This is a genomic window from Rothia sp. P100, from assembly GCF_023712425.1.
Classification (GTDB): domain Bacteria; phylum Actinomycetota; class Actinomycetes; order Actinomycetales; family Micrococcaceae; genus Rothia; species Rothia endophytica.
Map to the genome: position 1 here is coordinate 115,344 of NZ_JAMAYG010000004.1, position 57,671 is coordinate 173,014.

A 57,671-nucleotide genomic window follows, 5' to 3' on the forward strand; every position below is an offset into this window, starting at 1 on the left:
CATGGCAGCTTATGTTCAGCGCGGAGCGCGCGTGATGGTTGCATCCATGACAGGTGGTGAACGCGGCGATATTTTGAACGCTGAGGTTGATAGCAACCCGGCAGCTCACCGCGACCTACCGGGAGTTCGACGGTCCGAGATGAAAAAAGCCGCTGAAATTCTGGGTGTAGAGCACCGTTGGGTGGGATTTGTCGATTCCGGTCTCCCTGAAGGTGACCCCCTGCCGCCTTTGCCTTTTGGCTCCTTCGCAACGCTACCCCTTGAACAGGCCGCCGCGCCTCTCATTCGGCTAGTGCGGGACTTCAAGCCCCACGTGATCCTCGCTTACGATGAGATCGGCGGCTACCCCCACCCGGATCACATTATGAGCCACCGGGTAGCTATGGAGGCCTACGATAAAGCCGGAGACTCCACCGCCTATCCGGGGACCGGTGCGCCCTGGGAAGTCTCCAAAATTTATTACGATCGTACCTTCAGCCCTGATCGTATGACGACTTTTCACAACTACCTGGTGGAGCAGGGGCACGAATCACCCTTCGCCCGCTGGGTAGCTGAGGCAATGGAAGGTGACGGCAAGGGGCACACCCCACCGGTTTCCCGCCACAAAACCACCACCCGCATCCTTGCGGCAGATCACTTTGACCAGCGAGATGCAGCTCTACTGGCCCATCAGTCACAGATTGCTCCCGACTCCCTCTTCTTTGCTATCAGCCCCCAGGACCAAAGCAAAATCTGGCCCTTTGAAGACTACGTACTTGCTTTCAGTAGAGTCAGCTCCCAACTGCCAGAAACCTGCTTCGCAGCAGGTATTGATTACGCAGCGCGCTAAGAAGGGTGAGCTATCTTCCCCACCACCTATAATGGGAAGACAGGCTTAAGCGCTTTTTACGTTCCACGACCCTAAGGATGCCCAATCGTGTCATCTCTGACCCTTGCAGCCCTCACCGTTGCAGCAGAAGCGACCCCCACCGTCATCACCACGGTTAACCCTGATGGCACCTTCCGCGGGTCTCCCGGGATCGTCGGTTTCGGAGTGACCTTCGTGCTGGCTGTGGTCATCGTGATGCTGGGTCTTGACCTCACCCGCCGCGCTCGCCGTCTGCGCTATCGGAGCGAATACGCCATTGCCCGTGAAGCTGAGGAGCTAGCGAAGGCCGAGACCGCGGCATCCGCTGCTCAGGTCGCTACCCCTGAAGTGCACCCCACTGTCAAAGATGAAGCGGTGGTAGCGCAGGATCATTTGCGCCGCCCGCACTAGATACCGTGCCCTAAGGTCATAAAAGAAACCTGGCAGCCCCACATGGGGTGCCAGGTTTTTCTTATGCTCCTGGACTAGACAGCGAAAATTGCCAGCATAACCGCAATGTAGTGCAGAATAAAACCGATCACGGTACAGGCATGGAAAAGTTCGTGGAAACCAAAGATGGAGGGGGACATGCGCGGCCACTTGCTGGCGTAAAATATTGCGCCAACGATATAGAAGGCACCGCCTGTGGCAATCAGTATCATGGCGGCAGGTGATACCTGCCAGAAATCACCGAGGAAGAAAACCGCTAAGAGACCCATCACCATGTAGATCGGGGTGTAGAGCCAGCGGGGAGCACCCGTCCAGAGTACGCGGAAGAGCACCACCGATAGTGCACACCCCCAGATTGTCCAGAGCAGGACTGCCTGCTTGGTTCCGCTCAGCAGAGTGAGTGCGATGGGGGTATAGGTGCCGGCAATGAGTAGGGCAATGTTCGCGTGATCCAGCCGCTTGAGCAGCATTCGCGCTTTAGCCGGCCAGAAGCCACGGTGGTACATGCCCGAGACACCAAAGAGCAGCACGCCGGTGAGGGCGAAAACGGCGCAGGCAAGAGCAAGCGGTCCGCCCCCTGAAAGGGCGATGAGGACGATGCCGGCAACAAAGGCCACGGGCGCAAAGGCCGCATGAATCCAGCCGCGCATTTTAGGTTTACCGTTGAGACGGTAGAACTCCATGATTTCGTGCTGGGTTTCGCTAAGACGCTCCATGACCCCGTGGTAACGGTCATGAGGTGCTACCTGATGGCCGGAGGACGGTGAGTTGGTGGTCTTTTCCATATATTTAGTATGGCAGGTATAAATTCTGGTGAAAAGTAGATGCCGGGACGTGCAGTGATCTTGAGCTGTGGGCTGATGGGACAGCGCCCGGCACCAGGGCAAAGGGCTAGAATAGGGTAGTGAAAAACCTCTCTGATCGGTCAGGAGCCAGCATGAAACTACCTCAACCCCTCTACACGGTGTATGAGCGGTCGCTGGCGGCCTCCTTGCCAGTTGAAAAGTTGCCCCAGCACATCGGTGTTCTGGTGGACGGTAACCGCCGTTGGGCGGCTTTGTCAGGTCAAAGCACCAAGCACGGGCACCAGGCCGGCGCTGCGCGCATTATCGAATTTTTGGGGTGGTGCACTGAGCTTAGAATTCCGATGGTCACCCTCTACATGCTTTCAACCGAGAACCTCAAACGAAGCAGCGAAGAGCTCACTGACTTAGTGGAGGTTATTGAAGGGTTTATCGGTCAGTTGGCTGATTCTGGGCTGGCCCGCATCCGAGCGGTGGGTCAGCTGGAGTCGTTGCCAGATAGCCTGAGATCTGCCTTTGAATGTGCAACTGCGCAGACCGAAAACGTGCAGGACCTGCAGGTGAATGTGGCGGTGGGCTACGGCGGCCGCCAGGAAATCGCCGACGCCGTGCGTGGCCTTCTGCGAGAGGCTGCTACCAGGGGTGCGTCCCTGGCAGAGCTCTCTGAGAGTATCACTATTGACGATATTTCCCGCCATCTCTACACCAGCGGTATGCCGGACCCCGACCTGCTGATTCGTACCTCCGGTGAGCAACGACTTTCGGGCTTTATGACCTGGCAGTCCGCCTACTCGGAGTTCTACTTCTGCGAGGCACTCTGGCCGGACTTCCGCCGCGTTGACTTTCTGCGCGCTCTACGTGACTACGCCCAGCGGCAACGCCGCTTCGGCTCCTAGAGCCCGATGCTGACAATCATTGCGGATTTCGCCGCCCGGGGGTTGAACGGGGACTGGCGTGCTGGCGCCTCAGCCCTTCTGCTGGTGTGGGTGCTGGGTTACTTTCTGGTCACTGCCTGGAAGCTCTGGGCTATCGATGTGAGGGAACACCGCCTGCCGGACCGACTGGTGCTACCCATGTATGCCGGAGTGGGAGCGCCTCTCTTTGCTGTTGCCTTTCTGGGGTCAAACACCTTTAACGATGCCCGCGAGATAGCCTACAGCGGGATGCTGATGATGGGCTTCTACTGGGTGATGCGTCTAGCCTCCCGCCGCGCTCTGGGCTTCGGCGACGTTAAGCTCGCCGGTGTGCTGGGCATGCTCTTGGGCTTTTTCTCACCCACTAACCTGCTGTGGGGTAACGTGCTTATCTTCTTATTCGGTGGGCTCTGGGCACTGACTCTGGTCATCGCCCGCCGTGCCAACACCAAGACTCATATCGCTTTTGGTCCTTTCATGCTGCTGGGCACGGCGCTGGCAGTATTCTTCCCCGCCTGACTCCTGCATCCTACGAAAGGGGCGCTCATGCCCACTCCAGAATTTATTACCTCCCTGCGAGAGAAAATCGGCAGTGAACTGCTCTGGCTCTCCGGCGCCACTGCCGTCATCCAGCGCGATAGCGGGGATATTCTGCTGGTGCGACGCTCCGATAATGGCAATTGGACGCCGGTCACCGGCATTGTAGACCCTGGGGAGAACCCCGCGCTAACCTGCCTGCGGGAGGCGCAAGAAGAAGCCAACGTAAAGATTGAGGTGGTCGCCTTTGCCCAGCTTAAGGCTGACCCTCCTCAGCAGTTCACCAATGGCGACCGCTGTCAGTTTTTAGACCACACCTTCTACTGCCGTTACATTTCGGGCGAAGCGCGCGTCAACGATGAAGAGTCCAGCCAGGTGCGCTGGGTGCCGGTAGAACAGCTCGCTGATTATTGCGGGGCGCGTATGTTAGACCGTATTGACGCTGCCCTCAACTATCGGGACGGTGCACGGTTTGGTTTCGAGGCTGTCTAAGAAGATTCGATGGTGCTAGCCCAAGGCTCTCGTTGGAGGCCAGCCTAGCCTAGCGAAAAAGAAAGCACGGTGCTCATCTGCTGTGGTTTGGCAGGCGCGCACCGCGCTTTCCCTTGAAGGGCTGGTAGAGGCCGGGGAGGGCTTAGAAGTTGCCCAGCATCTTGGTGACGTCCAGGGCCTCGTCTAGCTGAGCCTCGGTCACTTCGCCGCGCTCCACGTAGCCCAGGGCAATGACAGCCTCGCGCACGGTGGTCTTGTTAGCCACCGAGTACTTAGCGATCTTGGCTGCTGCCTCGTAACCAATCAGCTTGTTCATAGGGGTCACGGTAGAGGGGGAGGCCTCTGCCAGGAAGCGGGCACGCTCCACGTTAGCTTCAAGACCGTTAATCATTTTGTCAGCCATAACGCGTGAGGTGTTGGCCAGCAGACGGATGGACTGCAGGAGGTTAGCCGCCATGACGGGTATGCCCACGTTGAGCTCAAAGGCGCCGTTGGTAGAGGAAAGGGCGATGGTGGTGTCATTACCGATGACCTGGGCTGCTACCATGATGGCGGCTTCACAGATCACGGGGTTGACCTTGCCGGGCATAATCGAGGAGCCGGGCTGCAAATCGGGGATGTGCAGTTCGCCCAAGCCGGTGTTGGGCCCTGAACCCATCCAGCGAATATCATTGTTGATCTTCATGAAGGAGTAGGCGATGTTGCGCAGCTGGCCGGAGGCTTCAATCAGGCCGTCACGGTTTGCCTGGGCTTCAAAATGGTTGCGCGCCTCGGTCAGGGGCAGACCGGTTTCTTCCGCCAGAAGTTCAATGACGCGGGCGCTAAAGCCGTCAGGGGTGTTAATGCCGGTTCCAACAGCGGTACCGCCCAAAGGGACCTCTGCGATGCGAGGCAGGGAGGCGTGGATTCGCTCAACACCGTAGCGTACCTGCGCTGCGTAGCCGCCAAACTCCTGGCCCAGGGTCACGGGGGTCGCGTCCATCAGGTGGGTGCGGCCGGACTTAACGACGTCCTTGAACTCCACAGCCTTGCGCTCAAGTGACTCAGCAAGGTACTCAAGAGCGGGCACCAGATCTTTGATCAGCGCTTCGGTCGCTGCCACGTGTACAGAGGTGGGGAAGACGTCGTTAGAGGACTGGGACGCGTTGACGTGGTCGTTGGGGTGCACCTCAGCCTCGGAGCCTTCAAGCTCACGGTTGGCAAGGGTTGCCAGTACCTCGTTGGTGTTCATATTAGACGAAGTGCCAGAACCGGTCTGAAACACATCGATGGGGAAGTGTGCATCGTACTCACCGGCGGCGACCAGGTCTGCGGCCTTCTGGATAGCGGTGGAGCGCTCAGCATCGAGTACGCCCAGTTCTTCGTTAGCCTTTGCAGCGGCTTTCTTGATGAGGGCCAGGGCGCGGATGTGGGCAGACTCCAGTGTCTGACCTGAGATGGGGAAGTTTTCCACGGCACGCTGGGTTTGCGCGCGGTAGAGGGCATCTACCGGTACGCGGACTTCGCCCATGGTGTCGTGTTCAATGCGGTATTCAGTGTTTTCAGCCATACCCACGATTTTAGTACGAAGCAGTGACGCCTGTCGCATTGGAGCGCAACATGACGGCAGAAAACCATGCCGCAGGATTAATCGGTGATGCTGGGGGAGCTGGAGTAGACCAGCTCGGCCTTACCGTCGGAGAGGTGGTAGAAGACGCCAATGACAGCCACGGTTCCACCCTCGACTGCCTCACGAATGATGGCTGACTGCTCGGCGATGCGGGCAGCGGTCTGGCGGGTGTGTTCAATGACCATCTCGTTGATGGTGGCATCATCGGGCAGATCGGGAGAGATTACCGATGGCAAGATGCCTTCGACGAGGTTGCGGATGAACCCTGGAGGCATGGTGCCAGAAATCAGTGAATTACGGGTGGCAGTGACTGCGCCGCAGGAGTCGTGCCCCAGCACCATGATGAGGGGGATTTCGAGTTCAGCTGCTGAGTATTCAAGGGAGCCCAGCACCGCATCATCGAGCACCTGACCAGCGGTACGCACCACAAACGCATCTCCCAAGCCCAGATCAAAAATGATTTCGGCGGCTAGACGTGAATCCCCGCAGCCCAGAATAGCGGCAAAAGGGTGTTGTCCGTTGACTAGCTCAGCACGCCGGGCGGCGTCCTGGCGGGGGTGGGAGCTGGTGTTGGCCACGAAGCGTTCGTTGCCTTCTAACAGTCGCTTCCAAGCTTGCTGCGGTGTTGCAATCAGGCTCACAATGTTCTCTTCTCTACGAAGCAGTGTTTCTAGGGTCTAAGCTAGCAAGCTAAGCTACCAAAAATAGTATGACACACCTAACTTTTATTCAATGCCGCTAGAAGGAGTGGGCGAGGCAGTAGAAGACGGAGCCTTCAGGTAAGCGACCGTTGCTTCTGCCAGAGATTCAAATTCGGGAGCTTCTGCTTCACCCATCATGATGACCGTAGTGCCTTCAAGCTCTCCGATATAGTTGGTGGTGATCTTATTCTTATCATCAGGGTCAACCTGGGAGCGCACTTCCCACTCAGTCCCCGCCATCTGAACCTGCGCTTCGGGCACTGCATTGCCTACCTGTTGCGCAACCCAGGTGGGGTTGGCGTCCTGAGCCTGGACCAGCTCGATGAAATGGTTGCTGGGGGTCACCTGACCGCTGGACCAGTAATTGATGCCGTCTGCAGCGCCGGTGTTCCAGCGAGCGTAGTTGTAGTGCCAGCCTTCCTGCTCGGCCGCAGCCACGTGGTAACCGGCCTCACGGCTTGCTTCGTAAGCAACGACCGGCACATCTACGGTGGGCCGGTAGGGGTTCTTGTTAGGTTGTGGCATTAGCCAGAGCACGGGGATGATGAGCAGCAACATCACCACCATCGAAATAATCATGTTTCTCGCCGGAGCGTTAATACGCCTTGCTTGCTTTTCAGTAATCTGAGGCAACACCTGCTCACCACTTTGCGCATCAGAAGACGCGGGGGCGTCGGCAGGCTGCGCTGAGGGATGGAAATCGGGAGTATTGTTCGATGAAGTCACGCTTTCTAGTATGACCTACCAGAGCATAGAAATCGAAGACACCTCTTGCCCATGACCTACCTCACCCTCATCGGGGCTTCCGTAAATGTTCCTTAACAAAGGCTAGAAGAGAGTAGGCTAAATAGAGGCACATAGCCACACCGGGACCAGTATGCCAAGGTGCCCCGGAGCAACAACTCAAAGGTGAGAAGATGATCGAACCCTACATGTCAGACCGTAACCTAGCTCTCGAACTAGTGCGTGCTACCGAAGCCGCAGCCATCGCCTCCGGCCCGCTCGTAGGTGCTGGAGACAAAAACATGGCAGACGGAGCCGCGGTAGATGCCATGCGCGCCCGCCTGAAGACGGTTAACTTCAACGGCACCGTGGTCATTGGTGAAGGCGAAAAAGACGAAGCCCCTATGCTCTTCAATGGTGAGCAGGTCGGTGATGGTAGCGGCGCTAAGTTTGACGTTGCGGTAGACCCAATCGACGGTACCCGCCTCACCGCCCTGGGCATGGATAACGCCCTCTCAGTCATCGCGGTTGCTGAAGGCGGCACCATGTTTGACCCCTCAGCCGTCTTTTACATGGAAAAACTGGTCACCGGCCCCGAAGCCGCCGACATGGTGGATCTACGCCTACCGGTCAAACAAAACCTACACCTGGTGGCTAAAGCTAAAGGCACACATATCAATCAGCTCACCGTCTGTGTGCTCGACCGCCCACGCCACGCCAAGCTGGTTGAAGATATTCGTGCCACCGGCGCTCGCACCCGCATGATTCTGGACGGCGACGTGGCTGGTGCCATTGCAGCCTGCCGCGAAGGCACCGGTGTGGATCTCATGATGGGCACCGGCGGCACCCCCGAAGGTATTGTCGCTGCCTGCGCTATCAAGGCAACCGGCGGCGTCATTCAAGGACGTCTGGCTCCGGTAGATGATGCCGAGCGCCAGAAAGCCCTCGATGCTGGTCATGACCTGGACGCCGTGCTGAGTACCGATGACCTGGTAACTACCGATAACTGCTTCTTCGCAGCTACAGGTATCACCGACGGCAAACTGCTCCGCGGTGTGCGCTATGGTCGCGACACCGTCACCACCCAGTCGCTGGTTATGCGCTCGCTCTCAGGCACCGTGCGACTCATCGAAGCTGAGCACAAGCTCTCACGCTACCTCACCAACGTAGCCGGTATCATGCCCCGCTAATACCATAAACGCCCCAGCCACGTGGCTGGGGCGTTTGTTATGGGTCAACCGCAGTTCTACTTGCCGACCTTGGTACGAATGGTGGCCATCGTTTTCTGCGCGGCCGGTAGCACCTTGGTCTGGGCCAGCTTCTTAGCCTGAGCTAGGCCCTCACGAGCGGCCCGAATACCCTGGTAAGCGCGATAACCCTGAGCTGATACGGACAAATCCCAGGTTCCGGGGAAAGCCACTGATTCGCCGCCAAAAGACTTCTTGAACTGCGTGAAACCTGCCCACTCATGGTTAGGGTCATCATTGGGAGCAATGCCGAAAAGATCCATATATTTCAGGCCCTTCTCCTTAGCATCCATTATGATGGTGGAGAGCAGAGGGTTACCAGCTTTGAGCTTGCGGTGATCAAAGCTAACTGCAGTATGGGCGTAGACACGGGTATCGTCTGAGTCGTAGCAGAGGGAAGCACCGATAGGTTCGCCGTCAACCTTGACGATAAAGAGAGTGGCGGCGTCCTCGGGCATCAAAACCTTAGCCACGTTCATCAGGTAGTCGTCCTGCTGGCGATTAAAGCCAAGGCGCTCTGCGGTCTCGTTGAGGTAGTGCAGAAGAATTTTGACGTCTTCGGGGTTCTGAGACTTCTCAAACGTCACACCCTTTTTATGGATATTGCGGTGCAGGTTTCGGTTGGATGAAATCATGCCCTTGAGAAGTTCATCCTCGGAGAGGGTTAGGTCAATAATTTGGGTATGACCGGGCTGAATCTGGCGGGGGGAGAATTTGAACCCTCGCGCTGCCAAGAAAGCTTCGCCGCTCTGCTGGCCCCAGATCCTGTCGTTAGTTGGCTCCACTCGAATGAACCAGCACTTGTGTTCGGCAGCAACTCTCTTCATATCGGCTATGGCCGCATCAAAGGCTGCAGCATTCTCTGCCTCAGGACCGTAGGGGGAGTAAAGGTAACGCCCTGTGGAGCCACCTTCAACGGTTGCCATGTAGTTCCAGCCTTCGCCCGAACCCCGCACTACCGTGTGCCCATTATGTTCCTGAAGTTTAGCCCAAATATCTGACTGCAGAATGTTACTCATGGCGTTCAGTCTACCGGTTAGGGCACGGAGCAGGTGCCATTGGGTGAGAGCTCACTGGCTAGCTGCGCGCGGAAGGACACAGGTTCAACCGTTACAGCGTCAGAGATTGTGCTTGTATCGGTGTCAGCTATTTCAGAGGTAGAATACCCACCCTGCGCCGTGGTGGCCGTGGGGGCGATACCCTGGGCCGACTCAGAAATCATTTTTTCTACTGCTGCATGGAGCTGATCAAAGTCTGGGTAGGTCGGGAAATCTTCGCTGAAGTAGGGCGGCCCAGCGGCGAACTGAATCAGATCGTAGTCCTTGGACTTCAGCGCCACATCACCCAGCTGGGATAAACCGCTTTGAGGGATATTGGTTTCCACCACCTGCTCACCTGCTGCAGTGATATCGGCGAACTTGGTCAGCACATTAGCAGGGTCAAGCTGCTTGAGCATAGCAGCCTGAACGCACCGCTGGCGTGCCTGACGGTCGTAATCCGAGGCGCCCTCTCGTGAACGGGCATACCAGAGAGCATGGAAACCATCTAGCTTCTGCACACCTGGCTCAATGTAGCCGTCAATGGGGTTGGGCTCACCCGTGAGCTCGTTGGTACCCCCGCCAATGGGAACGTAACCTCCAACATCAATGGTGATCCCACCCAGGGCGTCCACCAGTTGCTCAAAACCGCTCATATCAATCAGTAGGTAGTTCTCAACCGTAATCCCCAAAACCCCTGATACCGCATCCATGGTAGCTTCAGCGCCAGGATCCTCTGCCTCCGGGTACAGGTCAGGGTAGTTAGCGGTGACATCAGGGTAGAGAGCGTTGAGAATACACTCGTCTCCACAGTTGAAGCCCTCTGGGTAAACAGACCAGAGAGGGGAACCCTGCTCGAAGATTGCGTTCTGCAGGTTGCGCGGCACCGAGATGGTGATGGCCTGCCCGGTTGAAGCGTCGATACTGACTACCGTCATAGAATCCGGGCGGCGGCCCACCCGGTCTTCGCCGGCGTCCCCTCCCATGAGCAGAATGTTGTAACGGCCCTCGTTCTCATTCAGCGCGCCGTCAGCGAAGATAGAACCGAGAGCTCCCCTGCCTACCCAAGTGATGTAGGCGCCGTAGCCCAAGCCACCACCGGTGACAAAAATTGCTGCAATCAGGCAAAGGGTTACCAGGGTGCGGTGCTTACCGGCCAGCAGACCTGGACGGATAGCACGCAGAGTATCGAGGAAGAGAAACACCCAGCCTGCGGCTAGAGCCAGCAGGAGGAGGGCGAAGGCGGAGAGAAACCAGGTATTGGTAAACAGCGAAAGCACCATGGTGCGGCGCATCAGCCAAAGCCCCAGCATAAGAATGATGAAAGCCCACACCGTGAGAGTCACGGCCAGTGCCCGCTTTCCTACCACCTTGTGGTCGGTCATCAGTTGAACAGAACCGGGTAAGACCAAAGTGAGCAGCAGAAACAGCCATGCTCTTTTAGACCGCAGGGCAGGTGAAGCTGCTTCTGGGTGATGCAAAGGATCAGTCAGATTGGGTTTGCCCAGATTCTGACCACGGCTACGCATCCCGCTAATCGGATGAACGGGTTGAGAATCACGCTGATCTGACACGATGGCCTCCCCTGGGCTGAACAGCACCAATATGCTCTTTATCTAACAGAGAAAAACTCTGCCTCACCACATTAGCTAAAGAATCTGGGTGTACCACCGGTACAAGGGGGCTAAACCCTGAGAGGAGGCACACTTCACAAGTACAACGCTATTCTTTAGGGGGCGTAGGGTGCTTTAGCATCACTTTCTGATGCATCGGGAGCTGGGCGTGCGGGGGCAGGGCGCTCGCCGGCTTCTTCAGCGGCGTCCTCGATGCGTTCGGTGACTTTAGCGCGCAGGGCTGAGCCCTTGTCCATGGCGGTCTGGCGCAGTGAAGCCGCGAAGTCGATCATGTCTGAACGCACCTGGCGGGCAAAGCTATCATCGCCGCTGCCCAGGATACGCAGAGCCAGCAGACCTGCATTACGGGCACCGTTGATGGAAACAGTAGCCACGGGCACTCCGGCGGGCATCTGCACAATGGACAGCAAAGAATCCATGCCCTCTAGGCTCTTGAGCTTGACCGGGACGCCGATGACCGGCAGGGGAGTCACTGCAGCCAGCATACCCGGCAGGTGGGCAGCACCGCCTGCTCCGGCAATAATGACACGGATGCCGCGTTCGTGGGCTTTTTTGCCGTAATCAATCATGTCCTCAGGCATGCGGTGGGCTGAGACCACATCAGCTTCGTAAGGAATCCCGAATTCTTCGAGCACCTGGGCTGCGGCTTCCATGACGGGCCAGTCAGAGTCAGAGCCCATGACAATGCCGACGATGGGGTTAGATGAATCGTAGGGTGAGCTCATGAGCGTCTCCTTGAAGTAGTGGCTAGGCGCCGTGGGTGAGTAGGTGAGCGGCCGCGGTTGCCTGCTGCCGCATAGTGGGCAGGTTGCTACCTACCATATTGATATGACCGATTTTGCGCCCGGGCTTGGGCTCTTTTCCGTAGAAGTGCATTTTGGCGGCAGGGTACTTGCCCAGAACCTGGGGGTAAACACCGAAGATGTCTTGATTTTCTCCACCCAAGAAATTTTTCATCAGAGCGTAATCGCCCTTGAGAGAGGTATCTCCCAAAGGAAGGTTGGCAACTGCGCGCAGGTGCTGTTCAAACTGGCTGGTGACAGATCCGTCCTGGGTCCAGTGCCCAGAATTGTGGGGGCGCATAGCAAACTCATTGACCATGAAACCAGCAGCAGAGCCGGGCACTTCAAAGAGTTCAGCTGCCATGACACCGGTAACGTCTAGCTCGGTGGCGACCTGAACAGCGGCTGCTGTAGCTGCTTTCATGAGATCTTCAGAGAGACCCGGGGCAGGAGCAATCACTTCATCGCAGACCGAGTTTACTTGAATAGATTCAGCTACTGGCCATGCACGTACTTCACCGGAATCTCGGCGGGCTACCAGAGCCGAAAGTTCGCGGGTAAAGGGTACCTTTTCTTCAACGAGGAGGGATGAAAAATCGGTGCGTTCGGACAGCTGATCAAACCAGGTAGCCGCCTGGTGGCGCGCCTGGTCGGCGTCATCCAGCACCAATACGCCTTTGCCGTCATACCCGCCACGCGGTGTTTTAAGGACGACGGGCCAGCCGGTCTCTTCGCCGAAGACCAGTAGTTCGTTGAGGGTCTTTACCTCAGCCCAGGTGGGATTGGGCAGACCCAGGCGGTCTACCGCCTTGCGCATCTCTAACTTGTCCTGGGCATGGACCAGGGCGCCAGGTCGGGGCTGAACGTTGACGCCATCATCAATGAGCCGTTGCAAGAAATCGGTGGGCACATGTTCGTGATCAAACGTCAGCACATCGACGCCGCGAGCGAACTCGCGCAGGGTATCAAAGTCCCTGTAGTCGCCCACCGGGGCGTAGGGAACAGCGCGGGTGGCGCAAACATCATCAGATTCAGCTAGAACCTGTAGTTCTAGACCGAGTTCGGTTGCAGCGGGTGCCATCATGCGGGCAAGCTGCCCGCCTCCGATGACACCGATTTTGGGGCCATTTACAGGAAAAGTCACTCTTTTAGGGTACCGGTCACACTACCGCTTGTAAAAGCATGTCCTAGGGGTCAAGACAGGGTGACCTGTGAGCAAATACGTAACGAACTTTCGAGGGCTCGCACAGGGGCCGCTGTATATTTGACTCAATACAGCCCTAACCTGAACTAATTCGGGGTGCCGGGCCCAAGCTTTTCGGTGCTGGGCCCGCTGGGGGCACCGAAGATAAGGAAACCATGAGCTCTTTTTCTGAGCGGCTAAAACTCATCTGGCAGTCGCACGGCCGTGAAGTCCTACAGTTTTTGTCCGTGGGCGGTGCGGCCTTCGTCATTAACTCGGCCGTGACGTGGACTCTCATGCATTCCATCTTTGAGGACGGGCACGGTAAGGCTAAAGTAGCCGCCGGTATTGTTGCTACCCTCTTTTCCTGGGTAGCTAACCGCCTGTGGACTTTTAAGGAAAAGCGCACCGGAAACAAGTGGCGCGAAGCGGTTGAATTTGCCATCGTGAACGCAATCGGTATCGGTGTTGAGTTAGGTTGCGTGCTCTTTAGTTTCTATGTTCTGCAGTTGACCAGCCCCACGGCGTCCTTCGTCTCGGGCACCATTATCGGCACCATTTTGGGTACCATCGTGCGCTACTTCCTCTACAAATTCTGGGTCTTTTCCAAGAGCAAGGGCAAAACTGACCTGACTGAAGAAGAGCGCCGTGCTCAGCTTATTGCCGAGACTACGCAGATTATGACCGGACACATCCCACAGGTTAAGGCTGAGCAAATTAAGCGCCCTGAGAGCAACGGCTCCATCAGAGCTGATCGCTAGCCTAAATCTTGGGGAGCTGTGGCCCTTTCATCGGACATAATGCGATTCTTGCGCTCATCGGCCCACTCTTCTTGCGGGTCAAGAACCAGCACGCTGTAACCAGCCATGAGCGCCCCCAGTACATCAACGGTGGCATTGAGGCTGAGCTTAGAAGTTTCAAGCAGCAGCGAGTGCTTCCCTGTTGCTGTGAGCTGCGATAATTGCGCCGCCCGGGCTGCTACCCGCTGCATGAGCTCACGGTAGGTTAGCCCCTTGAAGGCCGCATCGCTCTCGTGGGGCAAAGAGAAACCGCTGTAAGCATCAGAATGGGAACGCACCTCAGCACAGTAATCGGTGGTACCTGCCGGCACCTGCCCCATAAATCTCATAGAGAGGGGGCCGCGGTCGACCAGCACAGGGTATTCAGCCGCTGATTGCTCTATCTCAGTCGGTGAGAAAGCCGCGTGCACCTGTGAACCTTCGCCCCCACCCTCAAAGGTGAGTCTCGCCCCCACTCTTAGGCCCGCTAAAAGCAATACTAAGCTGCGCCAGTGCACCTGCTGGGTCAGCGTATATTGCTGTGCGGCACCCAGCTCACATTCATCCACCAAGAAATTTGCTGATTTGCTGACCCAGTTATCTAACACGCGCCCTGAGAGCTCGATACGCTCTCCCGGCGCTGAGTACCAAAGCAGGGCTGGGCTTTGACGCCGGGCTAAAGATGAGATGAAGGCAGTAAAAGTGGGAATGGAATCTATAGTCATATTCTCTACTTTAGTAGAGCGTCGGATGAGGGCCATAGAGCAGGGCGCCTAGCTGAAAGCTGTGGTTTGCATATACCATAGTGAAACGCAAATCTGAGTGAGAAGCCCGGTCAGAAACACATAATTTTTAATCTCAGCTTGACGAAAGGGGCATTACACACGTGTAATTAGGTGCAGGGAATTTTTTACGAACAGACATCACGGTGCCTTATCAGCCCCCTTCGGGGAATAAAAAGGCGATGTAGGCCAGGCTGTTCGGGAAGGCCAGAGCGGCAGTCCGGCGCCCAGTCGCCGGTTTTATATCTACCGCGCATTCAGTCCTGACCGGGATATGAAAGGGAAGACAATGGGCTCTTACAGTCACCAGCCTCACGGCGATGCCGGTGGGCGCACTGCAGGGGTTCAGCACCACAATATGCACTCCGCCCAGTACCTTGAACACCAAGCAAGCAACTTTCTTGCCCCCGTTGCAGAACGGGAGCCAGCCCGCACACCCCAGATGGGTTCTGCAGGACCCCACGAGGCTGCGTCCAGTGATGCCGATAACCTGTCATTGTGGCAGCGGGCAGCCGGTATCTACAGCACAGATGGGGACGAAGGCGAGCTCTCATGGCAAGCTGATGCTCTGTGCGCACAGACTGATCCTGAAGCTTTTTTCCCCGAAAAAGGTGGATCAACTAGGGACGCCAAGCGCGTGTGCAGTGAATGCCCCGTACGTGAGGCCTGCCTAGAATACGCCATGGAAAATGACGAACGCTTCGGCATCTGGGGCGGTCTTTCAGAGCGCGAGCGCCGTCGTCTGCGCAAGCAGGCCATCTAAGAAAGAAGGGCTTGTCATATGGCAACTACTCGCCAGTGCTCGCGCCAGACCTGCCAGCGTGAAGCTATTTTCACGCTCACCTATGCATATTCCAATTCCACGGCTGTCATTGGCCCTCTTTCAGTGCACCGTGAACCGCATGCCTACGACCTGTGTGAATTTCACGCGGACCGTCTGACTGCTCCCCAGGGCTGGGAGGTAGTACGCGTAGCTTCCCCGGTAAGTGCTACACCTGAGCAAGAAGCTCCAACCCAGGGGTCCTACCCGCCGCTTCGCGGTCTATAAATCACCCTCTTACTGTGGCAGTGGGGCCTTAGTGTAGGCGGAGGGGCCACTGGCTCAATATGACACTGTCACCCAGCGTTTACTTGACCTTAATCACAGGCGTGTGACGTAGCCAGGTCGCGTAACCGGTCCTCCAGCTATGTCTTTGATAGCTCACATCAGATAAAATGTGACGAGCACACCAACACACTTGCACCCCCCCCAATACCTTTAGGAAGTACGTTTTCGTGGAACATCCTCACTCCGGTTTATCTCGCGATGCCTGGACCAGGCGGTCCTTTGTCACCGTGGGCGCCTTAGGTACCGTTACCCTGGCTGCCTGTTCGACATCCTCTGAGAATGCAGCTGAGAGCGAGGTTTCACCTAGCACCACCTCTGCCACCCCTTCACCAACCCCTGAGAAGGAGTTTGCCGGGACGGTAGAGGTCTACCCGGCTTTGGGTGAGGTAGAAATCAACCCCGTCGAGAAGGTGACTGTAACCAGCCTTGACTCAACCCTGACCGACGTTACTGTCACCACCCCTGAGGGTGCTGAGTTAGCTGGCGAACTGTCAGAAGATGGGAGTACCTGGACTTCCACCGACAACATGCTTTTCCACAGCGACTACACCGTGAGTTGGCAGGCAGCGGATGCTGAGGGAACAGCGGGTGAAGGCGAAAGTACCTTCTCAACCGTCACCCCTTCCCACGAAGCAGATGTCATTGTCAACGTTACTGACGGTAGCACCTACGGCATTGGGCGAATTCTTCAGTTCAACTTCTCTGAACCCGTGCTCAACAAGGCCGAGGTGGAAAAGCGAATTAAGATCACCGGCGGTGGCGACCAGGCAGGCAAATTCCGCTGGTACAACGATTACATGGCACGCTACCGTCCCGCTGATAAGTGGGCGACCAACTCAACCATCACCCTTAACATCGATTTGTTTGGGCTGGATATCGGCAACGGCATGATTGGTAATCACAACACCGCCCTGAGTTTCAACACCTGGAATAAGCGGTACGCACTAGCGGATAACCTTACCAAGACCATCAAGATTTACGTTGATGATGTTCTGGTGCGGGAGAACCCCATCACTCTGGGTAATGCTGAGTGGCCCTCAGTGGTAGGTGAGCTGCCCATCATGGAGAAGTCTGAAAGCTACTACTTCAACCCTACTTCTCTTGATCTTGAAGAGGATAATGAACACTACTACGAGCCCTTCTGGGCGTCCTGGACGGCGCGACTGACCAGCGGCGGTGTCTTTGTGCACCAGGCACTACCCACCGCCTGGTCTTCTGTAGGTGTTTACAACGTGTCGCACGGCTGCATCGGCATGCTGCCTGAGGATGCCAAATTCTTCTACAACACCTTCGGTGTAGGTGACATCGTGGAAACCGTGAACACCGGCTACCCCCAGGCTGACCCGGATGATGGCTACGGCGACTGGAACATTCCCTTTGAGCACTACAGCGACTCAAGCTGGGTAGGTAACTGGTAGCCCAGCCCTTTAGAGAAGCTCCCGCCCCTCCTGTGGGTGGGAGCTTTTCTGCGCCCTGCTGCATACAGTACAGTGAAGCAAGCACACATCAATCACAGGGGAGCGTCATGACCCAGGGACCAGACCAGAACCAGAAGCCACAACGAGAATGGGGCAAACTTTCGCCCGCCATTTCCTCACCCACAGCGGACTCACTTCTATCTGCTCGCCGTAAGGAAAGCATCGTGCCCACAGAGGCACCAGCACCTGGCGCGGAAACTCCCTGGACATCTTCCATGCCCGCGGTGGCAAGTCACCGGGCAGACGCCTTAGAAGAGCCCGGGCACGCAGCTGAGCAAGAAACCACAGCGGCTCTCCCTGCTGAAACCTCGACCGCTGAAGCCTCAACCACTGGTGGCTCTGACCCTGCTCCTCAACCCCTAGCAGCCTCCGTCACTACTGCCGAAGAAGCTAATGTGCGGGCTGAAGCTCGAGAGACTGCTGTGGAAGATCGCCCACGCTGGCTAGCAGCTCGTATGGCACTCATCGCCCTAGCGGTGCCCCTGCTGACCCTCCTAACAGCCGTGCGGCTCATCGCCACTCACGGCTTCCTCTGGGCTGAGTATCACCGCCCGGGGTTCCCCGCTGACAGCTATGGCTTTGACACCCAAGAGCGTCTGCGCCTGGGGTCCTACGGTCTGGACTACATCCTTAACTTTGCCCCCCACACCTACCTCTCTGAGATCGAAACCGGGGGAGCTACCGCTTTTTTAGCCTCCGAGGTAGAGCACATGACCGACGTAAAACGGGTCATGCTGATAGCACTTACCGCAGGGGCCCTGCTCTTTATCGCTGCTCTATTTGCCAGCCGATCACTGCGCGCCCGCGCACCCGGTGCCATCAGAAAAAGCCTTTTCACCGGCTCCTGGCTCACCCTGGGCGTACTCGTCGTACTGCTGGTGATCGGGCTTTTGGGCTGGGAACCCCTCTTCACGGCCTTCCACCAGCTTTTCTTCCCCCAGGGCAACTGGCAGTTCCGCATGTCAGATACCCTCATTCGCCTGTACCCACCCCAGTTCTGGGTGGACGCTGCGCTCGCTATCGCGACCCTCACCCTGCTCTTCAGCCTGGTACTGGTGATGCTCACCTGGCCTACCCAAGCCCGTAAGCAGCGGGCGCTTGCCCGCCGCGCGCAGCGTCAGGACCTCCAGAGGAAGCTCAGCCAGTAGGGCTCCATCGCGCGATAGTGCTTGCTTTAGATCCAGGCGTCGAACCACATGCGCTGGCGCCACTGGTCATAGGGCACCACCTCAGCGGTCCAAATGGGCCAGAAGTAAATTGAAATGAGGAGCGCGAAGACGGTAAAGAGCCCCACCGTTAGCAGGCCCAGCCGTTTGCGCCGTACGCTATCGTCCGGGCGTCCAAGCGCCAGCCCCAGCACTCCTGCCAGCATCAGAATAAGGTAGGGCTCAAAGGAGAGGGCGTAGAAGAAGAACATGGTGCGCTCTGGGTAGGCGAACCAGGGTAGGTAGCCCACCGCGAAGACCGCCAGCAGGGCACCGAAACGCCAGTCCCTGCGCCACAGCAAGATGAGCAGGGAAAACACCGCAACGATGATGAAGGACCACCAAATCAGTGGGTTGCCAATGTTTAGTACCGCCTGGGAACAGGATTCTACAGTGCAAGCACCCTCACCCATGCTGGAGGATTCGTAGAAGTAACTGGTCGGTCGCCCCAAAATTAACCATTCGGCTGCTGAGGACTGGTAGGTATGAGGTGAGCTGAGACCCGCGTGAAAGCCGTAGGCAGAGCGATGATACTCCCAGAGGGAACGCAACGGGGCAGGAAGCCAAAGCAGCCCCTCACCCGGGTGCTCGGCCGCCCAGTTACGGTAATAGGCGGTGGATGAAAGGAACCAGCCGCTCCAGCTGGCTAGGTAGGTCAGCAGACCGGTACCAATAAGAGCAAAGAACGCCAGCACGCCGTCCCCTAGGAAACCTGACACGTACCAGTGCCTCACACCCGCTATACGTCGGGCGTTGGCGTCCCAAAAGACGGTGAGCAGACCAAAAATCGCGATGAAAAAAAGAGCGTTCCACTTCACGCCCACTGCCAGACCAGAGCAAACGCCGGCAACCAGGCGCCAGTAGCGCAGGCCCAGAGCAGGACCGAAACGCATGAAAGAGTCAGTGGGCGCTCCACCGTTGGACGCCGCGTGGGCTGCAATCCGGCGTGCCAGCGCCCGGCGCCCCTGATAACGGTCAAGGAGCAAGGCCACGAAGGCGGCAAGCAGCCAGAACATCAAGAAAATATCGAGCAAAGCAAAACGCGACTGTACAAAGTGAAGACCATCAATACTCAGCAACAAGCCAGCCAGAGTTGCCACGGTGATAGACCTAAACAGTAACCAACCTGCAAGCATCACCAAGCCAATGGAAAGGATACCGGTGAGGGCGGCAGCAAATCGCCAGCCGAAGGGGTTATCGTCGCCAAAGAGCAGCATACCCACGGCAATCATCCACTTGCCGACCGGTGGGTGCACCACGTACTCAGCCGAATCCTGAACGCCCGACGGCGCACCGGCAACGAAGGAGTCATTTGCTCCCTCAGCCCAGGTACGCTCATACCCGAAATGCAACAGCGAGTACCCGTCTTTAGCGTAGTAAGTCTCATCGAAAACAATAGCGTTGGGTTCAGCCAGATTCACCAACCTCATCAACCCGGCAAGAAGCAGAACCAGTGCAGGCGCCACCCAACCCCAGGAGGGCAGTGAAACATACTGCACCGCCAAACGCGCTCGTAGGGCTTTTTCTGTAAAAGCGTCGGTGAGCGTCATAACGGCGGGAAGCCGGGCACTATCATTGGTTTTCACCCGTCCTATGCTAGTTGATATCGGGCTGTTTCTGTGGGCAGACCTGCCTCATCGTTTGCGTTATCAGCAGATGAAGCGGTGATATTGCACCCCTTTCCTGGCGCACCCCTGTTGGGCTTTGACCGGCTCCTAGTAGGATAGGCACGTTGAAAATTACACCCTAGGAAAGCAGATAATGAGTCAGCCTGCCGCAAAACCCGCCGCTCAAAAAGACACAGCCCCTTCACAGATCGCTTTAAACCTGGTGCGTGGTGCCCTTATCGGGACGGTAGAAACCGTGCCGGGTGTTTCCGGCGGAACGGTGGCGCTGGTCGTGGGTGTGTATGAGCGTCTCATTAGCTCGGCGTCCTCACTGATGAGCGGGGTCAAAGAAGTAGCGGTGAGCACCGTGCGCAAGGACCCTGCCCAGCGCAGCGCTGGTTATCAGCGGATTAAAAACCTGCCATGGGCACTGCTGCTTGCTATCTTCTTGGGTATGGGCGTAGCCGTTGTATCGATGGCGCACATAATGAGCTACCTGGTTGAGGAGCAGCCGGTACTGACCAGCGCCGCTTTCTTCGGCATGGTGCTAGCCTCCCTCTACGTACCTTTCAGTTTCGCCGGTAAGTGGCGGGGCAGGGATTGGTGCTACGCCCTGATTGCTGCAGGCATCATGTACTTCGTTGTCTCTGTGCCGCCTGCCGGGGATATGTCTAACCCGCCCTGGTACATCATTATGGGCGCGGCGGCTATCGCCATTGCAGCTCTCGTCTTGCCGGGCCTGTCCGGTTCCTTCCTGTTGCTGAGCTTTGGGCTATACCAAACTACTATGAACGCTGTGAGCAATTTTGATCTCACCTATATCACTCTTTTTGGGCTGGGCGCAGTTCTGGGCCTAGCTACCGTGGTCAAGGGTCTGGAGTGGGTGTTACAGCATCATCATCACCTCACTCTGGTGGTGCTGGCCGGCGTCATGCTGGGTGCACTGCGTGCCCTCTGGCCCTGGAAAACTGATAGCAACGACCTGCTGGCGGTGGGCGATCAGGCCGGTGCCGCGCTTATCTGGTGCCTGGTGGGCTTTGTGCTGGTGGTACTGGTCATTCTTGCAGATAAGATCTTCAACAAACCTAAGGTAGTGCATCAGGAAACGATCTAAGCGCTCTGCTTTCTGCCCATCGCCCGGTCTGCCCTCTAGGGGCAAGGCGGGCGGTGCTAGTCTTAAAACCATGAGTGAACAGCAGAGCACGAGCACCCCCCAGACCGATATAGACCCCAGAGCCGGTGCGCTGGTCTTGGGTGGCACCCCTATCGGTAATCTGCAGGATGCTTCCCCGCGCCTGCGTCACGCCATGGCTACTGCCGATGTGATTGCTGTGGAAGATACCCGCACCCTGCGCCGTTTGGCGTCGGGGCTCAACGTGCAGACCCGCGGGCGGGTTCTGGTCAACCATGACCACAATGAGGCTGCACGAGCATCCCAGATTGTCGATGCTGTTGCAGCGGGGCAAACGGTGCTGCTGATGTCTGATGCCGGTATGCCCGCGGTCTCTGACCCGGGCTATGTAGCTGCTGCCGCTGTGGCTGATGCTGGGCTTCCCGTTACCGCCGTGCCTGGTCCATCGGCTGTTGTCACGGCGCTGGCGGTCTCTGGCCTGCCCAGCGGGCGTTTTACCTTTGAGGGCTTTCTGGCACGCAAAGGCTCTGACCGCACCAAAAGGCTCGCAGCCCTGGCTGCAGAAGAGCGCACCATGGTGTTCTACGAGTCTCCCCACCGCCTGGTTGCCACGTTAGCTGATTTCGCTCAAACCTTTGGTGCTGATCGCCGGGCAGCGGTCTGCCGTGAGCTCACCAAACTTCACGAAGAAGTTGCACGCGGCACTCTGACCGAACTGGTTGAGTGGAGCGAATCCAAGCAAATACGTGGTGAAATTGCCATCGTTGTGGAGGGAGCCGAACCTCCTGCTGCCCAAGATGCCGAAAGCCTTACGGAACTCGTCCTTGAACTGGTGGACGGCGGGATACGCCTCAAAGACGCCTGCGCGCAGGTGGCAACAGCTCGGGGAGTCTCTAAACGGGATCTCTACGAGGCAACCCTGGCTGCCCGCGATCACCACTAACCTGCAATTCAACATGGGGCTGGGGGGCAACTAGCTCAAGATGCTCCATCCCTCACCTGCCTACCGTGATACGGAAGAGAAACTTATGTGCACTAGCCACCACACCATGACAGCTGAAGATCTAGCAGAACTAGCAGCGCGCTTTGCCGGTACTCTTCCATCTCAGAATGAGCTGACGGCATCCATCTTTGAAACCCCGCTGCCTGTCCCAGAAGGACAGGTTCCTCCCGCCTATGAACCCGAGCGCTACGCTCTTGCCGGTGAAGAAAGCGGGGAGGGGACGCGTCGCAGATCAGAGCAGGGGCAGGATGGGAGGCGCCGCAATCTTGCGTTTCCCCCGGCGCCCGCACCGCTGCCCTATGCGATTGTTGATAACCACACCCACATGGACTTGCTGGATGGCGAGGTGGCGGTTACTGCCCGGGATGCCTTAGATACCGGTGAAGCACTGGGTATTGGGGCTATTGTGCAGGTGGGCTGCGATGTTCCCAGTTCCCTCTATGCGGTTAGAGCTGCTCACTCTGATGCCCGCGTGCTGGCAGCGGTTGCCCTGCACCCCAATGAGGCACCCAAGCTTGAAGAAGCTGGTCAGCTGGACGCCGCGCTGAACGTGATTGAAAAGCTGGCGCAGGATGATCGGGTACGCGCCATTGGTGAGACTGGTCTAGACTATTTCCGCACCGGTGAGGAGGGGGTGGAGGCACAGCAACGCTCCTTCCGAGAGCATATCCGTATCGCTAAAACCTACGGCAAGGCTCTGCAGATTCACGATAGGGACGCCCATGAGGACGTAGTGCGTATTCTGAGGGAGGAGGGTGCCCCTGAAACCGTTATTTTCCACTGCTATTCCGGGGATCCTGACCTCGCTGAGATCTGTAATGGTGAAGGCTGGTACATGAGCTTTGCGGGCACGGTGACCTTCAAGAATTCTCAGGGAATTCAAGAGTCACTGAAACTTGCCCGCCGCGATTTGATTTTGGCTGAGACCGATGCACCCTTCTTAACACCGCACCCCTTCCGTGGGCGTCCCAACGCTTCTTACATGACCAACTACACCGTGCGTTTTATGGCGCAGTACCTGGATGCTGATCTTGAGGAACTCTGCCGGGACATCCGCGCTAATTCTCTGGATGCTTACGGTAGCTGGGGCGTAGAGGGTTTCTGAAGCCTCTAGAGCTACCTTTTGTAGCGAATTCAGAGGTAGTTGTTGGTATTAGAATGTTCTCATTGGGCGGCCTCTTTAACTGTGCCCCAGTAGAAAAGATGTGGAGAAGCGATGGGTAAAAGTTTCACGCCCCAAGCCAGCATTATCATTCCTGCTTATAACGCAGCTGACACTATTGCTGATCAACTTGATGCTCTTTGTCAGCAGGTTGATGCACCAGAATTTGAAGTGATTGTTGCTGATAACGGTTCAACCGATAATCTTCGGGGCGCTGTTGAACCCTTTAAGCTGAAACTAAACGTGCGGGTCATTGATGCCTCGGCCAAAAAGGGTCAATCCTTTGCGCGTAACTTAGCTGTGTGGGAAGCGCAAACGAATTTTATTCTTAGTTGCGATGCTGACGATATTGTGGGTGAGCACTGGGTCAATAAAATTTACCAGCATATTTCAACGTCTGACTGCCAAGTCGCGACACCAACCGCTGTTTTTTACCCGCACCTGGGGGAGACCGGGCCTCATAAATATTCTGGCAATATCCCCACTGAACCTCATATTTCCTTGGGTTATAAGATTTTTGCCCAAACCAGCTCTACTGGCTATCGTCGTTCAACTTTTATTGAAATAGGTGGAATGGACGAAACCTATAACCGGGGGTGCGAGGACATCGATTTTTCCTGGCGCATGGTTGAGTCGGGGCGTAGCCTCGTATGGGAACAAGAAGCCGTACTGTTTTATAGAGCTCGGAATGAAGAAAAAGACCTTTTCGTGCAGTTCTTTCGATACGCTCGTGAAGATATTCTTTTGTGGAAGAGACTGAAAGACCGTGGTGTCCACCTACCCACCTTTTCTTTTGCAAAGGTTTGTAAAAGAGCCCTTGCCGTTCTTCTACGGTATCCAAAAAAGCACACCAGAGGGGACCTTATCGACTACGCAAAGAGAATTGGTGCCCTCAGCGGCTACGTTCAATACAGAATTCTTAGACAAAAGAGCAAACCGATATTTTTGCAGGATAGTATTTCTACCATTAGTGAGTAAGAAATTTAAGATTGACTGATTCAAGAATAGTCTCCCGCCGCGTCATATCTCTGGCCGACTCCGAAAGAATAAATGGGTTTCTTCGTCAGTCTTCAGGGGGAAGCTTCGAGGTCTTTCGAGCTGTTGACGGAAGGAAAGGCGAAGGGCTTGAATCCAGATGAAACAATTCTGCTAGCGACGCCCTTCAGTTCTAAAGACCAAAGAAACTATTTTAGTCATGACGAGAATGCTTGCCAGCAAAGCTTTATTTCAAAGAATTTAGTTAATCGGAAGTACAAACTGGCGTCCTGGGAGGGGGCAAGCAGTGTCCAGAGCCAAGAGAAAGATCCTGGGAGCCCAAGAGCCGTGACCCTAGTTGGAAAAGTAAGGAAGCGGGTAAGAATAAGGACTCGCCTTGACTGCTTGCGGAGCAGACGTGCGGCTACCGCTTTCGATATATCAGAAATGTTCTCGCCTAGACGGTAAATATTATTTCTTCATGAGTCGAACTGGAACCACTAGGTAGGCAACAGCCCAGGCCACGGGTAGGGCGTGCATGAGGCCAAGGGCGAGCGGCCATTCGCCGGTACCCCAGTTGTGCCCACCAAACCAGATGGCGAAGGGCAGAGCAAAAATAAGGGCGCCGCTTGCTGCCAGGTAGAGGTAGGTTCGGTCAGATGACCGCCAGCCATAAACGGCAGCAAAGAGCACGAAGGTAACCAGCCAGACCCAGTGGTGGGTCCACGAAATGGGGGAGAGCAGAAGCCCCAGCACCGCCACAGTGCTCACAGCTCCCACTGTCTGCCCCAGGGTGTGTAACTTCTTGCACGCCCAGTAGGTAAGCACCAGTACTGTCAGGGCTGATGCCGCGAATAGGGCGGTTGCCACCGGGGCGGGGAGAATCATGGACCAGCTACCCAGCAGGTTGTAGTTCAGTGCTCCGGTGATACTGCCGACCCTGTCGGACTCAAAGATTTTCTGGGTGAAGAATTCGAGGGCATGGTGGGGCATAACGGCGAAACTTAGCGCGATGCCTGCCAGCCCGGTGCCGATAAAGCGCGCCAGAGACTTCCAATCCTTCGTTGCTAGGAAGTACAGAGCGAAAATTGCGGGGGTTAGCTTAATGCTGGCGGCCAATGCCATGAGTACGCCATGCCAGCGGGTGCCGCGCAGGTAAATTGCGTCGGTGAGAATCAGTAACACCAGAAAGAGATTGATCTGCCCTAGCTCCATATTGAAGCTGATGGGGAAAAATTTAAGAAAAAGCGGTGTCAGCCAGAGCCCGCTTGCCAGCGCCACCCGTCGGCTGACGTCCAGCCCGCGCAGAGTGAGGTAACTGACCAGCACCAGAGCAACCACATTGAGCACCAGGAAGGCTGGACCAGCAGCCTGCGCATTGGTGAGTAAGACAAAGGGTGTAAAAACCAGCGCAGCCAACGGTGGGTAGGTGAAACCGTAAATTTCTTCTGGAGGAAGAGCCCAGTTGTAAAGATTACCGGTGGTCAGCCAACTCTTGACCGCACCGTAATAGACGTTCAGGTCAAAGAAAACCCGGGGCTCCATCTTCTCGTCCCACAGAAAGGGGTAGAGGCTAATCACCGTCAGCAGAAGCCCCGTCACTATTGCCACGTTGCTGGTCAACCCAGAGCTGAGGGCGGCATAGGATGCACCTGTGTGCTGAGATGCGGTGGTCTGTGAGGTTGATGCTGCGGAGCGAGGGCGCATGACCGTCCTGGTAGTGGCTGGGGTAGTACAAGAGAAGAGTCTACCGTCCAGGCAAATCTTGCCCAGACGCTCACCTGCTGGTGACGTGGTCACTATGAGGCTAGCTCCCTCTTTGAGCCACCTGGCATATAGACTGGTGGGGTGACTGAAGAACCTGCACCCACCACTCAACACCTGCTCGGCGCCCAAGAAATCCGCGAACTGGCCGATATGCTCGGTATCCGCCCCACCAAAACCCTGGGGCAGAATTTCGTGATTGACCCCAACACCATTCGCCGTATCATCGCTACCGCTAAAATTAGCCCTGATGAAACGGTGGTTGAGGTTGGCCCTGGGCTGGGTTCTTTGACTCTGGGCATCCTGGATGCCGCTAAAGACATGGTGGCTGTGGAGATAGATCCGCCTCTGGCAGAACAACTCCCTGCAACAATTGCCAAGATGCGCCCGGGCTCAGAAGCACGTATTGATGTCGTGCTGTCGGATGCCATGAAGGTCACCGAACTGCCTAGAACCCCCAGCGCGCTGGTAGCTAACCTGCCCTATAACGTAGCGGTTCCCGTCCTCTTGCACATGTTTGCGCAGTTCCCTTCTATTGAGCATGCTTTGGTGATGGTGCAGGACGAGGTCGCTGACCGCCTGGCCGCCAAGCCCGGTTCTAAGATTTACGGGGTGCCCAGCGTTAAGGCCAACTGGTTCGCTGAGGTCTCCAAAGCGGGAGTGATAGGCACTAACGTCTTCTGGCCAGCTCCTAAAATCAAATCAGGTCTAGTTGCCTTTGAACGCCGCGCAGAGCTGCTTTCTGACCTACCGCGGGAAGAGGTCTTTGCCATTATTGACGCCGCATTCGCTCAGCGTCGTAAGACCCTGCGCGCCGCCCTGTCTACCTGGGCAGGTTCAGGTGCTCGCGCCGGCTCTATTCTTGAAGCTGCGGGTATTGACCCTCAGCTACGCGGTGAAAAGCTGGATATTCACGACTTCATTAAGATTGCTGAAGCTGCCCGTACGGTGCCGGCGGTAGGAGAAGCCTAATGTCTGTATCGGTCAAGGCCACCGCTCCGGGCAAGGTCAACCTGTATTTTGCGGTCGGCCCTCTTAAATCTGATGGGTACCACGATGTCGCGTCTCTTTATGCTGCGGTGGACATTCTAGAAACAGTTACTCTGACGGAAACCGATGCTCCCGGGATGAGTCAATCGATGAGTGTTGCTCACGGTTCACCGGTGGCTCAGCAGATGGAGTTAGGCGCTTTTGACCCCTCCGTAGTGCCTCTGGACCACACTAATCTTGCCTACCGCGGTGCTGCTGTGGTGCTGGGTGAAGCTGGGCTGAGCCCGGTTGATGTCTGCCTCAACCTTCACATTGAAAAGGCGGTGCCTGTTGCCGGTGGTATGGGCGGCGGTTCGGCTGATGCCGCAGCGGCTATGAAAGCGATGAACTCTTACCTGGTGCAAACTGGCAGGATTTCACAGGAGCTACCGCACAACCGGTTGTTGCAACTTGCAGCTCCACTGGGGGCAGATGTTCCCTTCGCCCTGTTGGGTGGGCTAGCTGTTGGGCAGGGCATCGGTGACCGCCTCCAAGCAATTCCCTTACCCGAGGGCGTTGAGCCGCTTCGTTTTGGTTTTGTGCCAGCGGTCTCTGGCCTGTCAACGCCTACAGTTTTTCGTGAGCTAGACGCCGGCAGGGAGAGCGGCCGCTACCCTTCCCCCGACGAAAACTTGCAAGTGCCACAGCAACTTATTGCTACTCTGACATCACCGGCTCCGCTGACCGAGCGCCTGCCTCTCATTTCTAGTCTTTTGCGCAACGACCTTGCTGCTCCCGCTCTCAGCCTGCTCCCTGAATTGGAGCAAACCCTGGCAGTGACAGCAGAAAACCCGGGTGTAACGGCATGTTTTGTATCAGGATCCGGCCCCACCGTCGCCTACATCTCACAGTGAGTTAGCTGAAAGAACCTGCAGTCTACCCCTGAGGCGTGGGTAGAATGAGAGCTGTTCTTTTCAGATTGCAGTGACTGTGTAGGGAATTATGCTCAGCAATATTCGCAACCTTTTTTATCTGGTTGATTTCCCGGTGAAAACCAAATTGGCGTTATCGGTGGTGGGCGCCTTCATCGTTTCCCTGCTTGAAATATTTGGTGTAGCTGCAACCTATCCGCTCATCTTGCTGGTTTCAGGGCAAAGTATTGAAAACGGACCCCTAGCCACTCTTGCTCAGCTTCTGGGAACCACTGATAGGCAACGCCTGATTGCACTTACCGGAATAATAGTTGTATCTGCATTTATCGGAAAATCATTGTTTACTATTGGCTTCCGATGGTGGCAAAGCGGTTTTGTCAACAAAATGGAACTGTCCGCAAAGGTCAATTTGCTGGGCCTTTACCTAGACTCTCCCTACCCTGATTACAAGAAACGGGAACTCTCCAAAATCCATACCAGCCTCGTGACATCAATGGCTCAGGCCTATCGAATGAGTATCTTTGGAGGGTTGAGCCTGCTGACAAACCTCATGACGATCACCCTCATGCTCATCATTGTTTTCATTCTCTCACCACAGGTTGCCATTATTGCTGTACCTATTTTTGGTGCCGTGGGGTATGCCATTCCCGCCCTTTCTAAAAGACGGTTGGAAAAAATTAGCCATCAGATCACAAAGGCTGATCAAATCTCCTGGTTCTCATCAATGCCAGCTTTATCAGCTTTCCGAGAGATGCGATTGTTTTCCGTGGGAGATCAGTTTGTGGAGAAATATAAGCGCGGCGTTGAAATGAGCGCTAAGGCCCAACGCCAACAGGGTCTGGTCAACGAGCTACCTAAAAACATTATGGAAATCGTTTTTATTGTTAGTATTGCGTCCCTGGCAGTCTTTATGTTTTCTACCCGGGACCAAGCAGAAGCAATTGCAACTATGGGCGTTTTCAGCGTGGCCGCTGTACGTCTTATGCCCGCCATTAACTCAGCTATGGCCTCTCTTAACGTCGTAAGATCTGGGACTGCTGGTGTGCTCCTTCTCAACAGAGAAATTGAGTACTTCAAGGGTATTTCACGGTATTCAGCACTACCTTCTTCGAACACTGTTTTCACCGGCGATGTTGATGTTCAAGGGGTTAGCTTCCAATATGACCCGGCAGCTGAACCGGTCTTAAAGAATATCTCTATCTCAATTCCCGCAAACAAAACGGTAGCTTTTGTGGGGTCTAGCGGATCTGGAAAATCGACTCTGGTTGATATTATTTTGGGTATGCTCCCACCCACCCAGGGATCTGTCACCTGTGGCGGAATCCCTATTAGCGCTGACCTCAAGGCGTGGCAACAGCAACTGGGCGTCGTGCCGCAAAGTGTTTATGTGCTCCCAGGGAATCTCAAGGAGAACGTTGCTTTTGGTTTACCCGAGACTGACATCGATGATGCACAGGTAATCTCTGCTTTAGCTCATGCTGAGCTGAATGAACTAGTCGATAGCCTACCGAACGGCATTACAGAAGACTTAGGGCAGGACGGCGGCAGGTTATCTGGCGGGCAACGTCAGCGACTGGGGATTGCCCGTGCGCTGTATCGCACCCCCAAATTACTGGTTTTAGATGAGGCTACATCAGCTCTAGATAATAAGACCGAGCATAAAATCACGCAGACTATTGAAGGTTTAGCTGGTGAAATGACGATCGTGATGGTGGCTCACCGCCTGTCTACTATCAAAAAAGCAGACATTATTTACTATATGAAAAATGGTGAAGTGGTGAACCAGGGAAGCTTCGAGGAACTTTCTGAGCTGAACCCTGAATTCAAAGAACTTGTAGAGCTAGGTAAACTGTAGGCCAGATTTTTTCTATGAGTAGATGCACGTGAAACTAGCGGATGACGAATAACAGGGCAATCTATTTTTTAGTAGATGAATTTCCGAGGTTTGGTGGAGCTGAGACTGTGACGGACAGATTGGCATCGGAGCTTACGGAAAGAGGTGAGCGTGTAGTTGTACTTGCCAAAACCTCCGGCATGAAGCTACCCAGTGAGGGTGCATACACAGGTGAATATTGTTCTCCTTTCTCTTTTGCTCTAAAGAAATCTGTTTTCCTTAATAAACTTGTTGATGTTTCTGCGGCGATAATTATTAAAAAGAAAATTCGTCGGTGGAATTCTTCTGACATAATTATATCTACTCGCGCAGATATTCTGCTGCAGTTAATATCTTCTCCTGCATTTGATATTGAGGTTAAATCTCTGATAATTAATCAATTTCACACGTCCTTAAACCCTCTTGGTGAATATGGCGCCTTTATCGAAGAGGCAAGGCGTTCTCTGAAAGTAATTGATGGAAGTGAACGTCATACCCTAGAAAGTATGGTCCAGAATTTAGGTGAGGGAAAATCAGTTTTTTCAGAGGTCATGGAGGTTTATTCTAAAATCCCACCAGCACTTCAAAGCCACACGCACTTATCAAGTCCAGAGAGCTAACTTACGGGATGCTTCTGGGATAACTTTTAGCTTCCGGCTAAAATACGAGGATAAAAAATCCCACCCCATTCTTTTAAGCAGTATACTTACTGAGTATAAGAACCTATAAGACAGCCCTTAACCTCAGAAAAGAGAATTCATGCGCGCCCTTACCTGGCAAGAACCTGGAAAAGTCGAAGTTATCGACGTTCCCAAGCCCACCATCCAAAATCCTACCGACGCCATTATCCGCGTCACGTCCACCGCTATCTGTGGCTCTGATTTGCACCTCTATGGTGTCCTAGGGCCTTACATGGGTAAAGGCGATGTACTGGGGCATGAGTTTATGGGCATCGTGGAAGAAACCGGATCTGAAGTACATAACCTCACCCCCGGCGATCGCGTAGTAGTTCCCTTCAACATCTCCTGTGGAAAGTGCTGGATGTGCTCACGCGGTTTCTACGCACAATGCGAGACCACGCAAAACACCAAGTACGATAAAGGCGCATCTCTCTTTGGCTTTTCCAAAATGTATGGGGAGGTACCTGGTGGCCAAGCAGAATATGTTCGCGTTCCGCATGCCGATTTTGGTCCTGTGAAAGTGCCTGAAGGTTATGCAGATGAGCGAGCACTATATCTCTCTGATATCCTTCCCACCGCATGGCAGGGAGTGAAATGGGCTAATGTTCCCCAAGGCGGATCTTTGGCAATTATCGGAGCCGGGCCCGTGGGGCTGATGGGATTACGTTCAGCCCAACAACAAGGTAATGCTGAGCAAATCATCATGGTAGATCTTGTCGATGAGCGTCTGGAATTGGCTCGCTCCTGGGGTGCTCAAACTATTGATTTGCGCGAAGTTAAGAGTGTAGGTGACGCGATTCGTGATCTTACCGGTGGGCGGGGTGCGGACTCTGTACTTGATGCAGTGGGTATGGAAGCGCACGGTAATCCTGTGCGGGAGAAGGTTATTAATATTATGGGCAAGCTGCCTGGTCCTGTTGGTCGACCCATGATGGACCGTGCCGGTCTCGATCGAACCGCCGCACTGATGAGCGCTATTGACGGCGTCCGTCGCTCGGGAACGGTCTCTCTCAGCGGGGTCTATGGTGGTAATGCTAACCCCATGCCGATGTTGAAGATGTTCGACAAAGGTCTCCGCTTGGCTATGGGCCAATGCCACGTACGTCAATGGACCGATGAGATAGCGGATATTCTCTTCCAGGACGAGGATGTTATGGGTGTAGAACAGCTAGCTACCCACCGGGTAGGTCTTTCTCAAGCTGCTGAGGCCTATGAGATGTTCCAGAAGAAACAAGATGGCTGCATCAAAGTAGTACTTGATCCAACTCGCTAGAGTTTTGGCATCATAAGAGTGGGGTGTCCAGGAAATTCTTCTCGGACACCCCACTGTGTTTATCAACTAGTTCATCCAGTATCAAAAAATTCTTAGTGCCTCGGGGGTTAGCGTACCAATTGATCTCTCTGACGCGACTTCTATGCCCCACAGAAATTGTGTCCTAGAGCTACCGGACCTCTGACAATAATAGGTAGGTCCATCACTCAGCCCTTTGATTCAAGACGTATAAATTAAATGCATGAGGGAATCTATGGGATGAGTATTGAACATAGGAGGATTTAGTGACACTATTAATAATAAGCAAGCTGATATAAAACCTTTCACAGCTTATTCTTCCAAGAGAAAGCAAGGCTCATGAACCCTCAAGCATCTCCCCATCTCCAGCCTGCCCCAGGGCAACCGGCATCTCAGCATCCTGACTTCAACGAACCTGCTCAACCTGCAGAGCCACTTGAGCCCAAGGCTGACCAGCATGAAGTAAACCCCCGCACAGTTACTGGAAAAAAGTCAGCCGATGGACCAGGCGATGTACATCAACAAGGTCGTTATCAAACGACCTCAGCTGGGGCGCGAATCTACGATACAAACCATACCCTCAAAGCAGGTGCTCGAGGTCCGGCCCTGTTACAAGATCATCACTTCCGAGAAAAGATTACCCACTTCGACCATGAGCGCATCCCCGAACGAGTAGTACATGCCCGCGGTGCTGGAGCACACGGCATCTTCGAAAGCTATGGTAACGCTAGCTCTGTCACCAAAGCTGGCTTTCTGCAACCTGGTCAAAAAACTCCAGTTTTCACTCGCTTTTCAACTGTTTTAGGTTCCCGAGGCTCAGCCGACACGGTACGAGATACCCGAGGATTCGCTGTCAAGTTCTACACAGATGAAGGAAATTTTGATTTAGTCGGCAATAACATGCCCGTCTTCTTCATCCAAGATGGCATCAAATTTCCCGACATTGTCCATGCCGGAAAACCTCATCCTGACCGAGAAATCCCTCAAGCACAAAGCGCACACGATACTTTCTGGGACTTCGTTTCTCTACATACCGAAGCTCAACATCATACAATGTGGAATATGTCAGACCGAGGCATTCCCCGTTCCTATCGGATGATGGAAGGTTTCGGAGTTCATACCTTCCGAATGGAAAACGCACAAGGAGAAACTTCCTTAGTAAAGTTCCATTGGAAGCCCAAACTCGGTGTACATTCTTTAACATGGGATGAGGCTCAAGTGACCGGAGGTGCTGACCCTGATGCTCACCGCCGAGATCTTGCTGATGCTATTGAATCCGGTGCGTACCCTGAGTGGGAACTAGGTATTCAGGTTTTCTCAGATACTCCTGACCAAGTTTTCCACGGAATTGACCTTCTAGATCCTACCAAGCTAGTACCAGAGGAATTAGCCCCTGTTGAGCTCATAGGAAAAATGACGCTCAACGCTAATCCCCGCAACTACTTCGCTGAAACAGAGCAGGCAGCTTTCCATCCTGGCCATTTAGTTCCTGGTATCGATGTAACCGATGACCCTCTTTTGCAAGGACGTTTGTTCTCCTATATAGATACTCAACTTACACGCTTGGGAGGCCCTAACTTTAACCAACTCCCCATCAACCGTCCTCATACTGAGGTCAACGATATGTTCCGAGATGGTTTTAGCCAACAAGCCGATCATGTTGGGGTAGCAGCTTATAAACCTAATTCTTTAGACGGTGGCAATCCCTTCCCCGCTTCAGCTGAAGATAAAGCCTTCATCGATATACCGGTTAAAGTCAATGAAAGCCAGAAGGTGCGTGAAGTTCCTTCAAGTTTTGATGATCATTTCAGTCAAGCTCGGTTGTTCTGGCAGTCAATGAGTGACGTAGAAAAAGATCATATTATTGCTGCGTATTCTTTTGAACTGGGTAAGGTCTATGAACCTGAAATTAAAAAGCGTCAATTGCAGTGTCTAGCAGAAATTGATGCGACCTTATGTTCTGAGGTGGCTCATGCCTTGGGTCTTGAGGCTCCTGCTGCTCGAGAAAATGTTGAGTTATATTTGAGCCCAAGCCCTGCTTTATCACAAATTGGTCGTAAGTGGCCTGTTGATGGTCGTATCGTGGGTATTGTGGTGGATGAAAATAACCCCCCTTCTGATTTAATAGAGCTACATCAACAAGTTACTGAAGCTGGGATGACACCACTGGTGATTGCACCGCGTGGTGGAAAAATTAACGGTGTACCGGTAGAGCGGACTTTTTCGATGATTCGTTCTGTTGAGTTTGATGCCTTGTTATTGGCGGGAAATCCCGGCCCAGCAGCAGATGCAGCTGTAGCTCGTGACGCGAAAGCAGGTGCTACTGTCTTGAATCAAACTGATCCGCGTGTGGTGTTGTTGGTCAATGAGACGTGGCGTCATGCCAAACCTATTGCAACCGCAGGCGAAGGTCAGGAAATTCTTTCTTCTGAATACGTGAAAGATTCTCCAGGAGTGGTTACTGCTCCGTCTTTGACCGAAGCCTTTGTACAGGTGAAAGGTCTTTTGGCTCAACACCGCGTATGGGAACGTTTCGAAACTCTCATCTAAGAAGGGTAATAATTTACTCTAATCTCCGGGGGTGATGAACATTACATCGTCCCCGGGGATCTTTCCTTTTCCATGAGACAGATATACCGAGGCTTATTCATAAGGGGGCCATCCAAAACGCTCGACAACGGCCCTATCAGCGGAAAAATAATCTGTCCTTTATAAATAAGCCTCAACACTGGTTTTTTGTATGTGAGGTTTCTTGTTGCTGGGATGCAACGAATAGGTCGTCGATGAACCTGTTTGTAGGTTTATGGTGTAACGATTTTAATAATTTTCTTTAGTTTATTTGTAGAGGTTTAACACTCAACTTTTCTTGCTGGTGAGACTCTTGTTTGATTAGGGTGAGCGTGTTCATGTTACACCTTGTGAATAAGCCTCAAAAAATCTGATATCGACCCATTACTATGCCCAGAAAATGATATACTAATTCTACTGATTATTTAATCCTCTACAGAAAAGGTGATGACTTATGGCTAATACACCAAGCCGTCGTCCTGCCCAGCCCCATGTTTCCAGTGCTACCCCCGCCAAAAACCGCACCACTAAGGATCAGGTTGCTGACCGCACCCAGGCGGAAGCACAGCAACTCAAGCACCAGGCAGTGTCCTCTGGCGAACGTGTTCTCGACACCGCCAAGAACAAGGCCGAAGACGTCAAAGAAGAAGTTGCCTACCAGGCTCAGGATCTCATAGGTCAGGTACGCGCAGACCTCCAGAAGTATGTAGGTCCTCAACAGCAACGCCTTGCAGCGACCATTCGCAACATCAGCGATGAAATCAACGCATTGTCCCAGGGCCAGCAGCCGCAGACAAGCTACGTCACCGGTCTTTTGGGTAACGCATCAGGTTACGTAGACACCGTGGCAACCTCCATCGAACAGAAGGACTCACAAGAGCTCATCAACGATGTACGTCGTTTCGCTGCTCGTAAGCCTGGTCTGTTCTTGGCTGCAGCACTCGGTGTTGGCCTGCTTGCAGGACGTGCAACTCGTAACGTCAAAGACAACGACCAGATTGCTACTGACCGCGAAAGCCTCAAGCAGTACGCAGGCCTAGAGTCACAGCAGTCAGAGCAACCGCGCTCATCAGCAGGCCTACCCGCTGCAGAACCTGAGCGCACCTTCATCACTCAGGAAGACACCAGCGACGTTACTGCGCACCACATTCCCGGTGCAGGCTACACTGCTGAAGGAGGCAATGTTCGATGAGCACTCCCGCTCCTCATAGCGAACCCGAAATCCGCGCCGAACGCGAATCACTGAGCGAAATGTTCAAGTCGCTGAGCACTAACGTCAGCACCCTCGTTCAGCAGGAAATAGAGCTGGCAAAGGCTGAGCTCAATCAGTCCGTGCAGCAAACCAAGAAGTCAGCAACCGTCATGGGCGCTGGCGCAGGTATGCTCGGCGGCGCCGGCGTAGCAGGTCACTTTGTACTGCTGTTCTTGTCTTTGGCTCTTATGTGGGCTCTTAGTAGCCTAATGTCTTTGGGTTGGGCAGCATTCATTGTTGCAATCCTATGGGCAATCGTTGCAGGTGTCCTTGCCGTAATGGGTAAGAACAAGGTGAAGCGTGGCAAGGTAAAACTTCAGCAAGCAACCAGCAATCCGCTCCCGCACACTCGCGAGACCATAGCGGAAATTCCCGAAACTGTTAATCCTTCTAAGGAGACCCGATGAGCAACCAGACCCCCGAAGAAATCCGTGCCGAAATCGAGCACACTCGCAACCGTTTGAGCTCAGACGTTGAAGCTGTTGCTGAGAAGGTAAACCCCGAAAGTGCTGTGCAGCGCCAGAAGGACAAGGCGCGCAACAAGTTCCAGGATTTGCGTGAGCAGGTTATGGGCGCATCAGACTCAGCACACAACACTGCTGATGAACTGCGCTACGAAGCTACCGATCGCGCAGCTCAAGCTAAGGACGCTTTGAACCAGGCTCCCGGTCTTGCTAAGGCTAAGACTCGTGGCAACCCCTTCGCGGCAGGTTTGATTGCTGTGGGTGCGGGTTGGCTCATCGGATCAATGTTGCCCTCAACTCAGCGTGAGCAGCAGCTCACCACCGAGGCAGCGCAGCAGATTCGCCCGCATGTTCAGCAGGCAACTGAGTCAGTGAAGAACGCTGCTCAGGACATCGCTGAAGGTATCAAGGCACCTGCACAGCAGGCATTTGATTCCATCAAGGAGACCGCACAGGACGCAGCACAGGACGTCAAGGCGCACGGTCAGGACGAGACTGCTCATTTGAAGGAGTCAGCAACTCAGTCAGCTGAAAGTGTTAAGAACACTGCTACTAACAAGTAGGTAGCGTCTGTGTTGACGGATAACACCCGTTGACGAGGAATAGAAAAGGGGGCCCCGCATCAGATGCGGGGCCTCACCTATTGTTGTTTAAGACCTATTAAATTTAAATATAACTATAATGGAAAATTTTTTTACCGAAAACGCTTGTAAAGAAGATTTTTACTCAGAGGCTTGTTCATAAGAGGGGACATCCCCAACCCTCAACAACTAGACAACAGTCCTACCAGCGGCAAAAATAAGAGGAATAACCACCACAAATAACCTCGATCCATACCGGAAGAACCGTTGCTACACCAGCGTACAACCGGCCTCACAGCCAAACAATTCGCCACGCTACTACAAACCCTCACTTACCTCTTCACATGGATTAAACCTGCCCAAAAGCCCCACAAGCTCACCCTGACCCACAGCCCTGAAACTCACCCTCCTTTACCTACGCCACAACCTCGCTGAAGAGCTCCTAACTTAAGCGTTTGGGGTTTCTCGACCACGATATCCAGAACTATTTATCACATCGAAAACGCCTTAGAACAACTACCAGATATGAAGATTCCAGCACTAGAATCTCTCAAATATATCCCAGGCTCCGCATAATCGATGGGAGGCTGATTACGGTTTGGTACTGGTCTTTACAAGGGTGAACGTTGTTTTCAGCTAAACGCAAAAGAACCGGATATAACCACCAGATGCTCTGCACCTTCAGTGGGAAACTACTGGCTATCACTAACCCAATACCAGGAGCTAGACATGATCTGTATGCCTATTATTTTCACCAGTTAGAGAGGCGTTTGGGTGACTCCACTTTGGCAGATAAAGGTTAACATCGGGTTCGGGTTTCTCACACCGGTCACAGGCAAAGCGGGTGTGCGGATGCGGGTTGTGGTGAAGGAGAGTAATTGTCGGATTAATCGGCTGAAATTAGAGGTGGAGCGGGTGATGAATCAGGTAAAAACGTGGAGGGTGTTACATACGGGTTTCAGGCGTCCGCTGGGTTCGTATGGGCGGCTTTTTTCTTCTGGCGCGGGCGTGGATATTTTTCGCAGCTGGGCCCCTTATGAATAAGCTTAAATATTAAGATAATCTTAGAAGCTAACCTACTTAGTGTTTAATTTACTTAGGTCGTTATCCAAGGAAAATCCAGAGTAATAAAATAAAATTAAATACTTAAAATGAGTTCTGTATTGAAATATTTTATATTAATTAATTTATATTATTTTTTAAAAAACGTTCTGAGGTGCGATGGTGAAGTGCTGTCAGTTGATCAATCTGGCGATTTGCTCGGAAAATTAATTCTTGAATCAAGTCGGTATCAATACGGCTATCTTCTTCACCATAGGTTTTTAACACCTGCCACCCCTGACGCTTGGCGTATACAGCATCGGTCAAAGCTTCAATCTCTAATAGATCACTTAGGGGTGAACGAGACACTACTTCGCCATTGAGCTTGAGGCGACCAAGCTTCTCTCCAATAAAAGCCACTCCTTCTTGAAAAACAGGATATGAAATATCCAATTTATTCATCAGCTCCATGAGGAAATCCCGCTCGTTTTCAATCTGCGGCACTAGGCCTTCAACAGTTTGACGAACCTTATGATCTGGATGATTCTTTGCTACTCGAGTAAAAAGATCCACACCGGTTTTTGACCCCGCCAGATGATGTTGAAGGTATATAGAAAGCTCTTTACTGCCCAAAGGTTCTAACGATGCTTGTGAGCCTGTTTGGTTTTCCATTCAAAGTATCCTTTCATATTTTTATCCCATGAGTAATGGGGAAGGTCGTACTGGAGATATTACTCCTAAAAATGCCTTCTTTTCCACTGTGGTCGTAAAAAAAGAATATGGGAAAGCTCTATGGGTAAACATGTATTCTCAAAGGTGAGGTCTACTTAATAAGGAGGTTTATTCAAAAGTCCCACCAGTCTCATAAAAACCCCACCCCCGTACCACACCAAACACCCGCAGATACGAGCTCAACGGCTGCCGAAAAATAGAATCCAAACCCCGCCACGTCTTGACCTGAGCGATCACTTGTTTGACCACCGCCCTGCATGAATTGATGAACTTGTTGACTGCCTTTATACCCAGCGGGGTTTTGCGGGCTTTGTAACGCTTACTTGGGGTAGCTAGTCCCAACCCGATATGGCCTTTATCAGCCAGGGTGGATAAATCCAGCAGCTGATCTAAACTGTGAACCCTAAAAGCATGCGCATTATCCCTAGCACCAGGTAACGGGTCCGTTATGGATAGAGGTTTTCCGTCCAAGGTGCAGATTATTTGATGATTGAACCGTGAACGCTTATGCTTGCCAGAAAAGGGTCTTCTACCTAGCGAACGCCAATTACAGGTGGGTATAAGGGTTCCATCTATCACCAAAGAACCTGGTGCCTTTAGGTTTTCTTGCAGGGGTTTGATCAGTGTTTTTTGGAGCTCTTGGAGGGCTTTTAGTAGCGTGGTGAATGGCGCTGGCATTAGCCCGGTTGTGCGCTGGTGTGGTAACGGTCTTTTCCGGTTGACTGAGGTTATGTGGTTGAAGATTTAACTCTCATTGTGCCACTGGTGGGGCCGTTGTCTAGTTGGTGGGTGGGGTGTTTACCTACTCTTGAATAAGCCTCAGTAGATACTTTTTTGCGGTGGGTCGAGGAAAGTCAGCATGAGGTTTCAAAAGGTTGTTTGGTAGCGTTTGATAGTGAAAGGTGGAGAATCAAATTCGCGAACATTCAGTGGTCATTATTTCTAGCCAGGTACCTAAAACGGAACCCACCAGCGCCGGTGAGCGGTTGGTCGGTGAACTTTGTGAGGCCCTCAGTTCCCACGGGCACACCCCTCTGGTGATTGCCCCCCACCCACGTAATGGTTTGGCCCAGCAGTACGCTGTGGCTCACCATTTCCTTAATATGGATAAATCCAGCCGCATTCAAAAGTGGAGGGCTCCGGTAGGTACCTGGACGCCTAATCTGGAATTCTTGCTGGCTGTGCGAAATGACTTCACGGCCATGAAACATCTGCAATCTGCAGAAATTATTGATATGCAGTGGTCGACTAATATTATGCTTGCTCCTTGGCTTCGCCGGGTAAACCCCTCAGCACGGCTCATTGGCACCTACCACGATATTAATGAACAGCGGTTTAAACGCAGATCTGCAGCTGAAACCAGCGCAAAAAAAGCGCTGGTCTGGTCTGTGCAAGCCGAAATATCACGGTGTTTCGATGCTGTTTCGGCTAGTTACCTTGATACGGCTATAGTTCTCTCTGCTAAAGATGCAGGTTTGTTGAAAACCCGTCAAAGGGACATCGGCAAGGTTGAGACTATCCTCCCTCCGGTTTATCTGGGTAACAGCGTCCCCCTAGCCCGAGCTGCACGTAGCAAGCATCTTCTCTTTGTGGGAACCATGTACCGCTGGGAGAACCACCAGGCTGTCCAGTGGCTGATTGAAAAGGTTCTGCCTCTCGTCTGGCAAAAGGACCCCGAGGTTACGCTGAAGGTAGTAGGGGAGAGCCCCTCCGCCGATCTCCTACGGTTAGGTCAAGATCCCCGCATAGAATTTACTGGGTTCTTGCAGGAAATAGAGCCTGTTTATGCCGAGGCAACCGCGGTGGTTGCCCCCATCCAGCTGGGCAGCGGTGTCAAATTTAAGACTTTGGACGCTATCTTGCGTGCTGTTCCCGTCATTGCCACAGTGCCCGGTGTCGAAGGTATCGCTCGGGTGAGCTGGGCATCAAAAATAGCTCACAACCCGCAGGGCTTTGCTCATGCGATACTCGATGTGGTGGGTAACCCTGCAACCTACCAGGCAAAAGCAGACGAGGCTTGCTTAGAAGCTAAGCACATTTATTCACAGCAGAGTTACCGAGCGAGAATTGGGGAGATTTATGGTGCCAAGTATGCCTAAAGTTTCAGTGGTGATACCTGCCTATAACGCGGCTTCGTATATTGAGGAGCAAGTTGAAGCTCTATTAGCTAACACCTTCGAAGTTGCTGAAATTGTGGTAGCTGATAATGGTTCTACCGATTCAACTCGGCATATCATTGAGCGTCTTGCACAGCAGTATGGGGTAGTGCGGTACGTTGACGCGAGTCAACAAAAAGGTGCTAATTCTGCTCGAAACATAGGAATCGCATGTGCTACCTACGACCTTTTACTTCTCTGCGACGCTGATGATGTTGTGGCCAGCGACTGGGCTGAGAAGCTTGTTATTGCTTTAGAGGACTCTGACTTTGTCGGTAGTGGCTACTGCTACTACGTGCTGAACGAAGATAGCGGGGACTATGAAGAGCGAGCTACTGTCCTTGAACAACCCACAGTTTTTGGCTCCGAGCCCTACTTAGTAAGCTGCAGCATGGGTATGAAAAAGAGTGTCTTTCATGCGGTTGGTGGTTTTGATCAGTCCTACAAAGGTGGGCACGAAGAAGTAGATTTTTGTTTGCGTGCGTCAAGCGTCGGTTTTATTCAGGGATGGGTGCCTAAAGCTCTCATACGCTACCGCCAGCGTCCATCTCGTAATGGCCTTGTAAAGCAGTCCCGGAACTACGGGCGGACCTGGATACAATTGGCCCAGAACTTCTCACCTATTTACGACCATCACATCCCTTCCCTCAAGCTCATGATTCGTAAAGTAGCCCCGCAAGTACCTAGCGTGCTCTTGAACAAGCAGATGAGCTGGGAAGAACTGAGGGGTTTCTACTGGAATGTGGGAAGACTTGAGGGAGTTATCAAGTACCGGGTGCTCAGGAAGACTCCGCAGCGCAATCTGTATAGCTCGGTACCTGACAGCCCTCGCTAAGAGGTTGCTGGAAGCCACCCTCGGTTGTGCAAAGACTGTTCTATACTTCTCCACATCGATAGGTATGGAAAGTTCGCGTGGACATGCTCTGAGGCCCGGTGGCCCTTCTGCGCCACTTCTTGAGGGTCTTCTAGTAATTGGTTGGTACGCAGACTCCACGCTTCAGGATCACCCTGCGGATGGTAGTAGGCTACATGATCGTCAAAGTAGTCTCTCATAGCAGTCGACTCGGTGAGTAGCAGAGCTGCTCCAGTTGCTGCCGCTTCGAGGGCAACAGTTTGCCCGGTAGGGTAGGCAAGCTCGACCGTTGGAATCGCTAAAATGGATGACTCATGCAAGACCTTAACGTACTCTTCGAAAGGCACCAGCCCATGGAAGATTATATTGCTGGGCAAATCGATTCCTGCAACTAACTCGGGCCTGGTATAGAGGTGGATATCCGCCTTGATAGTCCGGGCTGCTTCAATCAGGGTTGCATAATCCCTGCCGCGATCAAACCCGACTGCTGATATCAGCCCCGGCTTCTTCATATGTGGGCTGTAACTAAACAATTCTGGTGCAAATCCAAAATGTATAGCCTCTACCCGTTCCCGGGGAAATCCCGCATCGACTAGGATGTCTACCTGATTCGAGCTCAAAACGAAGATAAGATCAACCGCCGAGTATTTTTTCACTAGTTCAGTGCGTTCCGAGGCTGATGCCTGCAGCAGCTCCTCAGCCAGCCAGCAAGAAATCATTGCTAGAGGCTTAGACGCATACGGGGGGATGTTTTTGCTTTTAAGCAGAGCAGGAAATTGAGCATGCTGTTCAAGAAAACATAGGACCGCCTCGCTCTTGACTACACGCGGTATAATCTGCAGAGCTTTGAGAATGGGGTAGCCAGCACGATGTTCAAGCACATCACGAATTTTGATGAGGGGCTGTCGCTCAGCATCTGCACCATCGTAGACAGTGTGGCCTAGTTGGTTTCTGAGTAGGTTGACCCCGTACGGGCCTTGCTCTACGGTTCCTGAACAAAGGACTGAAATAGATGCCATTACCGCTGTACTCCTTTGAAAGTCTCAATGGAACCCAGCAAGGTTGCTCCGATACGGGAGCTATCGTAGGTCTCAATACCTATACGCGCTTTGTGGCCTGCTTCAATCAGTCGGTCATGATGAGTAAGAAGGTCTTTTAGCTTTACCTTGAAGCCTTCGAAATCATTAGCAGGGACGAGCGTCCCTTCGGTGGCTTTAGAAAGGGTCTGTACGCCACCTGAGACATCCATAGCCAGAGAAGTAACTGACGCAGCAGCGGCTTCTGCTATCACCATCTGCCACCCCTCCAACTCTGAGAGCGATACCAACAGGCTGGATTTTTTGAATGCTTCCTGCGGAGGTTTCACCCCATGAAAATAGATCCGGGCTGAAATATCTTGAGGGAGGGAGGCTGCCAGCTGCCTGAGCGTAAGATGTTCTAGGCCATCGCCGTAAATATCTAAATGCCAATCTTCAAGCGAATTCTCTTGAGTTGCAACTTGGGAAAAAATCTCGATAGCTTTATCAACACGCTTACTTGTCACGTGTCGGCATATAACCGTTACCCTTTTTTCATGGGTTGACGGGTTAAAGCTTCCTACCGTGGTGAAGTTAGGAAAAAACCTCACGGGTTTTTGGGTGAGCTGGGCCAGATAGTCTCTGTCCCTTTCTGAAAGGACCAAGAACCCCTGGTAATCGGCAGAGGTCAGGTCTTCAGAGGTGAAAAGACCTCCAGCTGGTCCAGGCGGTGTAATACTGGTGTGGTACTGGCCTAGCGTTAAATGGGCACGGTTTCTAAAAGCAGAATTTTTGCGGAGCTCACGAAAGATATCGCTACGACAGACCACTAAAACATCGCGGTCAGATATTTTATGGGTCAACCGGTAAATAAAGAATCTCTGGGTTATCTGTTGAAGCGTTTGAACCAAACCTAGTTTTTTGATGACAAAGAAAGGTAAATTTTTAAGGATATTTCGGGCGGAGCTATCACCTAGGAGCAGCGGTTTTACAGTGATCCTCTGCAAAGGATTAAAGTAGGTAATTTTATTTTGTGACGTGAAACCACCACCGCTAAAACTAGCCAACACCTCTGAAGGTATCCCTTGCTGGTTGAGACTTACACAGTTAGTCTCGATGACAGTCTCAATCCCACCCACAGCGGGGAATGCATCGATCAGGAAATAAACTTTTCCTAACTTACCCGTAGGTACTACGTCCTTCATGATTTTCTCCATCAGATTTTATGAGACCAGATCGCTGAGCTCCATCCAGCGCATCTCTAATTCTTCAATCTCGTCCTGCAGACTCTGCTGCTGGGCGCCAAGATCTGCAAGACCTGTGTAGTCACTTTGGTCGTGCGCCACCATCTTTTCAGCCAGGGCATTTTTCTGGTCAGCTAGTTTGGCTAACTTACGGTCAATCTGGTTGATTTCTTTCTGGGCGGCTCTTGCTTCAGCACCGCTAACTTTGGGAGCCGAAGCGGTAGCAGCGTCTTGCTTGCCCAGCGGGGAAGAATCAACGGCGGCGCTGGAGGGCGCGGAGGCTGCTTGAGCAGATAGCTGCAAGTACTGGTCGATGCCGCCGGGTAGATGGCTGAAGGTACCGTTCACCAGGGCGTATTGCTGGTCGGTCACACGTTCCATGAGATAGCGGTCGTGGGAGACCACTAGAAGGGTGCCCGGCCAGGTATCCAGAAGGTCTTCCATAGCTGCCAGCATGTCCGTATCAAGGTCATTGGAGGGCTCATCCAGGATCAGGACGTTGGGTTCATCGAGCAAAATCAAAAGAAGCTGCAGACGTCGCTTCTGGCCACCTGACAAGTCCTTAACAGGTGTAGATAGCTGCGCTGAGGTGAAGCCAAGGCGCTCCAACAACTGCCCGGGAGTCATTTCTTTCCCGCCGGTTACATACGTTGTACGTTTGCGGCCAATGACATCTGAGACCCGGTCGTTTTCGATGTCTTTTAGCTCATCGAGCTGCTGAGTAAGAGTGGCTACCTTAACAGTCTTGCCGTGCTTAACTCTGCCGGTGCTGGGCTGGACGGAGCCCGTGACGAGACCCAGAAGCGTTGACTTACCGGCACCGTTGACGCCCATGATGCCGGTGCGTTCACCGGGGGCTATACGCCAGGTAATTTTCTTGAGCACCTCTTTGGAAGAACCCGGGTGCTGGGTATCCGGGTAGCTGACTGAGACATCCTCGATATCAACGACGTCCTTACCCAAGCGTGAAACCGCCATTTGTGATAGTTCAACCTTGTTGCGTACCGGGGGAACATCAGCAATTAGACTATTAGCGGCATCAATGCGGAACTTGGGCTTGGATGTACGGGCGGGTGCGCCACGGCGTAGCCAGGCCAGTTCCTTACGCATGAGGTTCTGACGCTTAGCTTCAATGGTTGCTGCTTGACGGTCACGCTCAACACGCTGCAGGATGTAGGCGGCGTAGCCTCCCTCGAAGGGTTCAACGATGCCGTCGTGTACTTCCCAGGTGGCGGTGCAGATTTCATCGAGGAACCAGCGGTCGTGGGTGACGGTGAGCAACCCGCCAGCGTTTTTGGGCCAGCGGTTCTTCAAATGCTGGGCAAGCCAGGTGATAGCTTCAACATCAAGGTGGTTGGTGGGTTCATCAAGCATGAGGACGTCCCACTCGCCAGCTAGCAAGGCGGCTAGAGCTACTCTGCGGCGCTGGCCGCCGGAGAGTGAACCAATAGGGGCGTTCCAGTTGAGGTCTGAGACCAGGCCGGCAATCACGTCGCGCACTTTGGCGTCGGAGGCCCACTCGTATTCGGGGGTATCGCCCACAATCGTTTGACCCACGGTGAGGTCATCACTGAGGACGTCTGCTTGGTCTAGGTAGCCGATGCGGGTCCCTGAACGAACAGTCACCTTTCCTGAGTCAGGCTCGAGCCTCCCCCCTAAAAGTGAGAGCAGGGTTGATTTGCCGTCGCCATTACGACCTACGATGCCGATTCGGTCACCTTCGTTAAGCCCTACGGTTACACCCTCAAAAACAGTACGGGTGGGGAATTCGATGTGCAGCTCTTCGCCGCCTAATAAATGTGCCACCTCTCTAGGCTACAGGCACCTCGGTGGTTCTGCCCTAGAAAAGTATGTATCTGCAGGCAGAGACCGTTCTTACATCTGGTGAAGATGTGAGGTGCTCTACTCCCTAGGCAGGTAAAATTATGGCGGGTAAGGCACAGCCCCACCTAACGGGACCATAATGAGCGGAGCGCCATGTCAGATTTTAATGTTTCAACCCTTTTGCACAGGTTTGGGCACAAAAAAACCTCTGATTCTGCTGTGCCGCTTGTAAAAAAACAAGTTCTTTTTATCTGTACCGGAAATATAGCTCGTAGCGCGTCTGCGCAATATATCTCTCGCTCTAAAATTTCACCGGAGGCGCAGTGGACCTTTGACAGTGCTGGGATTGGTGCTGTGGTGGGCTCCGGTGTGGCCCCTCATGTTGATAGAGAGCTAGATGCTCGTGGCGTTGAATATGGTGCTCACCGGGCCAAACAGGTAACGGAGAAAATGATCGCTGAATCTGCCTTAGTCCTGGTGATGGAGAAGGAGCATCTTCACTGGTTGGTCCATGAGTGGCCGCAGTATCGGTCAAAAATTCACCTTCTGGGACAAATGGCACGGCTGCGGAAGCATGCGGGACGGCGCGTTGATCCGGTCGCCTTCATGCAACAGCGCGTCGAAGAGCCTTTAGCCGCCGATGAAATAGCTGACCCTTACCTCAGAGGTGAAGCTGCTGCCCAGAAGACCGTTCAGGAAGTCGAGAACGCACTTGATGTCATCATTCCCTGGCTAGGGTACTAAACTTTTGCGTGCGTTATAGCTCACTGTATTTCGTATCAGGGCATGACTTTGATACTATTTTGACTGTCTGTTCTCAAGGAGTTTTGCGTGAGTTCACCTCCAGAGCCAGTCAGTGATCCGCCATGGTGTAATTGGCAACACAGCGGCCTTTGGAGCCGTTATTCAAGGTTCGAGTCCTTGTGGCGGAGCTAGTCACCACGTTAAGCGTTGAAATAATCACCGGTGACGATTCCCATATCACTCGAGGAGTCCACACATTGTGAGCACTGCAGTAGCGAAAGCACCGTCAGCCGTCATCGTTCTAGCAGCAGGTGCTGGAACCCGTATGAAGTCAGAGACTCCCAAGGTAATGCACCCTATTGGTGGGCGTTCCATGGTTGAGCACGCGATAGCGGCTGCTCAGGATCTTCGTCCCCAGCGTCTAGCTGTTGTGGTGCGTCACCAGCGTGACAAGGTAGCAGCCCACGTTACTGCCTTTGACCCTTCTGTCACCATTGTGGATCAGGATGACGTTCCCGGCACCGGTCGTGCAGTTGAAGTTGGCCTCCTGGGTCTTGACGAGAGTGCCACCGTTGAGGGAACCGTTGTCGTCACCTACGGCGATGTTCCTCTACTCCGCTCAGAAACACTCAAAGAACTCATCGCGGTTCATGAGCTTGATGGTAATGCGGTCACAGTTCTTACCACTAATATTGCTGATCCCGGTGCATACGGCCGCATCGTCCGCAATGCTGCTGGTGAAGTAACCGCCATCGTTGAGGCCAAGGACGCCACTGATGAACAGCTAGCTATCACTGAAATCAACTCGGGGATCTACGCCTTCGATGCTGCTGTCCTTCGCGATTCGCTCAAGCAGGTGACCACCGATAATTCCCAGGGTGAAAAGTACATCACCGATGTCTTGGAGATTGCTCGCGACGCAGGTCACCGCACCAGTGCACTGGCGATTGAAGACCGTTGGGAAGTTGAAGGCGCTAACGACCGTGTACAGCTGGCCCAGCTGGGCCGCAAGCTCAATGACCGTCTGCTGGAGATGCATATGCGCAACGGCGTGACCATCGTTGACCCGGCAACCACCTGGGTTGATGTCACCGTCACCATCGAAAACGATGTCACCGTGCTACCTGGCGTCCAGTTGCAGGGAACCACCAGCATTGCCACTGGCTCCACGGTTGGCCCTGATTCCACTCTCAAAAACATCACCATTGGTGCTGGCGTTACCATCGAACGTACCCACGGTTCTGAGTCAGTGATTGATGCCGGCGCTACCGTTGGCCCCTTCGCCTACTTGCGTCCCGGCACCCATCTGCACGAAGACGGCAAGATTGGCACCTTTGTAGAGACCAAGAACGCTGAAATCGGTAAGGGCTCTAAGGTGCCTCACCTGTCTTACGCAGGGGATGTCACCATCGGTGAGAACTCCAACATTGGCGCGGCGTCCATCTTCGTTAACTACGATGGTGTCAACAAGCACCGCTCCACCGTAGGTAATAACGTGCGCATGGGCTCCGATAACATGTACGTCGCTCCTGTCACTATCGGTGATGGGGCGTATTCTGGAGCTGGGACCGTTATTCGCCAGGACGTCCCCGCTGGCGCCCTTGCAATCAACGAAGCCCCCCAACGCAATATTGAAGGCTGGGTTACCAAAAACCGAGCGGGTACTGAGGCTGCAGCTGCAGCCGAGGCAGCAACCTCTGAGGAGAACAAGTAATGACGGAGATTACTAATCCGGGCGAAAAGAAGATGGCCCTGCTGAGTGGTAGCGCCCACCCAGAACTTGCACAGCAAATTGCAGCTGAGCTGGGCAACGAAGTTCTACCTAGCTCCTCTTACGTTTTTGCTAACGGGGAACGCTATGTGCGCTTTGAAGAATCAGTGCGCGGTGCAGATGCTTTTGTGATTCAGGCGCATCCTGCTCCCATCAATGAGTGGCTGATGGAACAGCTCATCATGATTGACTCCCTCAAGCGTGCATCGGCTCGTTCCATTACCGTGGTTTCGCCGTTCTACCCCTATGCCCGTCAGGACAAGAAGCATAAGGGCCGTGAGCCTATCTCCGCTCGTCTCATCTCAGATCTCTACAAGACTGCCGGTGCTGACCGTCTGATGAGCGTGGACCTGCACACTGCTCAGATTCAGGGCTTTTTTGATGGCCCCGTGGATCATCTGATGGCAATCCCCCTTCTGGCAGAGTACGTAGCGAGCAAGGTTGATACCAAGAACGTCACCGTTGTTTCGCCCGATACCGGCCGCGTGCGCGTTGCTGAAGAGTGGGCAGAGCTTCTGGGCGGCGCGCCTCTTGCCTTTGTGCACAAGACCCGCGATATTAATGTCCCCAACCAGGCTATCTCAAAGACCGTGGTGGGCGATATTGAAGGCCGTACCTGCGTGCTCATCGATGACATGATCGATACCGGCGGTACCATTGCTGGCGCGGTGAAGGTGCTCAAGGATAACGGTGCAAAAGACGTCATTATCGCAGCTACCCACGCTGTCTTCTCACACCCTGCCGCTGAGCGTCTGGGCTCCTGCGGCGCCAGTGAGGTGGTAGTGACTAACACCCTGCCGCTGCGCGATGACCAGAAGTTCGAGAACCTGACAGTTCTATCGATTGCCCCTCTCTTGGGCCGGGCTATCAAGGAAGTCTTTGATGAAGGCTCCGTTACCAGCCTGTTTGAAGGCAAGGCCCACTAGCTACCATCACCTATGATCGTGCGGTTCCAGCTCAGTAGCTGGTGCCGCACGTTTTCATATTCTGGCTTGTCTCGGAGTAGTTGCCGAGTCACTACAAAAGGAGTCTGGTCATGAGAGTAGGTATGTTGTCTTCTTGGGATATGGAAGATCCATCCTCATGGTCTGGCGTAGTTTTACCTGCTTGCCAAAGTCTTGCTGAAAAAGTTGAATTAGTACCTTTACAGGTGCCAAAAATTCGTGATTCTATGGTGGATCGTTTTCTTACACGGTTGCTCGGCCTCCTGAAGATTACCTACCTACCCGGTGATTCTTTCGCCACCTCCTTCCGCAAGGCACGGGCTGTGAAAAAGTTGCTGAATCAGCATCAAGTAGATGTAGTGGTATCGTTCGCAGCTGCCAAAGAGTCCTTGGGCGTGCCTGCCCATATTCCTCTAGTTCAGATAGCTGATTCGTCTTTTAAAGCCATAGTTAAGGCGTATTTTAAGCACCAAAAAGTATCCCGCCTCACCCTGTTTCAAGGTGCGATGTTGGATCGTTGGGTAGCGCGTAGAAGTGATTATTTCTGTGTAGCCAGTGAATGGTCTGCCCAACAACTGATCAATGATAACGGGGTGAGCCCAAAAGCTATTCGCGTACTTCCTTTCGGTCCGGGAACTTCGCCTGTGTCGGGGCCTTTAGGCTCTAAATCTACTGACCCAGGTATCGCTGTTCTCTTCATTGCATCTAACTGGGCCCGTAAGGGTGGGGAACGGGCTCTGAAGAGCTTTAGAAAAGCCCGTCTTGTGCGCCCTGAACTCACTCTCACAGTGGTGGGGGCACCACCGCTCGTAACTGAAACAGATGGAGTGAAGTTCTTACCACGTCAAACCCGTGAAGAATTATCTAGCTTGTATCGTTCCCACCACCTCTTATTAGAACCAACCGAGGCAAGCGCAGGTGGAGTGGTTGTGACTGATGCTCTCAACCACGGGTTGCCCGTACTTTCTACCCTGGTTGGTGGCATCCCCACCCTGGTTCGCCCGGGTGAAACTGGTTGGCTAGTATCGCCGGATAACGCGGTTGAAGAAATGGCAGAGCTGTTGGTAACTCTGACGCCGGCCGAATTGACTCGAGTTTCAGCAGCTGCTGAGCAAGACGCTGGTCAACGTTTGACCTGGGAGAACTGGTCAAAAGGAATGCTAGAAGTCTGTGAAAAATTGGCTCCTTAGTGATTCTAAGCCTGGCTGAGAATATGGAGTCTGAGCCCAAACGTCGCCGCTACCACAACAGATGACGTTGGTATCCGCCCCGAAACATGATTCGATAGGGAGTAGAGAGTATGCGAAGAAGAGGAGGCCGTGTGCCATTACTTTCGGTCATTATCCCTTTTTATGGTGACCCCGCCGATACCCTAGCGCTACTTGCAGAACTTGAATCTCAGGGAATCCCAGATTCCGTTGAAATTATCGTGTCAGATGATTGCTCACCCATCTCCTTCCCATCATATCAAGGTGTTACGGTAGTGCGCCGTAGCTCAAACGGTGGTTTTGGATCCAACGTCAACACCGCTGTTGCTGTTGCTAGGGGAGAGTGGGTGTTGATTCTCAACAGTGATTTGACCCCACCAGAGAACTTCTTAGTACGCATGATTCAGGCAGCCCAAGAGGAAGGAGCAGCCCTGCTGAGCCCTCACATCGTAGGCCACCGGGGTGAAAGTCAGTGGGTAGGGAGGAAATTCCCCCTAACTCGCCATCACATGTGGGAGTGGTTTACTCCGGCGGCGCGATTACGCTCCACCGTATTCTGGCACGCGATGGTGGGGCACGATGTAACCTGTGTCAGCGGCAAGCGAGCTGAGCCTGATTGGCTGATGGGAGCCTGCATGATGCTCCGTCGTCAAGACTTCAACGCTGTAGGCGGCATGGATGAGCGATTCTTTATGAATAGCGAAGAAATTGACTTGCAACGGCGGCTAGCTGAACGAGGCACGAAGAGAGTCTTTCGCGGAGATATCGTAGTGGAGCACCTGGGTGGAGGCTCATCGGGCGCGTCAGCTCAACGTCGTCAGTGGGTATTGGACTCTCGTTTTATCTACAACGCTAAATGGGGTCGAGGGCAGCACCTGGCGTTAGCCCTTAGATTGACGAGCTATGCAAACTTTTTCTTCAACTTGATTCGGTTCATCCGCAATAAAGCGGTGACCCCGCGCGCTGGTCTGCGCGAGGAGCTGGCCTTCATCAAGAGAGCAGAGCACAAAAAATAATGTCAGAGAAACTGCTGATTATCAGCCCTGCCTTTCACGGCTACTGTCACTCTATTGCCGATGGTTTCAGGGGGTTAGGTTACGAGGTCACTGTTCATCGTTATGATGCCTTTGACACCGTGAAAGATAAGGTAAGAAACAAGGCGCTCTACGAGCTGCCCTCAAAACTTGGATTTGACGGGCAGAAAGCTGCAGAAAAAGCAGCGACGTCCAAAGCGCTTGAAGTCATAGAGCAGGTTAAACCCGATAAGCTTATCGTCATTAAGGCTGACACCCTGGGCGATAACTTTTGGCAGGCTGTTGCGGATCGAAAAGTCCCCTACCTGCTATGGCTTTACGATGACTTGAAACGTCACCGCTACACCACTGAGTTCCTACGCGGCCTTCCTGCTGTGGTCAGCTACGCGCGATCTGAGGCAGAAAGTTTTGCTGCTGAGGGAATTAACGCTCACTTCGTAGCTAATGGATACGACCCCAAGCTGGCAGCTTTTCCGACAACCCGTGTTCCTGAAATTGTGTTTGTTGGATCCCGCTACGAAAATCGGGAAACTATACTCCTCGCTTTGAAGGGCGCCGATCTGTCGGTGCGTGCCTACGGCCGAGGCTGGTCACATCATCCCTTTGACCGCCTAAGAACGTGGGAACTTAAGCGCCCTAATCTCCCGGCTGAGCGTGATATTCCCTTGCACGAAGCCTACCGGGTGCAGGCAGCTGCTGCTGCATCCTTGAATGTACATGGGTTACAGGCGGGTCTTGCCATGCGCACTTTCGAGGTGCCCGGTATGAATGGTCTTCAACTGATTGATCGCCCCGATGTTGCTGAGTTCTATGAGATTGGCAAGGAAGTCCTGCTCTATCAGAGTACAGAAGAATTGATTGAGCTGTGCCAGCATATTATTTCCGATCCCAGGTGGAGCGATTCCATCCGTGCCGCCGGCCTCAAACGTAGCCAGGCTGAGCACACTTTCTTCCACCGAGCACAGAGCATGGATGCGCTATGGGTCTAAAATACCCCACCAATCTTGAAGCATGGGGCAAATGGCAAGCAAACTCTAAACCAGAACGCAGAGTAAAGGACTTTGCTCAGGTTTGCTTGCGGTTAGTACCCGGAAAAAACAGTAGGGTTGCCCAAGAAGCGGCTGAACCTCAAGTCGGAATTCTGCACCTTCGCGGCTCGTCTCCACGCCTGCTGGTTGTGCTGGACTCTACTTCACCTACATCTTTAAGCTCTCTGGTGCGCCCTCTGCAGTTTGTCGACGATGTAGATATCGCGGTGTGGGCCCCGCAGGATGTCTCGGCTCAGCTGCCTGGTCAAAGTGATAAATGGCGCTGTGAACCGGCTAGCGAGATGGATCTTTGCGCACTCACAGAAGTGGTGACCGTGATGGCTCTCGGGCACTACATGGGATTTGGGGGTGCAGCATACCGGCTGACCCAGCGCACCGGCGCCCGGTTCGTGACCGTTCAGCATGGTCTGCACACTCCTTACGCCCCACCTTTGGCTCCAGGCACTCACCTCTTAGCTTTCAGCGAGGCTGATGCTCATTTCTGGATATCGGACCGAACTGATGTTACCTATGATGTGGTGGGTTCTCAGCTCTTCTGGGATGCAGCGCAGAAGCCCAAGGTAGATATAACGGAGCTGGGGGAGCCGGTAGTCTTCCTGGGTCAAATGCACGGTGCAGAGTTGCCGCGCGCCTCCTTTGTAAGGGCCACCCTTAAGTTCGTTAAAAAACACAGGGCAGTCTATCGACCGCACCCTCAGGAGAAAGATAAACTATCAAGAGTAGTTCATGCCCTCATGAAAAAGATAGGTGTGACGATTGATGAATCTCAACAGCCTTTGAACCAGGTGAATAACCCTGTTGTTGCTATCTTTTCAACAGGCATCATTGAAGCGGCTATTCGCGGCGTGCCCTCCTGGGCTTATCACCCTGACCCCCCGGAGTGGCTCACGGAGTTTTGGGAACGTTATGGCATGAGTCAATGGGGAGATTCTCCGACACCGTCTCCTTCGCTTCCGCAGATAGAACCGGCCCGATCAATCGCTACTATCATCACTCAACAATTGGAGAAGTAAAGATGCGTGTGTTGTGTGTTATTCCGGTTCGCGGCGGTTCTAAAGGCATTCCTCGCAAAAATATCAAGCCGATTGCGGGCAAGCCGCTGGTAGCCTGGACCATTGAGCAGGCTTTAGCCGCTCAGACCGCTCTCGCGGGTGAACACACGGTTGATGTGCTGGTTTCAACCGATGACGCTGAGATAGCAGAGGTAGCTCGCGCACACGGCGCCCAGGTACCTTTCATGCGCCCCACCCACCTGGCAGAAGACACCACTGCCACCGAGCCCGTGGTTGAACACGCCATCGAGTTTTACACAGCCGCGGGTCAGCGTCCGGACGCAGTAATGCTCTTGCAAGCAACCAGCCCGGTGCGCCTGCCGGGAACCCTAGAACGCGTTATCCGTCAGTTTTCTGTCTCGGGCTCAGACTCTATGGTGGGCGTTATTCCTATTGGTCCTTTCATCTGGACTGCTACCGAACCGCCCACCGCCCAGTATGAGGTCATGGCCCGCCCCCGCCGCCAAGAACTGACCCGTGAGACCTTTCGCTACCGTGAAAACGGGTCTATGTACATCACTAAAACCGAGCTCTACGAGACCCTACATAACCGTTTAGGCGGAGCAATTGAGCTATTTATGCTTGATGAGGTAGAGGGTGTGGACATTGACGCCATGATTGACTTCACCGTAGCTGAACATCAACTTAAACAGACTTTCTCAACAGAAGAAAACGAAGGTTAACCCCGATGAATATCGAACGTAATATCACCCCCTACATCGTTTTCTCTGAGGATCCGGTATTAACCGCTCTGCAGAAGATTTCTGCCAACCAACAGCGCATTATCTTCCTGGTCAATGAGTCTGGCTACCTGCAGGGCGCCCTATCTGACGGGGATTTCCGCCGCTGGCTCATCGCTAACCCGGCTGCCAGCCTAGAAACTTCAACCTTTGAGGTCGCCAACCTCACCCCCAAAACCGCTCCCTTCGGGGCATCCCCTGCAGAGCTCCAGGGTGAGTTCGCCCAGGGAATTTCCCTGCTACCTCTGGTCGATGAGCGTGGCCACTTGGTAGCTATTGCCGTGGATGAGCAGAACGTTCTGCGCATTGGACGAACCGAAATCTCTGAGGACTCACCCGCTTTCATTATTGCCGAGATCGGCAATAACCATCAGGGTGACGTTGACTTTGCCAAGCGCCTGGTTGACCTGGCCGTTGAAACCGGCGCTGATGCCGTGAAGTTCCAGCTACGAGACATGGACGCTCTCTACCGCCAGGCTGGCTCAAAAAGCGCTGGCGAGGACCTGGGCGTGCAGTACACCCTTGATCTGCTGCGTCGCTTCTCATTTAATGTTGATCAAATGTTTGAGGTCTTTGACCACGTTAAGCAACACGATATGGACATTATGTGCACCCCTTGGGACGCTCCCTCGGTACAGGCACTGGTGGACTACGGTGTGCAGGGCCTGAAGGTAGCATCTGCTGACCTCACCAATCACGAACTTCTGCGGGATATGGCTTCTCGTGGTCTGCCCATGCTGGTTTCAACCGGTATGAGCCGTGAGGAAGAAATCCGCGAATCGGTCAACCTTTTGCGTTCAGCTGGTGCTTCCTACGCCCTGCTCCAGTGCCAGTCCACCTACCCGGCGCCCTTCAAAGACGTCAACCTGGCCTACATGGATCGCTTGGCTGAAATTGGTCAGTCACTAGTGGGTTACTCCGGCCACGAACGCGGCTACCACGTTCCCATTGCGGCTGTTGCCCGCGGCGCAAAAATCATTGAAAAGCACTTCACCACCGATAAAACCCTGGAAGGCAACGATCACACTGTCTCGTTGCTACCTGAAGAGTTCAAGGCTATGGTGACCCAGATTCGTGAAGTTGAAGAGTCCATTGGCACCGCAGCACCACGCGAGGTTTCTACCGGTGAGCTGATGAACCGCGTCAACCTGGCCAAATCGCTGGTAGCTACCCGCACCATCGCTCAGGGCGAGGTGGTCTCAGAAGCCGATGTTGAGGTTAAATCACCCGGCCGCGGTCTGCAGCCCAACTACCTGCCTCAGCTGGTGGGCCGCACCATGCAGCGTGAGGTTGAGGTTGGTAGCTTCTTCTTCGAAGGAGATCTTAAAGATGATCTGGTTACCCGCCGAGATTTCAAGTTCGACCGTCCTTGGGGTCTGCCGGTTCGTTACCATGACTACAAGCCTCTGATTGAGGACGCCAAGCCTGACTTCCTGGAATTCCATTTCAGCTACAAGGACCTCGAAATCAATATCGATGATGTCTTTGACCGCAAGTTGGGCATGTCCTTCACCACCCACCTGCCCGACCTCTTCGCAGGTGACTTCTTGGTAGACCTGGCATCCCGTGACCAAGATATCTGGGAACGCTCCATAGCTGAAGTTCAGCGCACTATCGACATCACCCGCGATCTGACCCGCTACTTCACCCTGGATAATGACCCCATCATGGTGGTCACTATGGGCGGCTTCACCAAGGACGGCCACATCGCACCGGCAGCCCGCGTTGATAAGTATGAGCGCATCGGTGAAGCGCTGAAGCACCTTAATACCTCAGGTGTGCGTCTTTCGGCTCAGACCCTGCCCCCTTACCCCTGGCTCATGGGTGGGCAACAGTTCCACAACCTCTTCCTTGACCCTAAAGACACCGCTGACTTCTCAGACACCTACGACACCGAGCTCTGCTTGGATATCTCCCACACCATGCTGGCCGCTAACTTCCTTAAGATGCCGCTGAGTGAAGCTGTTGAGCTTCTAGCGCCGCGCTCTAACCACCTGCACCTAGTGGACGGCGTTGGCGTGGACGGCGAAGGCGTACAGGTCGGTGAAGGTGACGTGGACTGGGCAGCCCTGGGCAAGCAACTGCGAGAACTCAACCCCACCGCTTCCTTTATTCCCGAAATCTGGCAGGGGCACGTTAACAACGGTGAGGGATTCTTCACCGCACTAGATCGGTTGGAAAAGTGGCTGTAAGCCATTCTTTACCGGTGGCGCTCCACTGTGTACCGGTCCCAGGCTTTGGTGGCGTAGCTCGGCATATCAGCGATATCGCTGAAGCCGGGCTACCCGGTTACCGCCTGGTGGTGCTCTGCCCGCCAGGTGCACTTTCTGCTCGGCTTAAGGAACTAGGTGCTGAGGTGCTGGAAGCAAACTTTGGCACAGACGCTGGGCTCAGGGTGTCTTTACGCACCCTCACCAGCATCATCGAAAACCTACAGCCGGCTATCGTTCATAGTCACTTAGCCTACGCCGATGTAGTGGCAGCTATCGCCGTCAACCGGCTCAAAGCGCGCAGGGTGTTGCACCGCTCCACCCATCTCCCACAGCTCTTTACCACCGAGCACGGTATCGCCGGAGACGACACCGTGTACCACGGCTCATCCTGGCGCTCACGTCTCATGCAGACGGTCCACCGGGCCCGGCTCTGGGGCACAGATGGGGCACTCGCTGTTTCACAGTCCACCGCTGATCAGATGAGGCGTCAATGGGGCGCTCGCAAGGTGGGCGTGCTGACTAACGGTATTGACCTTTTGGGTATACCTCAGGCAGTTGCGTCGCAGCGAGTTGTCCCTGATTCCCACCAGCTGAGGGTGCTTTCGCTCTCCCGTTTAGCTCCTGAAAAAGGGCTGGATGTTCTGATTGATGCCTTCGCTCTGCTGCAGCAACAGGTACCGGGTGCATCCCTGGAGATAGCGGGTGAAGGTGAGCTTTTACCCCAACTTCAGCAGCAGATTAAAAAGCTCGGACTTGAAGAGTCGGTGAGTTTCCCCGGTTTTGTTGATTCTCTAGCTGCTATGGGCCGCTCTGATGTTTTGGTTCAGCTTTCGGTGTGGGAGAACTGCTCCTACACCCTGCTGGATGCCAAGGCCGCTGGTCTAAAGGTGATAGCAACAGCGGTTGGCGGTAACCCTGAAATTCTCTCGGGTGCAGAGATGGTTCCATCACTGAGGCAGATGAACCGCGATGTAGCTGCAGCGCTGGTTGCCAAGAAGGTACGAGAAGCACAAGATCTACCTAACACAACCTTCGAATGGACTACTACGGAACAGATGGCCAGCCACTTGGCTGATTACTACGGGGAGGGGGCAAGATGTCTATCATCGGAATAAGCGATGAAGGAAAACTGACCCTGAGGCAGAAAACCATGGGGCAGCAGGTCAAAGATTGGGGCCAGCGCGCCAAGGTTGAGGTCTCCCAGGTTCGTATTCCTGAGTTTCTGCTTTTCGCGTCCCTGATTTACGGGCAACCTGTACCGGGTGTGGGCCTACCCTTTAACCAACTCATGGTCTTTATCATTGTGCTTTACGCAATGACCCACAAACCGCTTTTCTCATTAGGTAAATGGTCCCGTCTCTTTATTCTGTTCGGCGCTATATTGAGCTATATTGCCATCGTCTCCGCGTTCGCTGACCCCAGCGATTACGCAGCGGACTGGACGAGGCGGTGGCTGCGCCTTGCTGCAACAACCCTTCTGATTTAC

General features: G+C 53.8%; 53 protein-coding genes and 1 tRNA gene (2 of these 54 cut by a window edge). 38 read left to right on the forward strand and 16 right to left on the reverse strand.

Going from position 1 to position 57,671, the window contains the following annotated elements; translation table 11 throughout:
• Nucleotides 1–829, forward strand: partial view of a mycothiol conjugate amidase Mca gene (gene mca / locus M3668_RS09740; protein WP_251380874.1) — the 3' portion only. 131 nt of this gene lie to the left of the window's left edge; the window shows 829 of its 960 coding nt (coding positions 132–960); its start codon lies beyond the left edge, outside the window; it ends in the stop codon at nt 827–829.
• An 87-nt stretch (nt 830–916) separates the two neighbouring features.
• A complete protein-coding gene (locus tag M3668_RS09745) occupies nt 917–1,258 on the forward strand; it encodes a hypothetical protein (RefSeq protein WP_251380656.1) in 342 nt (113 codons plus the stop codon).
• Nucleotides 1,259–1,332: 74 nt separating this feature from the next.
• On the opposite strand, the gene trhA is transcribed toward M3668_RS09745, so the two are convergent.
• Nucleotides 1,333–2,082 carry a PAQR family membrane homeostasis protein TrhA gene (gene trhA, locus M3668_RS09750; RefSeq protein WP_251380657.1) on the reverse strand — a complete coding sequence of 250 codons (750 nt, stop codon included), beginning with the start codon at nt 2,080–2,082 and terminating at the stop codon, nt 1,333–1,335.
• A 152-nt stretch (nt 2,083–2,234) separates the two neighbouring features.
• Here trhA and M3668_RS09755 point away from each other — a divergent pair, with 152 nt between their 5' ends.
• The 3 genes from M3668_RS09755 to M3668_RS09765 are packed head-to-tail and all read left to right on the forward strand — an operon-like array spanning nt 2,235 to nt 4,043.
• Nucleotides 2,235–2,996, forward strand: coding sequence for an isoprenyl transferase (locus tag M3668_RS09755; RefSeq protein ID WP_251380658.1), 762 nt, complete (start codon nt 2,235–2,237; stop codon nt 2,994–2,996).
• A gap of 6 nt (nt 2,997–3,002) precedes the next feature.
• Complete coding sequence (locus tag M3668_RS09760; RefSeq protein WP_251380659.1) at nt 3,003–3,533, forward strand: prepilin peptidase; 531 nt, start codon at nt 3,003–3,005, stop codon at nt 3,531–3,533.
• A gap of 27 nt (nt 3,534–3,560) precedes the next feature.
• Nucleotides 3,561–4,043: an NUDIX hydrolase gene (locus tag M3668_RS09765; protein WP_251380660.1), complete on the forward strand. Its 483-nt coding sequence runs from the start codon at nt 3,561–3,563 to the stop codon at nt 4,041–4,043.
• 142 nt (nt 4,044–4,185) lie between these two features.
• On the opposite strand, the gene M3668_RS09770 is transcribed toward M3668_RS09765, so the two are convergent.
• The 3 genes from M3668_RS09770 to M3668_RS09780 form a co-directional block, all read right to left on the reverse strand.
• Nucleotides 4,186–5,592, reverse strand: a complete 1,407-nt coding sequence (locus M3668_RS09770) for a class II fumarate hydratase (RefSeq protein WP_251380661.1) — start codon at nt 5,590–5,592, stop codon at nt 4,186–4,188.
• Between the two features lie 77 nt (nt 5,593–5,669).
• Complete coding sequence (locus M3668_RS09775; protein WP_251380662.1) at nt 5,670–6,293, reverse strand: carbonic anhydrase; 624 nt, start codon at nt 6,291–6,293, stop codon at nt 5,670–5,672.
• Nucleotides 6,294–6,377: 84 nt separating this feature from the next.
• Entirely contained in the window at nt 6,378–7,079 is a 702-nt protein-coding gene (locus M3668_RS09780; protein ID WP_251380663.1) for a DUF4245 domain-containing protein, read from the reverse strand.
• 191 nt (nt 7,080–7,270) lie between these two features.
• Here M3668_RS09780 and glpX point away from each other — a divergent pair, with 191 nt between their 5' ends.
• Complete coding sequence (gene glpX, locus M3668_RS09785; protein WP_251380664.1) at nt 7,271–8,266, forward strand: class II fructose-bisphosphatase; 996 nt, start codon at nt 7,271–7,273, stop codon at nt 8,264–8,266.
• Nucleotides 8,267–8,322: 56 nt separating this feature from the next.
• Here glpX and M3668_RS09790 read toward each other — a convergent pair whose 3' ends face one another.
• The 4 genes from M3668_RS09790 to M3668_RS09805 form a co-directional block, all read right to left on the reverse strand.
• Complete coding sequence (locus M3668_RS09790) at nt 8,323–9,342, reverse strand: lipid II:glycine glycyltransferase FemX (RefSeq protein ID WP_251380665.1); 1,020 nt, start codon at nt 9,340–9,342, stop codon at nt 8,323–8,325.
• 17 nt (nt 9,343–9,359) lie between these two features.
• Nucleotides 9,360–10,934: an LCP family protein gene (locus M3668_RS09795; protein ID WP_251380666.1), complete on the reverse strand. Its 1,575-nt coding sequence runs from the start codon at nt 10,932–10,934 to the stop codon at nt 9,360–9,362.
• A gap of 155 nt (nt 10,935–11,089) precedes the next feature.
• Entirely contained in the window at nt 11,090–11,719 is a 630-nt protein-coding gene (purE, locus tag M3668_RS09800; RefSeq protein WP_251380667.1) for a 5-(carboxyamino)imidazole ribonucleotide mutase, read from the reverse strand.
• A 22-nt stretch (nt 11,720–11,741) separates the two neighbouring features.
• Nucleotides 11,742–12,920, reverse strand: a complete 1,179-nt coding sequence (locus tag M3668_RS09805; RefSeq protein WP_251380668.1) for a 5-(carboxyamino)imidazole ribonucleotide synthase — start codon at nt 12,918–12,920, stop codon at nt 11,742–11,744.
• 215 nt (nt 12,921–13,135) lie between these two features.
• Here M3668_RS09805 and M3668_RS09810 point away from each other — a divergent pair, with 215 nt between their 5' ends.
• On the forward strand, nt 13,136–13,720 hold the full coding sequence (locus tag M3668_RS09810) for a GtrA family protein (RefSeq protein WP_251380669.1): 585 nt from the start codon (nt 13,136–13,138) through the stop codon (nt 13,718–13,720).
• Here M3668_RS09810 and M3668_RS09815 read toward each other — a convergent pair.
• Complete coding sequence (locus M3668_RS09815) at nt 13,717–14,463, reverse strand: TIGR03089 family protein (protein WP_251380670.1); 747 nt, start codon at nt 14,461–14,463, stop codon at nt 13,717–13,719. The two genes, M3668_RS09810 and M3668_RS09815, sit on opposite strands and share 4 nt — an antisense overlap.
• Nucleotides 14,464–14,809: 346 nt before the next feature.
• Between M3668_RS09815 and M3668_RS11070 the strand changes: the two genes are divergently transcribed.
• The 4 genes from M3668_RS11070 (at nt 14,810) to M3668_RS09835 (ending at nt 18,254) form a co-directional block, all read left to right on the forward strand.
• Nucleotides 14,810–15,283 (forward strand): WhiB family transcriptional regulator, encoded by a 474-nt coding sequence (locus M3668_RS11070; RefSeq protein WP_285835867.1) that lies wholly within the window; start codon nt 14,810–14,812, stop codon nt 15,281–15,283.
• An 18-nt stretch (nt 15,284–15,301) separates the two neighbouring features.
• Nucleotides 15,302–15,568: a DUF3499 family protein gene (locus M3668_RS09825; protein WP_353055977.1), complete on the forward strand. Its 267-nt coding sequence runs from the start codon at nt 15,302–15,304 to the stop codon at nt 15,566–15,568.
• Between the two features lie 227 nt (nt 15,569–15,795).
• On the forward strand, nt 15,796–17,046 hold the full coding sequence (locus tag M3668_RS09830; protein WP_251380671.1) for a L,D-transpeptidase: 1,251 nt from the start codon (nt 15,796–15,798) through the stop codon (nt 17,044–17,046).
• A gap of 107 nt (nt 17,047–17,153) precedes the next feature.
• Nucleotides 17,154–18,254, forward strand: a complete 1,101-nt coding sequence (locus tag M3668_RS09835; RefSeq protein ID WP_251380672.1) for a TIGR01906 family membrane protein — start codon at nt 17,154–17,156, stop codon at nt 18,252–18,254.
• 26 nt (nt 18,255–18,280) lie between these two features.
• Here M3668_RS09835 and M3668_RS09840 read toward each other — a convergent pair whose 3' ends face one another.
• Nucleotides 18,281–19,897, reverse strand: coding sequence for a dolichyl-phosphate-mannose--protein mannosyltransferase (locus M3668_RS09840; protein WP_251380673.1), 1,617 nt, complete (start codon nt 19,895–19,897; stop codon nt 18,281–18,283).
• 175 nt (nt 19,898–20,072) lie between these two features.
• On the opposite strand from M3668_RS09840, the gene M3668_RS09845 reads away from it, so the two are divergent.
• The 4 genes from M3668_RS09845 (at nt 20,073) to M3668_RS09860 (ending at nt 24,193) form a co-directional block, all read left to right on the forward strand.
• Nucleotides 20,073–21,032 carry a DUF368 domain-containing protein gene (locus M3668_RS09845; RefSeq protein ID WP_251380674.1) on the forward strand — a complete coding sequence of 320 codons (960 nt, stop codon included), beginning with the start codon at nt 20,073–20,075 and terminating at the stop codon, nt 21,030–21,032.
• Nucleotides 21,033–21,102: 70 nt separating this feature from the next.
• A complete protein-coding gene (gene rsmI, locus M3668_RS09850) occupies nt 21,103–21,993 on the forward strand; it encodes a 16S rRNA (cytidine(1402)-2'-O)-methyltransferase (RefSeq protein ID WP_251380675.1) in 891 nt (296 codons plus the stop codon).
• A gap of 85 nt (nt 21,994–22,078) precedes the next feature.
• A complete protein-coding gene (locus tag M3668_RS09855; RefSeq protein ID WP_502948965.1) occupies nt 22,079–23,158 on the forward strand; it encodes a TatD family hydrolase in 1,080 nt (359 codons plus the stop codon).
• A 111-nt stretch (nt 23,159–23,269) separates the two neighbouring features.
• Nucleotides 23,270–24,193 (forward strand): glycosyltransferase family 2 protein, encoded by a 924-nt coding sequence (locus M3668_RS09860; protein WP_251380677.1) that lies wholly within the window; start codon nt 23,270–23,272, stop codon nt 24,191–24,193.
• 468 nt (nt 24,194–24,661) lie between these two features.
• Here the strand turns inward: M3668_RS09860 and M3668_RS09865 are convergent, their stop codons facing one another.
• A complete protein-coding gene (locus M3668_RS09865) occupies nt 24,662–25,990 on the reverse strand; it encodes a glycosyltransferase 87 family protein (protein ID WP_251380678.1) in 1,329 nt (442 codons plus the stop codon).
• A 48-nt stretch (nt 25,991–26,038) separates the two neighbouring features.
• Here M3668_RS09865 and rsmA point away from each other — a divergent pair, with 48 nt between their 5' ends.
• From rsmA to M3668_RS09910, 9 genes are all read left to right on the forward strand, one after another.
• On the forward strand, nt 26,039–26,926 hold the full coding sequence (rsmA, locus tag M3668_RS09870; RefSeq protein WP_502948966.1) for a 16S rRNA (adenine(1518)-N(6)/adenine(1519)-N(6))-dimethyltransferase RsmA: 888 nt from the start codon (nt 26,039–26,041) through the stop codon (nt 26,924–26,926).
• Nucleotides 26,926–27,837 (forward strand): GHMP family kinase ATP-binding protein, encoded by a 912-nt coding sequence (locus M3668_RS09875; protein ID WP_251380679.1) that lies wholly within the window; start codon nt 26,926–26,928, stop codon nt 27,835–27,837. Before rsmA ends, M3668_RS09875 begins: the two co-directional genes overlap by 1 nt.
• Before the next feature lie 88 nt (nt 27,838–27,925).
• Complete coding sequence (locus M3668_RS09880) at nt 27,926–29,710, forward strand: ABC transporter ATP-binding protein (protein ID WP_251380680.1); 1,785 nt, start codon at nt 27,926–27,928, stop codon at nt 29,708–29,710.
• A 41-nt stretch (nt 29,711–29,751) separates the two neighbouring features.
• Nucleotides 29,752–30,348 carry a glycosyltransferase family protein gene (locus M3668_RS09885; protein ID WP_251380681.1) on the forward strand — a complete coding sequence of 199 codons (597 nt, stop codon included), beginning with the start codon at nt 29,752–29,754 and terminating at the stop codon, nt 30,346–30,348.
• Between the two features lie 139 nt (nt 30,349–30,487).
• A complete protein-coding gene (locus tag M3668_RS09890; RefSeq protein ID WP_251380682.1) occupies nt 30,488–31,681 on the forward strand; it encodes a zinc-dependent alcohol dehydrogenase in 1,194 nt (397 codons plus the stop codon).
• A 357-nt stretch (nt 31,682–32,038) separates the two neighbouring features.
• On the forward strand, nt 32,039–34,249 hold the full coding sequence (locus tag M3668_RS09895) for a catalase (RefSeq protein ID WP_251380683.1): 2,211 nt from the start codon (nt 32,039–32,041) through the stop codon (nt 34,247–34,249).
• A 472-nt stretch (nt 34,250–34,721) separates the two neighbouring features.
• On the forward strand, nt 34,722–35,459 hold the full coding sequence (locus M3668_RS09900) for a hypothetical protein (RefSeq protein WP_251380684.1): 738 nt from the start codon (nt 34,722–34,724) through the stop codon (nt 35,457–35,459).
• On the forward strand, nt 35,456–35,926 hold the full coding sequence (locus M3668_RS09905; protein ID WP_251380685.1) for a phage holin family protein: 471 nt from the start codon (nt 35,456–35,458) through the stop codon (nt 35,924–35,926). Before M3668_RS09900 ends, M3668_RS09905 begins: the two co-directional genes overlap by 4 nt.
• A complete protein-coding gene (locus M3668_RS09910; RefSeq protein WP_251380686.1) occupies nt 35,923–36,546 on the forward strand; it encodes a DUF3618 domain-containing protein in 624 nt (207 codons plus the stop codon). Before M3668_RS09905 ends, M3668_RS09910 begins: the two co-directional genes overlap by 4 nt.
• A gap of 1,200 nt (nt 36,547–37,746) precedes the next feature.
• Here the strand turns inward: M3668_RS09910 and M3668_RS09915 are convergent.
• Complete coding sequence (locus M3668_RS09915) at nt 37,747–38,277, reverse strand: hypothetical protein (RefSeq protein ID WP_251380687.1); 531 nt, start codon at nt 38,275–38,277, stop codon at nt 37,747–37,749.
• 168 nt (nt 38,278–38,445) lie between these two features.
• Nucleotides 38,446–39,015: a transposase family protein gene (locus M3668_RS11200; RefSeq protein ID WP_353055978.1), complete on the reverse strand. Its 570-nt coding sequence runs from the start codon at nt 39,013–39,015 to the stop codon at nt 38,446–38,448.
• Nucleotides 39,016–39,239: 224 nt separating this feature from the next.
• Here M3668_RS11200 and M3668_RS09920 point away from each other — a divergent pair, with 224 nt between their 5' ends.
• Both M3668_RS09920 and M3668_RS09925 read left to right on the forward strand, forming a co-directional pair.
• The gene (locus M3668_RS09920; protein WP_251380688.1) at nt 39,240–40,436 is read left to right on the forward strand and encodes a glycosyltransferase; all 1,197 of its coding nucleotides are present in this window, start codon (nt 39,240–39,242) and stop codon (nt 40,434–40,436) included.
• On the forward strand, nt 40,429–41,328 hold the full coding sequence (locus tag M3668_RS09925) for a glycosyltransferase family 2 protein (protein ID WP_251380689.1): 900 nt from the start codon (nt 40,429–40,431) through the stop codon (nt 41,326–41,328). Before M3668_RS09920 ends, M3668_RS09925 begins: the two co-directional genes overlap by 8 nt.
• On the opposite strand, the gene M3668_RS09930 is transcribed toward M3668_RS09925, so the two are convergent.
• Genes M3668_RS09930 through M3668_RS09940 form a run of 3 tightly spaced genes read right to left on the reverse strand, consistent with a single transcriptional unit; the run spans nt 41,325 to nt 45,412 of the window.
• Nucleotides 41,325–42,365, reverse strand: coding sequence for a glycosyltransferase (locus M3668_RS09930; RefSeq protein WP_251380690.1), 1,041 nt, complete (start codon nt 42,363–42,365; stop codon nt 41,325–41,327). The genes M3668_RS09925 and M3668_RS09930 overlap by 4 nt on opposite strands.
• Nucleotides 42,365–43,567, reverse strand: a complete 1,203-nt coding sequence (locus M3668_RS09935) for a glycosyltransferase (protein ID WP_251380691.1) — start codon at nt 43,565–43,567, stop codon at nt 42,365–42,367. The genes M3668_RS09930 and M3668_RS09935 overlap by 1 nt, the downstream gene beginning before the upstream one ends.
• A gap of 18 nt (nt 43,568–43,585) precedes the next feature.
• Nucleotides 43,586–45,412: an ABC-F family ATP-binding cassette domain-containing protein gene (locus tag M3668_RS09940; protein ID WP_251380692.1), complete on the reverse strand. Its 1,827-nt coding sequence runs from the start codon at nt 45,410–45,412 to the stop codon at nt 43,586–43,588.
• Nucleotides 45,413–45,583: 171 nt separating this feature from the next.
• Between M3668_RS09940 and M3668_RS09945 the strand changes: the two genes are divergently transcribed.
• From M3668_RS09945 to M3668_RS10000, 12 genes are all read left to right on the forward strand, one after another.
• Nucleotides 45,584–46,174 (forward strand): arsenate reductase/protein-tyrosine-phosphatase family protein, encoded by a 591-nt coding sequence (locus M3668_RS09945; protein ID WP_251380693.1) that lies wholly within the window; start codon nt 45,584–45,586, stop codon nt 46,172–46,174.
• Between the two features lie 116 nt (nt 46,175–46,290).
• Nucleotides 46,291–46,362, forward strand: a tRNA-Gln gene (locus tag M3668_RS09950).
• 71 nt (nt 46,363–46,433) lie between these two features.
• Nucleotides 46,434–47,888, forward strand: coding sequence for a bifunctional UDP-N-acetylglucosamine diphosphorylase/glucosamine-1-phosphate N-acetyltransferase GlmU (gene glmU / locus M3668_RS09955; RefSeq protein ID WP_251380694.1), 1,455 nt, complete (start codon nt 46,434–46,436; stop codon nt 47,886–47,888).
• Nucleotides 47,888–48,871: a ribose-phosphate diphosphokinase gene (locus M3668_RS09960; RefSeq protein WP_237203909.1), complete on the forward strand. Its 984-nt coding sequence runs from the start codon at nt 47,888–47,890 to the stop codon at nt 48,869–48,871. The genes glmU and M3668_RS09960 overlap by 1 nt, the downstream gene beginning before the upstream one ends.
• Nucleotides 48,872–48,981: 110 nt before the next feature.
• Nucleotides 48,982–50,079, forward strand: coding sequence for a glycosyltransferase family 4 protein (locus tag M3668_RS09965; RefSeq protein ID WP_251380695.1), 1,098 nt, complete (start codon nt 48,982–48,984; stop codon nt 50,077–50,079).
• 131 nt (nt 50,080–50,210) lie between these two features.
• The gene (locus M3668_RS09970) at nt 50,211–51,113 is read left to right on the forward strand and encodes a glycosyltransferase family 2 protein (RefSeq protein WP_251380696.1); all 903 of its coding nucleotides are present in this window, start codon (nt 50,211–50,213) and stop codon (nt 51,111–51,113) included.
• Nucleotides 51,113–52,120: a CgeB family protein gene (locus M3668_RS09975; protein ID WP_251380697.1), complete on the forward strand. Its 1,008-nt coding sequence runs from the start codon at nt 51,113–51,115 to the stop codon at nt 52,118–52,120. Before M3668_RS09970 ends, M3668_RS09975 begins: the two co-directional genes overlap by 1 nt.
• Nucleotides 52,111–53,193, forward strand: a complete 1,083-nt coding sequence (locus M3668_RS09980) for an RNA-binding protein (RefSeq protein WP_251380698.1) — start codon at nt 52,111–52,113, stop codon at nt 53,191–53,193. Before M3668_RS09975 ends, M3668_RS09980 begins: the two co-directional genes overlap by 10 nt.
• Nucleotides 53,194–53,195: 2 nt before the next feature.
• The gene (locus M3668_RS09985) at nt 53,196–53,915 is read left to right on the forward strand and encodes an acylneuraminate cytidylyltransferase family protein (protein WP_251380699.1); all 720 of its coding nucleotides are present in this window, start codon (nt 53,196–53,198) and stop codon (nt 53,913–53,915) included.
• 5 nt (nt 53,916–53,920) lie between these two features.
• Entirely contained in the window at nt 53,921–56,164 is a 2,244-nt protein-coding gene (locus tag M3668_RS09990; RefSeq protein WP_251380700.1) for an N-acetylneuraminate synthase family protein, read from the forward strand.
• Entirely contained in the window at nt 56,155–57,300 is a 1,146-nt protein-coding gene (locus M3668_RS11205) for a glycosyltransferase (protein ID WP_251380701.1), read from the forward strand. Before M3668_RS09990 ends, M3668_RS11205 begins: the two co-directional genes overlap by 10 nt.
• Nucleotides 57,282–57,671, forward strand: partial view of an O-antigen ligase family protein gene (locus tag M3668_RS10000; RefSeq protein WP_251380702.1) — the beginning only. It continues 858 nt past the right edge of the window; only the first 390 of its 1,248 coding nucleotides appear in the window; the start codon lies at nt 57,282–57,284; its stop codon lies off the right edge, out of view. The genes M3668_RS11205 and M3668_RS10000 overlap by 19 nt, the downstream gene beginning before the upstream one ends.

Bases quoted from the DNA above. Each gene is read 5' to 3' on its own strand.
- trhA (WP_251380657.1), bottom strand. From the start codon at position 2,082: ATGGAAAAGACCACCAACTCACCGTCCTCCGGCCATCAGGTAGCACCT.
- M3668_RS09755 (WP_251380658.1), top strand. From the start codon at position 2,235: ATGAAACTACCTCAACCCCTCTACACGGTGTATGAGCGGTCGCTGGCG.
- M3668_RS09760 (WP_251380659.1), top strand. From the start codon at position 3,003: ATGCTGACAATCATTGCGGATTTCGCCGCCCGGGGGTTGAACGGGGAC.
- M3668_RS09765 (WP_251380660.1), top strand. From the start codon at position 3,561: ATGCCCACTCCAGAATTTATTACCTCCCTGCGAGAGAAAATCGGCAGT.
- M3668_RS09770 (WP_251380661.1), bottom strand. From the start codon at position 5,592: ATGGCTGAAAACACTGAATACCGCATTGAACACGACACCATGGGCGAA.
- glpX (WP_251380664.1), top strand. From the start codon at position 7,271: ATGATCGAACCCTACATGTCAGACCGTAACCTAGCTCTCGAACTAGTG.
- M3668_RS09790 (WP_251380665.1), bottom strand. From the start codon at position 9,342: ATGAGTAACATTCTGCAGTCAGATATTTGGGCTAAACTTCAGGAACAT.
- purE (WP_251380667.1), bottom strand. From the start codon at position 11,719: ATGAGCTCACCCTACGATTCATCTAACCCCATCGTCGGCATTGTCATG.
- M3668_RS09810 (WP_251380669.1), top strand. From the start codon at position 13,136: ATGAGCTCTTTTTCTGAGCGGCTAAAACTCATCTGGCAGTCGCACGGC.
- M3668_RS09815 (WP_251380670.1), bottom strand. From the start codon at position 14,463: ATGACTATAGATTCCATTCCCACTTTTACTGCCTTCATCTCATCTTTA.
- M3668_RS11070 (WP_285835867.1), top strand. From the start codon at position 14,810: ATGGGCTCTTACAGTCACCAGCCTCACGGCGATGCCGGTGGGCGCACT.
- M3668_RS09825 (WP_353055977.1), top strand. From the start codon at position 15,302: ATGGCAACTACTCGCCAGTGCTCGCGCCAGACCTGCCAGCGTGAAGCT.
- M3668_RS09835 (WP_251380672.1), top strand. From the start codon at position 17,154: ATGACCCAGGGACCAGACCAGAACCAGAAGCCACAACGAGAATGGGGC.
- M3668_RS09845 (WP_251380674.1), top strand. From the start codon at position 20,073: ATGAGTCAGCCTGCCGCAAAACCCGCCGCTCAAAAAGACACAGCCCCT.
- rsmI (WP_251380675.1), top strand. From the start codon at position 21,103: ATGAGTGAACAGCAGAGCACGAGCACCCCCCAGACCGATATAGACCCC.
- M3668_RS09855 (WP_502948965.1), top strand. From the start codon at position 22,079: ATGTGCACTAGCCACCACACCATGACAGCTGAAGATCTAGCAGAACTA.
- M3668_RS09860 (WP_251380677.1), top strand. From the start codon at position 23,270: ATGGGTAAAAGTTTCACGCCCCAAGCCAGCATTATCATTCCTGCTTAT.
- M3668_RS09875 (WP_251380679.1), top strand. From the start codon at position 26,926: ATGTCTGTATCGGTCAAGGCCACCGCTCCGGGCAAGGTCAACCTGTAT.
- M3668_RS09880 (WP_251380680.1), top strand. From the start codon at position 27,926: ATGCTCAGCAATATTCGCAACCTTTTTTATCTGGTTGATTTCCCGGTG.
- M3668_RS09885 (WP_251380681.1), top strand. From the start codon at position 29,752: ATGACGAATAACAGGGCAATCTATTTTTTAGTAGATGAATTTCCGAGG.
- M3668_RS09890 (WP_251380682.1), top strand. From the start codon at position 30,488: ATGCGCGCCCTTACCTGGCAAGAACCTGGAAAAGTCGAAGTTATCGAC.
- M3668_RS09895 (WP_251380683.1), top strand. From the start codon at position 32,039: ATGAACCCTCAAGCATCTCCCCATCTCCAGCCTGCCCCAGGGCAACCG.
- M3668_RS09900 (WP_251380684.1), top strand. From the start codon at position 34,722: ATGGCTAATACACCAAGCCGTCGTCCTGCCCAGCCCCATGTTTCCAGT.
- M3668_RS09905 (WP_251380685.1), top strand. From the start codon at position 35,456: ATGAGCACTCCCGCTCCTCATAGCGAACCCGAAATCCGCGCCGAACGC.
- M3668_RS09910 (WP_251380686.1), top strand. From the start codon at position 35,923: ATGAGCAACCAGACCCCCGAAGAAATCCGTGCCGAAATCGAGCACACT.
- M3668_RS09915 (WP_251380687.1), bottom strand. From the start codon at position 38,277: ATGGAAAACCAAACAGGCTCACAAGCATCGTTAGAACCTTTGGGCAGT.
- M3668_RS11200 (WP_353055978.1), bottom strand. From the start codon at position 39,015: ATGCCAGCGCCATTCACCACGCTACTAAAAGCCCTCCAAGAGCTCCAA.
- M3668_RS09925 (WP_251380689.1), top strand. From the start codon at position 40,429: ATGCCTAAAGTTTCAGTGGTGATACCTGCCTATAACGCGGCTTCGTAT.
- M3668_RS09930 (WP_251380690.1), bottom strand. From the start codon at position 42,365: ATGGCATCTATTTCAGTCCTTTGTTCAGGAACCGTAGAGCAAGGCCCG.
- M3668_RS09935 (WP_251380691.1), bottom strand. From the start codon at position 43,567: ATGAAGGACGTAGTACCTACGGGTAAGTTAGGAAAAGTTTATTTCCTG.
- M3668_RS09945 (WP_251380693.1), top strand. From the start codon at position 45,584: ATGTCAGATTTTAATGTTTCAACCCTTTTGCACAGGTTTGGGCACAAA.
- M3668_RS09960 (WP_237203909.1), top strand. From the start codon at position 47,888: ATGACGGAGATTACTAATCCGGGCGAAAAGAAGATGGCCCTGCTGAGT.
- M3668_RS09965 (WP_251380695.1), top strand. From the start codon at position 48,982: ATGAGAGTAGGTATGTTGTCTTCTTGGGATATGGAAGATCCATCCTCA.
- M3668_RS09975 (WP_251380697.1), top strand. From the start codon at position 51,113: ATGTCAGAGAAACTGCTGATTATCAGCCCTGCCTTTCACGGCTACTGT.
- M3668_RS09980 (WP_251380698.1), top strand. From the start codon at position 52,111: ATGGGTCTAAAATACCCCACCAATCTTGAAGCATGGGGCAAATGGCAA.
- M3668_RS09985 (WP_251380699.1), top strand. From the start codon at position 53,196: ATGCGTGTGTTGTGTGTTATTCCGGTTCGCGGCGGTTCTAAAGGCATT.
- M3668_RS09990 (WP_251380700.1), top strand. From the start codon at position 53,921: ATGAATATCGAACGTAATATCACCCCCTACATCGTTTTCTCTGAGGAT.